The organism is Limnohabitans sp. (genome assembly GCF_038134685.1).
In the GTDB taxonomy this organism is placed as follows: Bacteria; Pseudomonadota; Gammaproteobacteria; order Burkholderiales; family Burkholderiaceae_C; genus Limnohabitans_A.
Window position 1 is genome coordinate 1 of sequence record NZ_JAYPVP010000014.1, and the last position, 53957, is coordinate 53957.

58 protein-coding genes (1 of these 58 running past the window's edge) are annotated in these 53957 nt (G+C 60.6%); 12 read left to right on the top strand and 46 right to left on the bottom strand.

All coding sequences use genetic code 11. The features are described 5' to 3' along the window. Window positions 1-236 precede the first annotated feature (236 nt). Window positions 237-653, bottom strand: coding sequence for a hypothetical protein (locus AAFM15_RS07485; RefSeq protein WP_341686085.1), 417 nt, complete (start codon window positions 651-653; stop codon window positions 237-239). Window positions 654-765: 112 nt separating this feature from the next. On the opposite strand from AAFM15_RS07485, the gene AAFM15_RS07490 reads away from it, so the two are divergent. After that, window positions 766-1317, top strand: a complete 552-nt coding sequence (locus tag AAFM15_RS07490) for a TlpA disulfide reductase family protein (RefSeq protein ID WP_341686086.1) — start codon at window positions 766-768, stop codon at window positions 1315-1317. A 12-nt stretch (window positions 1318-1329) separates the two neighbouring features. Here AAFM15_RS07490 and AAFM15_RS07495 read toward each other — a convergent pair whose 3' ends face one another. From AAFM15_RS07495 to AAFM15_RS07605, 23 genes are all read right to left on the bottom strand, one after another. Then, a complete protein-coding gene (locus tag AAFM15_RS07495; protein ID WP_341686087.1) occupies window positions 1330-2271 on the bottom strand; it encodes a cyanophycinase in 942 nt (313 codons plus the stop codon). 46 nt (window positions 2272-2317) lie between these two features. Next, on the bottom strand, window positions 2318-3346 hold the full coding sequence (locus AAFM15_RS07500; RefSeq protein WP_341686088.1) for an MBL fold metallo-hydrolase: 1029 nt from the start codon (window positions 3344-3346) through the stop codon (window positions 2318-2320). Between the two features lie 6 nt (window positions 3347-3352). Beyond that, window positions 3353-5089, bottom strand: coding sequence for a thiosulfohydrolase SoxB (gene soxB / locus AAFM15_RS07505; RefSeq protein ID WP_341686089.1), 1737 nt, complete (start codon window positions 5087-5089; stop codon window positions 3353-3355). Window positions 5090-5152: 63 nt separating this feature from the next. Next, window positions 5153-5809 (bottom strand): sulfur oxidation c-type cytochrome SoxX, encoded by a 657-nt coding sequence (soxX, locus tag AAFM15_RS07510; RefSeq protein WP_341686090.1) that lies wholly within the window; start codon window positions 5807-5809, stop codon window positions 5153-5155. Window positions 5810-5825: 16 nt separating this feature from the next. After that, a complete protein-coding gene (soxA, locus tag AAFM15_RS07515; RefSeq protein ID WP_341686091.1) occupies window positions 5826-6629 on the bottom strand; it encodes a sulfur oxidation c-type cytochrome SoxA in 804 nt (267 codons plus the stop codon). A 76-nt stretch (window positions 6630-6705) separates the two neighbouring features. Next, window positions 6706-7017: a thiosulfate oxidation carrier complex protein SoxZ gene (gene soxZ, locus AAFM15_RS07520; protein WP_341686092.1), complete on the bottom strand. Its 312-nt coding sequence runs from the start codon at window positions 7015-7017 to the stop codon at window positions 6706-6708. Between the two features lie 62 nt (window positions 7018-7079). Then, a complete protein-coding gene (gene soxY / locus AAFM15_RS07525; protein WP_341686093.1) occupies window positions 7080-7532 on the bottom strand; it encodes a thiosulfate oxidation carrier protein SoxY in 453 nt (150 codons plus the stop codon). A gap of 70 nt (window positions 7533-7602) precedes the next feature. Further along, a complete protein-coding gene (locus AAFM15_RS07530; protein ID WP_341686094.1) occupies window positions 7603-8682 on the bottom strand; it encodes a c-type cytochrome in 1080 nt (359 codons plus the stop codon). Further along, complete coding sequence (soxC, locus tag AAFM15_RS07535; protein ID WP_341686095.1) at window positions 8666-10033, bottom strand: sulfite dehydrogenase; 1368 nt, start codon at window positions 10031-10033, stop codon at window positions 8666-8668. The genes AAFM15_RS07530 and soxC overlap by 17 nt, the downstream gene beginning before the upstream one ends. Window positions 10034-10056: 23 nt before the next feature. Next, entirely contained in the window at window positions 10057-10371 is a 315-nt protein-coding gene (locus tag AAFM15_RS07540; protein WP_341686096.1) for a metalloregulator ArsR/SmtB family transcription factor, read from the bottom strand. A gap of 102 nt (window positions 10372-10473) precedes the next feature. Continuing rightward, window positions 10474-11844 (bottom strand): outer membrane protein transport protein, encoded by a 1371-nt coding sequence (locus AAFM15_RS07545; protein WP_341686097.1) that lies wholly within the window; start codon window positions 11842-11844, stop codon window positions 10474-10476. 33 nt (window positions 11845-11877) lie between these two features. Continuing rightward, window positions 11878-12447: a DUF302 domain-containing protein gene (locus AAFM15_RS07550; protein ID WP_341686098.1), complete on the bottom strand. Its 570-nt coding sequence runs from the start codon at window positions 12445-12447 to the stop codon at window positions 11878-11880. 149 nt (window positions 12448-12596) lie between these two features. Then, window positions 12597-12920, bottom strand: coding sequence for a hypothetical protein (locus AAFM15_RS07555; RefSeq protein ID WP_341686099.1), 324 nt, complete (start codon window positions 12918-12920; stop codon window positions 12597-12599). 73 nt (window positions 12921-12993) lie between these two features. Beyond that, window positions 12994-13290, bottom strand: coding sequence for a c-type cytochrome (locus tag AAFM15_RS07560; protein WP_341686100.1), 297 nt, complete (start codon window positions 13288-13290; stop codon window positions 12994-12996). A gap of 251 nt (window positions 13291-13541) precedes the next feature. Beyond that, a complete protein-coding gene (gene fba / locus AAFM15_RS07565) occupies window positions 13542-14579 on the bottom strand; it encodes a class II fructose-bisphosphate aldolase (RefSeq protein WP_341686101.1) in 1038 nt (345 codons plus the stop codon). Between the two features lie 35 nt (window positions 14580-14614). Further along, a complete protein-coding gene (locus AAFM15_RS07570; protein WP_341686102.1) occupies window positions 14615-15811 on the bottom strand; it encodes a phosphoglycerate kinase in 1197 nt (398 codons plus the stop codon). Further along, window positions 15808-16815, bottom strand: a complete 1008-nt coding sequence (gene gap, locus AAFM15_RS07575) for a type I glyceraldehyde-3-phosphate dehydrogenase (protein WP_341686103.1) — start codon at window positions 16813-16815, stop codon at window positions 15808-15810. Before gap ends, AAFM15_RS07570 begins: the two co-directional genes overlap by 4 nt. Window positions 16816-16831: 16 nt before the next feature. After that, entirely contained in the window at window positions 16832-17494 is a 663-nt protein-coding gene (locus AAFM15_RS07580) for an HAD-IA family hydrolase (RefSeq protein WP_341686104.1), read from the bottom strand. 12 nt (window positions 17495-17506) lie between these two features. Beyond that, complete coding sequence (gene tkt / locus AAFM15_RS07585) at window positions 17507-19594, bottom strand: transketolase (protein WP_341686105.1); 2088 nt, start codon at window positions 19592-19594, stop codon at window positions 17507-17509. Window positions 19595-19607: 13 nt separating this feature from the next. Then, window positions 19608-20492, bottom strand: coding sequence for a phosphoribulokinase (locus AAFM15_RS07590; RefSeq protein WP_341686106.1), 885 nt, complete (start codon window positions 20490-20492; stop codon window positions 19608-19610). A 45-nt stretch (window positions 20493-20537) separates the two neighbouring features. Further along, entirely contained in the window at window positions 20538-21641 is a 1104-nt protein-coding gene (locus AAFM15_RS07595) for a class 1 fructose-bisphosphatase (protein WP_341686107.1), read from the bottom strand. A 28-nt stretch (window positions 21642-21669) separates the two neighbouring features. After that, window positions 21670-22350, bottom strand: a complete 681-nt coding sequence (rpe, locus tag AAFM15_RS07600) for a ribulose-phosphate 3-epimerase (protein WP_341686108.1) — start codon at window positions 22348-22350, stop codon at window positions 21670-21672. Between the two features lie 19 nt (window positions 22351-22369). Further along, a complete protein-coding gene (locus tag AAFM15_RS07605) occupies window positions 22370-23083 on the bottom strand; it encodes an HAD-IA family hydrolase (protein WP_341686109.1) in 714 nt (237 codons plus the stop codon). Between the two features lie 204 nt (window positions 23084-23287). On the opposite strand from AAFM15_RS07605, the gene AAFM15_RS07610 reads away from it, so the two are divergent. Then, the gene (locus AAFM15_RS07610) at window positions 23288-24115 is read left to right on the top strand and encodes an energy transducer TonB (protein ID WP_341686110.1); all 828 of its coding nucleotides are present in this window, start codon (window positions 23288-23290) and stop codon (window positions 24113-24115) included. A gap of 11 nt (window positions 24116-24126) precedes the next feature. Here AAFM15_RS07610 and AAFM15_RS07615 read toward each other — a convergent pair whose 3' ends face one another. From AAFM15_RS07615 to AAFM15_RS07635, 5 genes are read right to left on the bottom strand one after another with little or no spacing between them, the layout of a single operon-like run. Beyond that, window positions 24127-25065: an MBL fold metallo-hydrolase gene (locus AAFM15_RS07615; protein ID WP_341686111.1), complete on the bottom strand. Its 939-nt coding sequence runs from the start codon at window positions 25063-25065 to the stop codon at window positions 24127-24129. A gap of 14 nt (window positions 25066-25079) precedes the next feature. Continuing rightward, window positions 25080-25853, bottom strand: a complete 774-nt coding sequence (locus tag AAFM15_RS07620) for a DUF4395 domain-containing protein (protein ID WP_341686112.1) — start codon at window positions 25851-25853, stop codon at window positions 25080-25082. 33 nt (window positions 25854-25886) lie between these two features. Continuing rightward, window positions 25887-28187: a VWA domain-containing protein gene (locus tag AAFM15_RS07625; protein WP_341686114.1), complete on the bottom strand. Its 2301-nt coding sequence runs from the start codon at window positions 28185-28187 to the stop codon at window positions 25887-25889. Further along, window positions 28162-28941, bottom strand: a complete 780-nt coding sequence (locus AAFM15_RS07630; protein WP_341686115.1) for a CbbQ/NirQ/NorQ/GpvN family protein — start codon at window positions 28939-28941, stop codon at window positions 28162-28164. Before AAFM15_RS07630 ends, AAFM15_RS07625 begins: the two co-directional genes overlap by 26 nt. 36 nt (window positions 28942-28977) lie before the next feature. Next, entirely contained in the window at window positions 28978-30357 is a 1380-nt protein-coding gene (locus AAFM15_RS07635; RefSeq protein ID WP_341686116.1) for a ribulose-bisphosphate carboxylase, read from the bottom strand. A gap of 108 nt (window positions 30358-30465) precedes the next feature. Between AAFM15_RS07635 and AAFM15_RS07640 the strand changes: the two genes are divergently transcribed. Then, entirely contained in the window at window positions 30466-31422 is a 957-nt protein-coding gene (locus AAFM15_RS07640) for a LysR family transcriptional regulator (RefSeq protein ID WP_341686117.1), read from the top strand. Here the strand turns inward: AAFM15_RS07640 and AAFM15_RS07645 are convergent. Together AAFM15_RS07645 and AAFM15_RS07650 are read right to left on the bottom strand one after the other, a co-directional pair. Further along, complete coding sequence (locus AAFM15_RS07645; RefSeq protein ID WP_341686118.1) at window positions 31412-32044, bottom strand: Crp/Fnr family transcriptional regulator; 633 nt, start codon at window positions 32042-32044, stop codon at window positions 31412-31414. The two genes, AAFM15_RS07640 and AAFM15_RS07645, sit on opposite strands and share 11 nt — an antisense overlap. A gap of 151 nt (window positions 32045-32195) precedes the next feature. After that, the gene (locus AAFM15_RS07650) at window positions 32196-32681 is read right to left on the bottom strand and encodes a hypothetical protein (protein WP_341686119.1); all 486 of its coding nucleotides are present in this window, start codon (window positions 32679-32681) and stop codon (window positions 32196-32198) included. Window positions 32682-32765: 84 nt separating this feature from the next. Between AAFM15_RS07650 and AAFM15_RS07655 the strand changes: the two genes are divergently transcribed. Together AAFM15_RS07655 and AAFM15_RS07660 are read left to right on the top strand one after the other, a co-directional pair. Next, complete coding sequence (locus tag AAFM15_RS07655) at window positions 32766-33836, top strand: YeeE/YedE family protein (protein ID WP_341686120.1); 1071 nt, start codon at window positions 32766-32768, stop codon at window positions 33834-33836. Window positions 33837-33928: 92 nt separating this feature from the next. Then, window positions 33929-35038, top strand: coding sequence for a YeeE/YedE family protein (locus AAFM15_RS07660; RefSeq protein ID WP_341686121.1), 1110 nt, complete (start codon window positions 33929-33931; stop codon window positions 35036-35038). A gap of 31 nt (window positions 35039-35069) precedes the next feature. Here the strand turns inward: AAFM15_RS07660 and AAFM15_RS07665 are convergent, their stop codons facing one another. The 8 genes from AAFM15_RS07665 to AAFM15_RS07700 form a co-directional block, all read right to left on the bottom strand. Next, entirely contained in the window at window positions 35070-35480 is a 411-nt protein-coding gene (locus tag AAFM15_RS07665; protein WP_341686122.1) for a DsrE family protein, read from the bottom strand. Window positions 35481-35555: 75 nt separating this feature from the next. Next, window positions 35556-35888, bottom strand: coding sequence for a metalloregulator ArsR/SmtB family transcription factor (locus tag AAFM15_RS07670; RefSeq protein ID WP_341686123.1), 333 nt, complete (start codon window positions 35886-35888; stop codon window positions 35556-35558). Window positions 35889-35959: 71 nt separating this feature from the next. After that, the gene (locus AAFM15_RS07675; protein WP_341686124.1) at window positions 35960-36709 is read right to left on the bottom strand and encodes a lysophospholipid acyltransferase family protein; all 750 of its coding nucleotides are present in this window, start codon (window positions 36707-36709) and stop codon (window positions 35960-35962) included. Window positions 36710-36720: 11 nt separating this feature from the next. Beyond that, window positions 36721-38016 (bottom strand): dihydroorotase, encoded by a 1296-nt coding sequence (locus AAFM15_RS07680; protein WP_341686125.1) that lies wholly within the window; start codon window positions 38014-38016, stop codon window positions 36721-36723. After that, window positions 38013-38978, bottom strand: coding sequence for an aspartate carbamoyltransferase catalytic subunit (locus tag AAFM15_RS07685; RefSeq protein ID WP_341686126.1), 966 nt, complete (start codon window positions 38976-38978; stop codon window positions 38013-38015). Before AAFM15_RS07685 ends, AAFM15_RS07680 begins: the two co-directional genes overlap by 4 nt. Before the next feature lie 21 nt (window positions 38979-38999). Next, window positions 39000-39497 carry a bifunctional pyr operon transcriptional regulator/uracil phosphoribosyltransferase PyrR gene (gene pyrR / locus AAFM15_RS07690; RefSeq protein ID WP_341686127.1) on the bottom strand — a complete coding sequence of 166 codons (498 nt, stop codon included), beginning with the start codon at window positions 39495-39497 and terminating at the stop codon, window positions 39000-39002. Then, a complete protein-coding gene (ruvX, locus tag AAFM15_RS07695) occupies window positions 39494-39895 on the bottom strand; it encodes a Holliday junction resolvase RuvX (protein ID WP_341686128.1) in 402 nt (133 codons plus the stop codon). Before ruvX ends, pyrR begins: the two co-directional genes overlap by 4 nt. Further along, the gene (locus tag AAFM15_RS07700; protein ID WP_341686129.1) at window positions 39892-40494 is read right to left on the bottom strand and encodes a YqgE/AlgH family protein; all 603 of its coding nucleotides are present in this window, start codon (window positions 40492-40494) and stop codon (window positions 39892-39894) included. The genes ruvX and AAFM15_RS07700 overlap by 4 nt, the downstream gene beginning before the upstream one ends. A gap of 31 nt (window positions 40495-40525) precedes the next feature. Here AAFM15_RS07700 and AAFM15_RS07705 point away from each other — a divergent pair, with 31 nt between their 5' ends. Next, window positions 40526-42001, top strand: coding sequence for a deoxyribodipyrimidine photo-lyase (locus AAFM15_RS07705; RefSeq protein ID WP_341686130.1), 1476 nt, complete (start codon window positions 40526-40528; stop codon window positions 41999-42001). A 27-nt stretch (window positions 42002-42028) separates the two neighbouring features. Here the strand turns inward: AAFM15_RS07705 and AAFM15_RS07710 are convergent, their stop codons facing one another. After that, on the bottom strand, window positions 42029-42199 hold the full coding sequence (locus AAFM15_RS07710) for a rubredoxin (protein WP_341686151.1): 171 nt from the start codon (window positions 42197-42199) through the stop codon (window positions 42029-42031). 100 nt (window positions 42200-42299) lie between these two features. Between AAFM15_RS07710 and AAFM15_RS07715 the strand changes: the two genes are divergently transcribed. From AAFM15_RS07715 to AAFM15_RS07725, 3 genes are read left to right on the top strand one after another with little or no spacing between them, the layout of a single operon-like run. Further along, a complete protein-coding gene (locus tag AAFM15_RS07715; RefSeq protein WP_341686131.1) occupies window positions 42300-43250 on the top strand; it encodes a bifunctional hydroxymethylpyrimidine kinase/phosphomethylpyrimidine kinase in 951 nt (316 codons plus the stop codon). 12 nt (window positions 43251-43262) lie between these two features. Continuing rightward, window positions 43263-44558, top strand: coding sequence for a glutamate-1-semialdehyde 2,1-aminomutase (gene hemL, locus AAFM15_RS07720; protein ID WP_341686132.1), 1296 nt, complete (start codon window positions 43263-43265; stop codon window positions 44556-44558). Between the two features lie 13 nt (window positions 44559-44571). Next, window positions 44572-44898: a DUF6172 family protein gene (locus AAFM15_RS07725; protein WP_341686133.1), complete on the top strand. Its 327-nt coding sequence runs from the start codon at window positions 44572-44574 to the stop codon at window positions 44896-44898. 11 nt (window positions 44899-44909) lie between these two features. On the opposite strand, the gene AAFM15_RS07730 is transcribed toward AAFM15_RS07725, so the two are convergent. From AAFM15_RS07730 to dusB, 4 genes are read right to left on the bottom strand one after another with little or no spacing between them, the layout of a single operon-like run. Continuing rightward, window positions 44910-46178, bottom strand: a complete 1269-nt coding sequence (locus tag AAFM15_RS07730) for a DEAD/DEAH box helicase (protein ID WP_341686134.1) — start codon at window positions 46176-46178, stop codon at window positions 44910-44912. 9 nt (window positions 46179-46187) lie between these two features. Continuing rightward, the gene (gene purH, locus AAFM15_RS07735) at window positions 46188-47774 is read right to left on the bottom strand and encodes a bifunctional phosphoribosylaminoimidazolecarboxamide formyltransferase/IMP cyclohydrolase (protein ID WP_341686135.1); all 1587 of its coding nucleotides are present in this window, start codon (window positions 47772-47774) and stop codon (window positions 46188-46190) included. A 33-nt stretch (window positions 47775-47807) separates the two neighbouring features. Next, a complete protein-coding gene (locus AAFM15_RS07740; protein ID WP_371833095.1) occupies window positions 47808-48047 on the bottom strand; it encodes a helix-turn-helix domain-containing protein in 240 nt (79 codons plus the stop codon). Then, entirely contained in the window at window positions 48044-49075 is a 1032-nt protein-coding gene (dusB, locus tag AAFM15_RS07745) for a tRNA dihydrouridine synthase DusB (RefSeq protein WP_341686136.1), read from the bottom strand. The genes AAFM15_RS07740 and dusB overlap by 4 nt, the downstream gene beginning before the upstream one ends. Before the next feature lie 100 nt (window positions 49076-49175). Here dusB and AAFM15_RS07750 point away from each other — a divergent pair, with 100 nt between their 5' ends. Further along, the gene (locus AAFM15_RS07750) at window positions 49176-49670 is read left to right on the top strand and encodes a YqaA family protein (protein ID WP_341686137.1); all 495 of its coding nucleotides are present in this window, start codon (window positions 49176-49178) and stop codon (window positions 49668-49670) included. Between the two features lie 9 nt (window positions 49671-49679). Here AAFM15_RS07750 and ychF read toward each other — a convergent pair whose 3' ends face one another. Together ychF and AAFM15_RS07760 are read right to left on the bottom strand one after the other, a co-directional pair. Then, window positions 49680-50771 (bottom strand): redox-regulated ATPase YchF, encoded by a 1092-nt coding sequence (gene ychF, locus AAFM15_RS07755; protein WP_341686138.1) that lies wholly within the window; start codon window positions 50769-50771, stop codon window positions 49680-49682. Window positions 50772-50882: 111 nt separating this feature from the next. Next, a complete protein-coding gene (locus AAFM15_RS07760; RefSeq protein WP_341686139.1) occupies window positions 50883-51785 on the bottom strand; it encodes a LysR family transcriptional regulator in 903 nt (300 codons plus the stop codon). Window positions 51786-51878: 93 nt separating this feature from the next. Here AAFM15_RS07760 and AAFM15_RS07765 point away from each other — a divergent pair, with 93 nt between their 5' ends. Together AAFM15_RS07765 and AAFM15_RS07770 are read left to right on the top strand one after the other, a co-directional pair. Next, window positions 51879-52892, top strand: a complete 1014-nt coding sequence (locus AAFM15_RS07765; protein ID WP_341686140.1) for a sodium-dependent bicarbonate transport family permease — start codon at window positions 51879-51881, stop codon at window positions 52890-52892. A 96-nt stretch (window positions 52893-52988) separates the two neighbouring features. Beyond that, window positions 52989-53957: the 5' portion of an FAD-dependent monooxygenase gene (locus tag AAFM15_RS07770; RefSeq protein ID WP_341686141.1), read on the top strand. It continues 186 nt past the right edge of the window; 969 of the gene's 1155 nt are visible here — the first part of the coding sequence; it begins with the start codon at window positions 52989-52991; the stop codon falls past the right edge of the window.

Below are 53957 nucleotides of genomic sequence, written 5' to 3' on the forward strand. Positions count from 1 at the left end.
GGTTGACACCGTTCAACCTGACTTTGGCTTGCCATGCCTTTCCAGTTTTACCTTCACGCAATACAAATGTAGCCATCCTCAACTCCTCGTCCCAAAATTGTCCCAAGGAGTGATTTATACCGTACTTTTCTATTTTTCTTTATATAAGACAAGTACTTACGAAGATTAAATCTAACCCCTCCTAAGCGCTAGATACAGGTTCGATTCCTGTCGGGGCGCCAAATGTTTTTGGCTTGTCACTTGCTGGCAGCGCCCGCAGCTCCACCCACGTTCAAGGTACTGGTTGTCAAACCGATGGCTGCGCCTTTGAGCACCTCCATCGCCATGTCTTCAGTGGAGGTTTCCGGCCCGCCACAGGACACGGAAATGCTCGAAGCCTCCATGTGATCGAGCGTTTCCAGACCCGCGTTGGTCGCCAGCACAGGCAGCAGCAAGCTGCCGCCCGACAACAAAATCGCCACTGGGCTGGCCACGATCCGGGCCAGCTTCATGTCGTCGTAGACCTTGGTGTTGGTGATGGCCTGCTGGCAGCCCTCGGTTTTGTACATCTGGTGGCGCTGGTCGAGGTTGACCACTTTGACACGCGACTCACTGGCACAGCCAGTCAGCAACATCACGCCAACGATCGCGCCCAGCCATCCCGGTTTTTGCATTGCTTTTGCTGCAGTTTTGATCATCAACTTCATCGCCCGGCATCTTCTGCGATACCAGCGCAAATGTCCACCCTTTGCTACCATGCTGAACAAATAAAACCGGAGTTCTGGCATGGCACGCAACCCCACATCCCTTTCACGCCGCAGCTGGTTGGCTGGCGTGTTGCTGGGCTCATCTGGCCTGGCACAAGCTCAAAGTGCAGCCCCCGCCGAATCGGTGGCGGCACGCGAAGCCAAAGCGCCGGCATTGCCCGAGGTGGGCAGTGTTTTGCGTGTCCCAAATTTGTCCCTGCTGAACGGCCAAATGTATGACCCGGCCACATCGCCTGCCAGAGTCACGGTGCTGTACTGGTGGGCCAGCACTTGCCCCTTCTGCGCCCAGCAAAGCCCGGAGATGCAAAAGCTCTGGTCACAGCTCCAGGGCAAGGGTCTTCAGCTGCTGGCCTTGAGCGTGGACAAGAAACCGGAAGATGCCACAAGCTACCTGGCCAAAAAGGGCTATACCTTCCCTGCGGCCTGGGTCAGCCCCGAGGTGCACAGGCAGCTGCCCAAGCCGCGTGGCTTGCCCATCACCATCGTGCTGGACCGCCAGGGCAAAGTACTGCAAGCCGAAAAAGGTCAACTGTTTCCCGAAGACGTCGCTCAGCTGAGCCAATGGCTTTGAGCGTAGTCCGACTTACAAATACACCGGGCCGGGCTTGACCAGCTGCTCGATGGCCCGGCGCAAACCAGCTGGCCAGTTTTGGGGGACGTTACGGACAGCGCTGTAGCGATGCCCTGCAGGCAAGGTGTGCAACTGAACGCCGAGCATTTCAATTTGCGCCTCCTCGGCCACATCACCTGCATTGGTCTGCGCTTGCCCCATGTCCACCAACGTGACCGTGCCTTTGCCAAACACCTCGATTGCACGGGCGCGTTCGACCACAAGAGCTGTGTCTTCATCAATGCCCACGCCCAACAAATCGGGGCGACCAGCAAGGGTGGACAGCAATCTGGGCAAGCGTCGGCGCTCCGAAAAATGTTGATCCACCACAGCTGCAGGCAAAAAGCCCAAACCAATATCGGTCTCCACAATGTCTTTGCGCGGCCGCAGTACTGCTGCACCTTGCGCAATCATGTGGCGTGACATGACAGCTGCGCCCGCGCTGGTCCCGCCAATGCAACAGTGGTTGAAATGAAAAGCCTTGTGCATGGCCTCCATGACCGGCGTGTCAAACACCGTCTGCATCAGGCGCGACTGGTCTCCACCACTCATGAAAATGCCATCGGCCTGCATGATGTCTGCGCTCAGCTGTGGATTCATCGCTTCTTCGCGGCTGTTCAGGGGGAGTACAGCAAAGTTCTGCGCGCCCAGATCGGAAAACACCGCGCTGTAGCTTTGGGCCACGACTTCGGGCACTCCGCTGGCCGCCGTGATCAAGCGAATGCGTGCCAGCGGCCCGCCAGCGTATTCGATGAACTTGCGCAAAATGACCCGGTCCTGCACCCGGTCTTCTGCACCGCCCACAATGACCAGGCGCGACCATTTCTCCGGCGTCACGCGAGCACGCTCAGTCGCCTGCGCCCAGGGGCCTGCCGACAAGGCCGCTGCAGCGGTCAAAAATTCTCTTCTTTTCATGGACCGTCAATATAGACGGTAAGGGTGAAGCTTTGGTGAAGCCAGCTCAGAAAGCGACTTTTTCGGCTTCCAGGTACGCCAGGCTGATGTACTTGCCAATGTTGCTGTCGTAACCCTGCATGGTTTTGGCCCTGCTGGCCACCCGCGGGTCGGCCAGCACCATGGCTTTGGCCTCGGACTCCGACTTGCCGTCTTCCACCGCCTTGAGGCAAGGCTCCCAAATGCCTGACAGGAAGCGGCCATAGGTCTGCAGGATGTCCTTGCCCGGCTGACCATGGCCAGGTGTCCACAGCTGCTCGCCGGCGGCAGCCGCCAGTTCCTTGTAGTACTTGAACGTACCGGGGTAGGAGCCATCGTCCATATTGGCAATGCGGTTGGCCATCGCGATGTCGCCCACATGGGTCATCTTGTCCTCCACCACCTGCACCGACAAGTCGGCATCGGTGTGGGACTTGCCGTAGAAATGCATCTTGAGCGTCACATCGCCAAAGCGGAACTCCTGGCCATGCGCCACGGTTTTGTTGGGTGCAAACACCTGGGTGCCGCTGGTGGACTGGTTGGTCCAGCGCTCCATCATCGAGCGCCACATATTGCCCTCCACCCCCGCAATCATGTCGCGGGTTTGCGGCAAGGCGTAAATGGGCAGGTCCTTGCCATAGGCCTCCACAAAGGCATGGTTGCCCAGCCAATGGTCGCCGTGGAAGTGGGAGTTGAACACAGCCACCACGGGCTTGTTGGTCACCTTGCGAATTTGGCGGATGACCATTTGCCCGATCTGCAGCGAACTGCCGGAGTCGAGGATGACCACGCCCTTGGACGTCACCACAAAGGTGACGTTGGACATCATGCCCTTGTTTTCGGGCGTAGGGAAACCATCGGGCGCGAACACGATCCACACATGGGGCGAGATCTGGCGAGGCGCGATGTCCGGCATGGGCGGGCCCATGACGAAGTCGTGCGCCTGCTCCGCCAGCAAACGCGCCTCGGGCCACAGGGCGGCGGTGGTCGCCAGCCCTGCCGTGGCCCCCAGAAACAGTCTGCGACTGCGCTGGATTTGTCCGCCCGTGTCGCGCATAGGCTCTTAGACCACGTAGCCGGGGTTGGGCACCACGCCGGTGACCTTGGGCGCGTTGAGTTTGCGCGCACCCACTTTGCCACCTTGTTGGGCCTTGAGCCACTGCTCGACCAGTTCCCACACCATCTTGTTGCCTGCGTTGCGGGCTTCTTCGGCCACGGGGGCCCAGCCAGCGACCTTGTACTTCTTGCCCGCTTCGATGAGCTTGCCCTTGATGCGCATATCGCTGATGCGGCTGCCCATCTTGCCGGTGGGATCCACCGAGTAAGACATGCCACCCACGCGCACCATGTCGCCACCCTGTTGATAGTAAGGGTCGGGGTTGAAGAGGTTGTCGCACACGTCTTCCATCACGGTCTTGATGGTTTCGCCCGTCATCTCGGTCACCGTGGCGTAGGAATAGGTGGTGGCGGTCATGTCCAGCAGCCACTCGCGGGTGATTTCCTGGCCCGGCAGCAAGGTCGTGCCCCAACGGAAACCGGGCGAGAACGCCAGGTCGGCGCCTTGCACGTCCATGAGCGCATCCACCAGCAGCTGGTCGCCTGTGCCGTTGAAGTTGCCACGACGGTAGAGCAGACCTTCGGACACACCCAGCACCTCGCTCAGCTTGGCCTCGTAGGGCGCGCGGATCTTGGTGATCAGGGCGTCCATTTCCTTGTCGGCCGGCAGCATGTTGGAGAACACGGGCAGCAGCTTGTAGCGGAAATCGCTGACCTTCTTGTCCTTGACGTCGAAGTCGAGCACGCCCAGGAACTTGCCATTGGAGCCCGCGTTGGTGACGATGGTCTTGCCACCCTTGTTGGACACCAGCGTGGCCACCGGCATGCCGTCGTGGGTGTGACCGCCCATGATGGCGTCAATGCCGCTGACACGGCTGGCCATTTTCAGGTCCACGTCCATGCCGTTGTGGCTGATGACGACCACGACCTGCGCGCCTTTGCCGCGGGCCTCGTCGACCATCTTTTGCATGTTCTCGTCCTGAATGCCGAACTCCCAGTCCGCGACCATGTAGCGGGGGTTGGCAATCGGGGTGTAGGGGAAGGCCTGGCCAATGATGGCGCAAGGCACACCGTTGATCTCGCGGATCACATAGGGCTTGAACACCGGGTCGCCAAAGTCATTGGTCTTGACGTTCTGCGCCACAAAGTCCACCTTGCCGGCGAAGTCTTTTTCGACGATTTCTTTCACGCGGTCCATGCCCAGGGTGAATTCCCAGTGGCCAGTCATCACGTCCACGCCCAGCAGTTTGCAGGCATCGACCATGTCCTGACCGTTGGTCCACAGGCAGGTGCCCGAACCTTGCCAGGTGTCGCCACCGTCCAGCAGCAGCGCGCCAGGGCGGCTGGCCTTCATGCGCTTGACCAGCGTGGCCAGGTGTGCAAAACCACCCACCTTGCCGTAACGCTTGGCCGCTTTTTCGTAATCCAGATACGTCAGTGCGTGCGCCTCTGCGGTGCCCGGGCGAACCTTGGCCACTTTGAGTAGGTGCTCACCGACCAGGTGAGGCAGATTGCCCTTCATGGAACCAATACCCAAGTTGATGTTGGGTTCACGGAAGTAAATGGGCTTGAGCTGTGCGTGGCAGTCGGTCATGTGCAGGAAGGACACATTGCCGAACTTGGGAATGTCGTACAGGCCATTGGCCGCAGTCGCAGCGCTGGCTTCAGCGTAGGTGCCCAGGCTCATGCCGGCCATGGTGCCGGCGCCCATCACTTGCAGGAATTCGCGTTTACTGAGATTCATAGATTTGCAATCACTGATATATCGGATCTAAAAAACCCGGCCGAAGCCGGGTTGCCAAGTGGCTTACTGGTTGACGGGAGACTTGGGGTCCAGCAACAGAGCCATGATGTCACGCACCTGCGATTCGTTCAGGATACCGGCATGGCCAGCGCGCGGCATGTTGGAGCATGCGTTGTAGGCCTTGGAGTTCCAGATCTTGCCCCAGGTGTATTCGACGATGGGTTTGGCAGCGGCGCTGTTGGGGTCGGTGATGCCGCGCAACTTGCCGTAGTTGTAGAGGCTCGGGCCGATCGTGCCGTAGGAAATTTCCTGCTTGCTGATCTGGTGGCAGTTGTAGCAGTTGCCGCCGTTGACGGTTTTTTCATTGTCCGACCAGGTCAGGCCACGACCACTCTGGGCCACGGCTTCGCCTTTTTTCCAGTCGCCGATGAACTTGCCGTCCGAAGGCCACTTGACAGCCTTGAGGTTCATTTCCTCAATCGCCTTGGCGGTTTTTTCGTCCAGCGGTTTGCCGGCCACATCGGCCTCGGCGCAAGCCAGGTTGGTTTCGTCAATGTTCAGGACACGGTCCACTTTGGCGATGCCCTTGCTCTGGAAAGAGGCCTTGACGATCTTGTCGGTCAGGGCTTTGACTTCAGCCACGTTGGGTGCAGCAGCGCAGCCAGCCAGCAAAGCCGCCACAGTCAAGGCACCCAGGGTCCATTTGGTGTTGAATTTCATGTGAGTGTCTCCTGGTTCAGCGCTTGATGGCGGGGGCAATCGACTTGGCACCCTTGGCGTTCACGCCCAGGTACACGCCCAGAGCGATGGTGGCATCGCTGCCAAAAACCGGCTCAGGGAAACGCTGCTGGCGGTAGCAGTCGTTCAGACGCTGCTGCATGCCCCACAAATTGCCGTTGGACACACGGTAGGCCGGCCAGGCGGCGAAGCCAATGCCGTCACCGGGGTTCTTGGTCAGGTTGGGCAGGTCTTGCAAGCGGATACGCTTGCCGTCTTCGCCGTGGCAGGAAGCGCAGGAGAAGTCATGCGGGCCACCGCGCTGGAAGAACAGGCGCTTGCCCACTTCGTAGAACATTTTTTCCTGCGCATGCGACTGCGGCAGGTTGAAACGCATGCCTTGGGACTCAGAAGAGATCCATGCCGCCAAAGCGGTCACGTTCTTTTGTTCGCCTTTGCCAAAACCGGTCTTGGCAATTTCGGCGGCATTGAAGCCTTGCAGGGTTTCCATACAGGTCACCAGGCGGGACTCCAGGTCCTGCACGCGGCCAGTATCTGCAAAGAAACGTGGCAACTCGGCGAACGCGCCTTTGACCACGCCCGGGCCTTTGCCCAGATCACACTTTTCAAGCGAGGCGCCTTTGGGGCCACGCTTTTGTTTCCAGACATCTTCACCTTTGGCAACGAACAGGTCAGCGGGGTTGCCGTCCTGAAGCATTTCACGGTACTCATCAATGCTCTGGCTGGCCGACTTCTGGGCCCAGACCGGAGCCACAGCCAGCGCCAGCGACGCCGCAATGGTTAGGGTGGAAAGTTTTTTCATTGTCACCTCTGGTGTTGTTGTAGAAAACGAAAAAGGGTGAAGCGTGTGGACTTCACCCTTGCAAACAAACGTCGAATTAAGCGACGGTTGTTTCGTCAGTGCGGGTATCGCCCTTGTTGTCTTTCCAGGTCACGGCAACTTTGTCACCAGCCTTGGCACCCTTGATGTTGAATTCCAGGAAGGGGTTTTTGGACACGGAGGGACCCCATTCGCCGGACATGACCACCTTGCCGTTGAGGCTGGCGCTCAGGTCTTGAATGAAGTGGGCGGGCACCAGGTTGCCGGCGGCGTCTTTACGCTGACCGGATTCCATTTCGTGACTCATCAGCACACGAACGTTAGCGATGTTGCCAGTGGCTTTTGCACGAATGCGCATCGGATCTGCCATTTTGAACTCCTGAATTTTTTCAAATAAATCGGTTGGAAACTGTGAATGAATTGAGGGGCCAATTAGCCGCCGCAACCACCCAGAGTCACCTTGACTTCTTTCTTGGCGAAGAAGGCCTTGCCGTCGTTCATGATGGCCACAGCGTAGACATCAGAGGACTGGCCCATCTTGGCGCGCACGGAGAAGTTGGCTTCCACAGCGTCGGTCACATTGAAGAAACCCACCATGGCAGCGGGGTTCTTCTCGACCAGCACCAGCATCTGCTTGACGCCAGCCAGGGTGGAGGAAACCTTCAGGGGCACCACAGCGCCGTTTTCAGCGATGTCGGGGCCGCCAATGGAGACGTCCTTGCTTTCAGCCAGGGACGAAGCGCCCATGGCCTTGATCACGTCTTGCGCGGTCTTGGCCTGGAAGGCGGCATTGTTGTATGCCTGGGCGAACTGAGGGAAACCAGCGGTAGCCAGCAGACCGGCAACAACTGCGCTTTGCTTGAGTGTCTCGCGACGGTTTTGCATCTGAAATCTCCTTTGTGATCGAGTGATGCTATTAAAACAGGTTCAGCTTGTCATTGGGGATACTCCCCAATTACTTGCTGGCTCCCTTGGAAATCCATTCGGCAATCGCCTTGGCGTCAGCTTCGGGCAGGGACTGAGGCGGCATGGGAATGGCACCCCAAACGCCCTGGCCACCGGCCTTGATCTTGCCCACCAGATAGTCCACCTTGCCGGCGTGCTTCTTGGCGATTTCGTTGAAGCCAGGGCCCACGACTTTCTTGTCCAGACCGTGGCAAGCCGTGCAGCTGTGCTTGTTGAGCAACGCGATAGCGGCTTTGCCTTCGTTGTTGGCTTCAGCCTTGGGTGCTGCAGGCTTGGCGGCAGGCGCTGGTGTTTCGCCAGCCTTGCGCTCGGGCGCTGTAGTGTCGGCACCTTTTTGCTGACCCACCAGACGGTTCTGCTCGGCCAGGTTGCCGTGGGCATTGCGTGCGTAGTCAGGCAGCATGGACGCCAGCTTGGGCTCGGGCGTGCAGTTGGTCATGCACACCTTGTTGCTGGTGTCAGGCTTGCTGTAGTCACCACCGAACTCCTTGCCAGGCCACATGGCGTGCTTGGTCGTCATGCCGTTGCGGTTAGGCATGCGGTTTTGCACTTCGGCAATGTTCTTGTCGGACAACACGAAGTCGTCAGGCACCACATTGGACAGGCTCAGCAGGTAGGCCAGAACGCCATAGACCTCATCGGGCTTGAGCGTCTTGGGGTTGGTCCAGGGCATGGCGCGGTTGATGTAGTCCCACAGCGTGGACACCGTGGCGACCTTCATCATGGTGGTACGACCCGGGAAATCGGAGCGCGCCAGATTGGCCACGCGACCGGTTTTCACATCTTCAGCGGTCGTGCCGCCCACCAGGGGGCTGAACACTTCGTTGGACTCGCCAAACACACCGTGACAGTGCGCGCACTTGGCTTCCCAAACGTCCTGACCCATGGACACCGAACCGGAGCCAGCGGGCAGACCCTTGAAGTCCGGACGCACATCGATGTCCCACGCGGCAACTTCCTTGACGGTAGCGTTGCGGCCGACGCCGGGATACTTGGCGCTTTGCGCCGCAGCCACGCCGGCCACTGCCAGCAAAGCCGCCGTCAAGAGGGCTTTACGAAACCTGGACATTTTTCACCTCGCCGTTTTCCTGCACCAACCACGACTGGATGGCGTTGTTGTGATAGATGGAGCGCGTACCACGCACTGCACGCAGCTGCTGGTAGGTCGGCTGCACATGGCCTGTGTCGTCTTGCGCACGGCTCTGGATGATGGCGGGCTTGCCGTCCCACACCCAGTCCAGGTTGAAACGCGTCAGCGCCTTGGACAGCACCGGCGTTTCCAGGCGAGCCTGGCGCCAGTTGCGGCCGCCGTCGGTGGACACGTCCACGCGCTTGATCTTGCCCTTGCCCGACCAGGCCAGGCCGGTGATGTTGTAGAAGCCCTTGTCCAGCAACACCTGGCCGCCGGAAGGCGTGGTCACCACGCTCTTGACTTCCTGGATGTTGGAATACTGGCGATGCAGGCCGCTGGGCTGCAGGTCAATGTAGTGCACCGCTTCGTCTTTGGCGGCGTAGGGCTTGTCGCCCACTTCGATGCGGCGCAGGTACTTGACCCAGCTCACACCTTGCACGCCCGGCACGATCAAGCGCAGGGGGTAGCCGTTTTCGGGACGCAGCATTTCGCCGTTCTGGCCATACGCCACCAGCACTTCACCAGAGGTGATCAGGCTCATGGGGATGGTACGGGTCATGGCAGAACCGTCGCCGCCTTCGGCGAGGATGAACTTGCCGTTTTTCAGGTCAGCGCCAGCCAGTTCCAGCAGGGTGATCAGGGGCACGCCCGTGAACTCGCTGCAAGACACCATGCCGTGCGTGTAGTGCACCGTGGGCACAGCCACGTTGCCCCACTCGGTGGCGGTGTTGGCGCCGCACTCGATGAAGTGGAAACGCGAGACGGCTGGCAAACGCATGATCTCGTCCATGGTGAACACCTTGGCGTTCTTGACCATGCCGTTGATCATCAGGCGATGCTTGGAAGGATCGATGTCCCACCAGCCCTGGTGATGACGCTCGAAGTGCAGACCGCTCGGCGTCACGATGCCGAACAGCGACTGCAGCGGCGCAAACGACACCGATGCCTGCGTGGTCTGGGTCAGACCCGGGCTTTGGCGGCGCTGAACGTTCGATTCGAACTTGGAAGGCTTGCCGTAGCCACCGTCCATGGCCACACCCTGGCCCAGGCCAGTGGCATGCTCGGGCAAGTTCAGGATGTTGGGGTCACCACCCTCGGTCGGCAGCGGGTTGCCCTGCGCCATGGCCATGGGTGCAGCCGCGCCTGCAGCTGCCGCGGCGAAGGCGTTGCGAATGAAATCGCGACGACCTTTCTTGCCCTCGGCAAAAACAGTACGAACGCCCTCTGGGGTCAGGAAGTTTTCCGGTGCTTTTTGCACCCTTCCCGAATTGATGCTTTCGTCTTTCACACAAACTCCTCGTCTTGAGTTTTTTAAGGGGTGGTTACTTCATCAGCAACCTGCGTGCACACCGCACGGCAAACATTCACCGCAGACTCATCCGCGATCCGGTAGAACACCTGCGCGCCCTGACGCCGCTTCGCCACAATGCCAGACCTGTACATGATGTTCAAGTGCTGGGACATATTGGGCTGCGCAATGTCAATCGATTCGAGCAGCTGTCCGACGTTCTTCTCTCCCGAACACAGCACACTCAGGATGCGCAAGCGAACCGGCGTGGAAAGGACACCAAACAGCTCGGCAGCCTTCTCAAACACTTCGTCGCGCTCATCTTCAAGTGCTTCCATGCAAGTGAGTTCTTATATTCGGATGTGCGAATATAAACGATAAAAGATGGAACTGAATCAGGGATTACACGGGGTAGCTCGAAAGCCACCCCGCGTTGCGTTTTAGTAACGGTAGCTGAACATCAGCTGGTAGTTGGTTTGGCTGTGGGTGATAGCAGCCCCTCCCAATTGACCTGCAGCCACAGTGACTTTAGGCGCATGAGAAACAGCAGCATTCAAGCTCATGTTCTTGTCGATTTGATAGCCAAAACCAGCGGTGTAGTGGTCTTTGACAATCGCGGGGAACAGAGGGTGGACCGTAGCATCAGGCACGGGGTTGGTCGAATGGCTATAGCCCGCACGCAACATCAAGGCATCGCTCATCTTATAAGCCCCCCCCAGAGAGATCACAGTTTGATCTTTCCAGTTTTGTGGCATCGTAAATTTCATATCTCCCATTGCAGATTCAAACGTCATGTTGAAACTGCTCATAACAGAAGACCAATCGATTGATTTCACATCAGCAGCCAACATCAGCTGAGGGTTTGCCTGGTAAGCCACACCCGCTGCAAGAACGGCTGGCATCTGGAAATCACGGATCACCAGTCGACCCGTCATCGGGAACGACACGGACCCGTCCATGAGCGTAAATGTCGCAGCATTAGCTCCGGTCTTCATGTCTGCCAAGCGAGTCTTGAGTTGATAGCTCATTGCGACTGTAGTGTCTTTATTGGCTTTGAATGTCATCCCCAATTTGCCAGTAAAACCACCAGATTTGGCGCTGCCAGTGAAGTCGCTGGAATTGGAAAAATCCAGTCTCGCCAAGCTCACCTGACCCAATGTTGGCTGATTCATACCAGTTAGCATTTGATTGATCTGACCCACCATGCCACCAAAGTTGGTTTGCGCGGTTGCCAAATCCCACCCGTTACCTGCGGCATACATTCCCAATAAATCTTGAGATGTAGCTGCCATCTTCATATCCATTCCGGCCCAGGTGTAATCAATGGAGGCCCCCAAAGTCACATCCGGTGTTGCTTGGTAAGAAAAAGGAAATATCACCCGTCCAACTGACAACTCAGAACGAACATTTGCCCCTGTATTCATGGCCAATGGGCTTGAAGCTCCGTATTCGGTGCCCATGCCGCCTTGACCCATCAGGCCAACACCAAAGGTCATCTGATCGGTTTTACGCGTCCAACCAACGGCAGGCATCACATACGAAGTCCCACCGGACTTATCACCCATGGCTGTGACATTCGGCCCCAAAACACCCAGAGCCACATCAGCACGCGTACCGTTTTCACCCAACTGCAGCGTAGCCACGTTGTTCATCATGCCGGCTGTACCGTTGTCATAGGCTTGCGAAGCACCGCCCATGGACAATGCGATAGGACCGTAGCCTTCCATCAGCATGCCGTTGGTAGCCCAAGCCTGGTCTGCAGCCAAAGCTGCAACAGCCAGAGCCGTTGCGCGAAGAGAGATTTTTTTCATGTGTGTCTCCGGGTTTTCAATACCAGTTGAGGATTAAATTTCGCCTTTGGAAGCGCGTTCCATCATTTCCCAGATGGTGTCGCGCACGGCTTTGGCTTCTTCTTTCAGGGGCGAGGGCAGCTTGCGGCCCATCTTGACCATCATGTCCATGTTGAGGGTGTAGAGCCACAGGCCGTCTTCTTTTTCAACCACAGTGATGCGGCAAGGCAGGAAGGCCGACATGTGAGGGCTGAAGTCCACCATCTTGCGGGCGGTGGTGGGGGTGCAGAACGAGTAGACCTGCAGGAATTTTTCGGGCTTGCCGGTGCGGGCAGCCAGTTCTTTGGACAGGGGCAGCGTGCCCACGTCTTTCATGTTGCGCTCGACAGCCACAGCGCGCAGGATGCCTTCGATGTCGTCGGTGGTGACGCCTTTGGCCACTTTTCGCTCCCAGGTGGTGGCCACTGCGATGTCACCATTGCCTTCGACCCAGCGGTCCCACATGCGCATGGCTTCGGAGCCAGCGCCATCTTCCAGCTTGCCCAGGGTGCTGATGGTGCCGCAGCCCGTCATGCCAGCCACAGAGGCCAAAACCAAAATCCATTTCACGAAGCTTTTGCGCATGTTTGACTCCTTACAGCATGCAGTTGATCGACGGTGGAAAAAACTTTTTCACCGATTGACATAAATCATTCCAGAAGCCATAAAAAAAGGGTATCCGAAGATACCCTATACAGTACGGTAAGCCGCCCGTCAGTGACGGGGCTGCGCGCTCAGTTCTTGAACTTGTAGTGGTCGCGATTGAGCACAGCGGCCACGGCGTTGACTTCTTCGGGGAACATGCCGAAGTTCAGCTCGGTGTTGCACTGCTCGACCATGCCGCGCAGCAAGCCGGGGTTGTTGATGCGGCCATTGGGTTTGTAAACCGCGTTGCCATTGCCCCCCGCCTTCGTGGCATGGCAGGCAGCGCATTTGTGCTCGGCCATGAGTTGCTCGCCCAGTTTCAGGTCAGCGCCTTTGAAAATGGCGGGCTCTGCGTGCGCACCCACAGCAGTGGCACAAGCCAGCGCGGCCAGCAGCGTTTGCAAGGTTTTCATGTGTACTCCTCCGGGTAATAAAAAAGCCGCTTCGAGTTTCCCCGAAAGCGGCTTTTTTGTACAGGGGCCAGTATTACTTGGCGCCGGCATTGATCCAGGTGGCCAAAGCGGTGGCGTCTGCATCGCTCAGCTGAGGCTGTGGGGGCATGGGGATCGGGCCGTATTTGCCGGAACCGCCAGCCTTGATGCTCTTGGCCAGTTCGGCAACAGACTTGCCCTTCTTGGCCACTTCCTGGTAGGACGGGCCGACCAGTTTCTTGTCGGTTGCGTGGCAAGCCAGGCAGTTGTTTTTCTGGGCCAGTTCCTTGCTGGCGAAGGCGGGGCCTGCGACCAGGGCGGACAAAGCGATTGCAGCAGTCACGAGTTTCATGAGATCTCCTCAGGGTGGGTGGGTAAATATAACCAGGTGCGAATTTAACCGAAGTTTACTGTCAGCTGGCGCTCAGCATGTAACTTCGCGTATCGGGATTATCACCAAGGCTTTGACAGACAAAAAAAGAGCCTCCCTCGCGGGAGGCTCTGTCAAAGGGATATGCGAGTACCAAACGCATTCCCGTACCTCATGTGAGCAATTATATCCATGATTGCTTATATTTGAAAGTTGTTATCGCGCAACAACCATCAAACGTAGCGCTTGGCCATGTCGTCCATGGCAATGGGTTTGATTTTGCTGGCGTGGCCGGCGCAACCAAACGCCTCAAAGCGCAACTGGCAAATGCCTTGCGCCGCTTTGCGGGCGGCGGCCAGCGCTTTGCGCGGATCAAATTCGCTGGGCTGCTGTGCAAACAACTGACGCATGGCGCCGGTCATGGCAAGGCGGATGTCGGTGTCGATATTGACCTTGCGCACGCCACGGGCAATGCCGCGCACAATTTCTTCCACCGGCACGCCATAGGTCTGCTTGATGTCGCCGCCGTACTGGCGAATGATCTCCAGCCACTCCTGCGGCACGCTGGAGCTGCCGTGCATGACCAGGTGCGTGTTGGGAATGGCGGCGTGGATAGCGGCGATGCGCTCGATGGCCAGGATGTCTCCTGTGGGTGGGCGGGTGAATTTGTAGGCGCCATGGCTGGTACCAATGGCAATGGCCAGCGCGTCCACGCCGGTCTGCGCCACAAAGTCTTTGGCCTGCTCAGGGTCGGTCAGCATCTGGTCGTGGCTGAGCTTGCCCACGGCGCCCACGCCGTCTTCTTCGCCGGCTTCACCGGTTTCGAGCGAACCCAAACAACCCAACTCACCCTCCACCGACACGCCCACAGGGTGTGCCATTTCGCACACGCGCTTGGTCACGGCGACGTTGTACTCGTAGCTGGCAGGCGTCTTGGCGTCTTCCATGAGGGAGCCGTCCATCATGACGCTCGAAAAGCCGGAGCGGATGGATTGCTGGCACTGGGCGGGCGATGCGCCGTGGTCCTGGTGCAGCACCACCGGAATGTCGGGGTGAGTTTCGATGGCCGCCAGCACCATGTGGCGCAAGTAAGCCTCGCCCGCGTATTTGCGCGCGCCGGCCGAGGCCTGCAGGATCACGGGGCTGTCGGTGGCCTGCGCGGCTTCCATGATGGCCTGCACCTGTTCGAGGTTGTTGACGTTGAAGGCGGGCACGCCGTAGTTGTGTTCTGCCGCGTGGTCCAGCATTTGGCGAAGGGAAACGAGAGCCATGGTCTTGTCCTTTGAAAATTGAAATGGGGATGCGCTCAGTCTTGGGCTGCGCGCTTGGCGAGAATCTCAAACGCGGGCAGTGTCTTGCCTTCCAGCACCTCCAGGAATGCGCCGCCACCGGTGGAGATGTAGCCCACTTGCTTGTCGATGCCGTACTTGGCAATGGCGGCCAGTGTGTCGCCACCACCTGCGATGCTGAAGGCGCTGGACTCGGCAATCGCTTTGGCGATCTCTTTGGTGCCGTTGGCAAACTGGTCAAACTCGAACACGCCCACCGGGCCGTTCCACACAATGGTGCCTGCCTGCTTGAGCTGGGCCGCCAGCTTGGCCGCTGTCTCCGGGCCAATGTCCAGAATCATGTCGTCATCCCCCACTTCAGTGGCTTTCTTGACGATGGCTGTGGCCGTGGGACTGAACTCTTTGGCGCAGACCACATCGGTGGGGATCGGTACTTCGGCGCCACGCGCCTTCATGGCCTCGATCACGGCTTTGGCTTCATCCACCAGGTCGGCTTCGGCCAGGCTCTTGCCGATCTTCAGGCCCGCAGCGAGCATGAAGGTGTTGGCGATGCCGCCACCCACAATGAGCTGGTCCACGTTGTTGGCCAGGCTCTTCAAGATGGTCAGCTTGGTACTGACTTTGGAGCCCGCCACGATGGCTGCCAGGGGGCGCTTGGGGCTGGCCAGGGCTTTGCTGATAGCGTCGATCTCGGCAGCCAGCAAAGGGCCTGCACAGGCAATGGGAGCGAACTGGGCGATGCCGTAGGTGGTGCCTTCGGCGCGGTGGGCGGTGCCAAAGGCGTCGTGCACGAAGATGTCGCACAGCGCGGCCATCTTGCGGGCCAGTTCTTCGTTGTTCTTCTTCTCGCCTTTGTTGACGCGGCAGTTCTCCAGCATGACGATCTGACCGGGTTGCACGGCAACGCCATCGACCCAGTTGGACACCAGGGGAACCTCGCGACCCAGCAGCTCGCCCATGCGCTTGGCCACGGGGGCCAGCGAGTCTTCGGGTTTGAATTCACCCTCGGTGGGGCGGCCCAGATGGCTAGTGACCATGACGGCAGCGCCGGCCTTGAGGGCCATTTCTATGGCCGGCACGCTGGCGCGGATGCGGGTGTCTTCGGTGATGTCGCCCGCATCGTCTTGCGGCACGTTCAGGTCAGCGCGGATGAACACGCGCTTGTTTTCAGCAAAGCCGCTGGCGCACACATCGGCAAAACGCAAGACTTTCATCGGGCACCTCCGACCACGCGGGCCATTTCCAGGCACTTGTTGGAGTAGCCCCACTCGTTGTCGTACCAGGCCATGAGCTTGACGAAGGTGGTGTCCAGGCCCATGCCGGCCTCAGCGTCGAACACGCTGGTGCAGGGTTCGCCACGGAAGTCGGTGGAGACCACTTTCTTCTCGGTGTAGCCCAGCACGCCTTTGAGCGCCCCTTCGCTTTGCGCTTTCATTTCGGCGCAGATTTCGGCATAGGTGGCGGGCTTTTCCAGCTCGGCCGTCAGGTCCACCAACGACACGTCGGATGTGGGCACGCGCACCGAGCCGCCGGTGAGCTTGCCATTGAGCTCAGGAATCACCTTGCCCACGGCCTTGGCAGCGCCGGTGCTGCTGGGGATGATGTTTTCCAGAATGCCACGGCCACCGCGCCAGTCCTTGTTGCTGGGGCCGTCCACGGTTTTTTGGGTGGCGGTGGCGGCGTGCACGGTGGTCATGAGGCCACGCTTGATGCCCCATTTGTCGTTGAGCACCTTGGCCAGCGGAGCCAGGCAGTTGGTGGTGCACGAGGCGTTGGAGATGATGGCCTCGCCTGCGTAAGACGTGTGGTTGACGCCGTACACAAACATGGGCGTGTCGTCTTTGGAGGGGGCTGACATGACCACTTTTTTGGCGCCCGCGGCCAGGTGCTTGCTGGCGGTTTCTTTGTCCAGGAACAGGCCGGTGGATTCGATCACCACATCGGCGCCGACTTCGTTCCACCTGAGGTTGGCCGGGTCGCGCTCTGCGGTCAGGCGAATGCGCTTGCCGTTGACGATCAAGGTGTTGCCATCAATGGCGATCGAGCCCTGAAAGCGGCCGTGCACGCTGTCGAATTCCAGCATGTAGGCCAGGTAATCGGGTTCGAGCAAATCGTTGATGCCAACGATTTCAATATCGTTGTTGAAGTTTCTGATGGCGGCGCGAAACACCATGCGCCCGATGCGGCCAAAACCGTTGATGCCTACCTTGATGGTCATTGTTGTCTCCTGGGATTCAAAGTAATTCAGAAAAATCCGCGATCACGCGGTCGGGTTGGCAAGCCTCGACAGGCTGGCCCATGTTGTAGCCATAGGGCAGCAGCCAGACCTGCAGGCCTGCGTTGCGACCGGTGGCGGCGTCAATGGAGGAGTCGCCCACAAACAGCGCCTCGCTTTTGTCTACGCCCCACAGGCTCAGCCCATGCAGCACCCCGACAGGGTCGGGCTTTTTGGTGCTAAAGGTGTCGCCACTGACCACCAGGTCAAACTGGTCGGTCAGGTCGTGCGCCTTGAGCACCGTGTCGGTGTAACGGCCTTCCTTGTTGGTGACCACGGCCAGCTTGCAGCCGCGCTCACGCAAGGTTTTGAGCACCTCGCGCACATGCGGGTACAGCACACTGCGGGTGCCACAGCGCTGCTGGTAGTAACGGTCAAAAATGGGCAAGGCCTCTTTCAGATGCGCGCCTTTACGAACCTGCTCCACGTCTTTTTGTTTGACGTGCGCAAGCGCAAGGATCAACAACTCGCGCGTGCCCTGCCCGATCCAGCCGTCCACCTGCGCCTGGCTGACTTCGGGCCAGCCGAAGTAGCGCAAGGTGTCGTTGGTGGCATCGGCAATCTCGGGAGAGGTTTGCACGAGGGTGCCGTCCAGATCAAAAAAGATGGCTTTCCAGTTCATCGTGCAGCGTCCTCAGTTGGTCGAGGGCACGATGTGCTCGGGCAACGCATCTGCTGTGCGGTGCGCATGGCGGTGTGCCAGGGTGCGAACTGCGTCTGCCACATGCTCGGCGGTGATGCCAAAGTGCTTGTACAGCTGCGGCGCGGGGGCCGACTCGCCAAAGCTGGCGATGCCCACCACCATGCCGGTGCGGCCCACATACTTGCGCCAGAAGTCCGGATGCGCGGCTTCGATGGCCACCGTAGGCAGGTTCAGCGGCAGCACGCTGTCCTGATACGCCTCGCTTTGGCGGTCAAACACATTGGTGCAAGGCATGGACACCACGCGGGTAGCAATGCCTTGTGCGGCCAGGTCGGCTTGCGCCTGCATGGCAATCGAGGTTTCAGAGCCGGTGCCGATGATGACGGCGCGTGCGCCTTCCATATCGGACAACACATAGCCGCCCTTGCGCACACGCTGGGCGTCGTCCACGCTTTTGAGCAACTGCGGCAGGTTCTGGCGCGACAGGGCCAGCAGACTCGGGCCGTCCTTGCGCTCCACCGCGAAGGCCCAGGCCACAGCGGTTTCCAGACCATCGGCCGGGCGCCACACATCCAGCCCAGGGATCAGGCGCAGGCTGGGCACATGCTCCACGCTCTGGTGCGTAGGACCGTCTTCGCCCAGGCCAATGGAGTCATGCGTCATCACATGAATGACACGCAACTTCATGAGCGCCGCCATGCGGATGGCGTTGCGGCTGTAGTCGCTGAAGGTCAGGAAGGTGCCGCCGTAAGGCAACAGACCACCGTGCAGCGCCATGCCGTTCATCATGGCTGCCATGCCGAACTCGCGCACGCCGTAGGACAAATGGTTGCCCCAGGTGTCACGACCTGCACGGGTGCAGTTCTTGAAGTTGGTCAGGTTCGAGCCGGTCAGGTCGGCGCTGCCGCCAAAGAACTCGGGCAGCAGCGGGGCCAGCACATCCAGCGCGTTCTGGCTGGCCTTGCGGGTGGCCACGGCATCGGGCTTGGCCACGATGGCGGCCAGTGCTTGTTGCAGGCCTTCGGCGTAACGTGGGCTCAGCTCTCCACGCATACGGCGTTCAAACTCTGCCGCTTCATCGGGGAAGCGCGTGCGATACGCCTCAAAGCGTTCGCGCCATTCGCGCTCAAGACGGATACCGCGTGCGCGGCCATCCCATGCTTGCGCCACATCGGCCGGAATCTCGAAGGGTGCAGCATCCCAGCCCAGCGCCTCGCGGGTCGCCGCGATTTCGGCGGCACCTAGGGCGGCACCGTGCACATCGTGCGTACCCGCCTTGTTGGGCGAGCCTTGGCCGATCACGGTTTTGCAGCAGATCAAGGTAGGCTTGCCGTTGGACAGTACTGCTTGGGCTTTGGCACTGGCAATAGCTGCGTCCACAGCTGCGGCATCGTGGCCATCCACAGCACGGATCACGTTCCAGCCATAGGCCTCAAAACGCTTGGGCGTGTCGTCGGCAAACCAGCCTTCAACGTGACCATCGATCGAGATGCCGTTGTCGTCATACATCGCAATCAGTTTGGACAGGCGTAGTGTGCCGGCCAACGAGCAGGCCTCGTGGCTGATGCCTTCCATCATGCAACCGTCGCCCAGGAAGGCGTAGGTGAAATGGTCCACGAGGTTGAACTGCTCGCCACCCTCCTCCTGGTTGAACTCGGCGGCCAGCAGTTTCTCGGCCAGCGCCATGCCCACGGCGTTGGTGATGCCCTGCCCCAGCGGTCCGGTGGTGGTTTCCACGCCGGGGGTGATGCCCACTTCGGGATGGCCCGGTGTCTTGCTGTGCAGCTGGCGGAACTTTTTGAGCTCGTCCATCGGCAGGTCATAGCCGGTCAGGTGCAAGAGCGCATAGATCAGCATGGAGCCGTGGCCGTTGGACAGCACAAAGCGGTCGCGATCGGGCCACAGCGGGTTGGCCGGGTTGTGGCGCAGGTGGCGGTTCCACAGGACTTCGGCGATTTCGGCCATGCCCATGGGCGCGCCGGGGTGACCGGACTTGGCGGCTTCGACAGCGTCAATCGCCAAAAAGCGGATGGCGTTGGCCATGCGGTTGGCCATGTCTTTATTGTGTGCAGCGCTCATGTGTTGCACCTCCTCAAGCCAAACCAAGAGCGCGCTTTTTGCGCTCCATCATGCGCCAGACAAAAGGCGTGAAGATCAGTTGCATGGCCAGCTCCATCTTGCCGCCGGGCACCACGATGGTGTTGGCGCGGCTCATCCAGGAGTTGTCAATCATGTTGAGCAGGTACTGGAAGTCGATGCCCTTGGGGTTGGCAAAACGGATCACCACCACGCTCTCGTCGGCGCTGGGAATGTCGCGGGCGATGAAAGGGTTGGATGTGTCCACCAGCGGCACGCGCTGGAAGTTGACGTGCGTGTGCGCGAACTGCGGCACGATGTAGTTCACATAGTCGGGCATGCGACGCAGGATGGTGTCGGTGACGGCCTCGGTGCTGTAGCCGCGCTGGTGCTTGTCTCGCCAGAGCTTTTGAATCCACTCCAGGTTGATGACAGGCACCACACCCACACGCAGGTCGGGGTATTGGGCAATGTTGTGTTCGTCGGTCACCACAGCCCCGTGCAAGCCTTCGTAAAACAGCATGTCGGTGTCTTGCGGCAAGTCTTCCCAGGGCGTGAAAGTGCCAGGCTCTTGCTTGTAAGGCTCAGCTTCTTCGGCGTTGTGCAGGTATTTGCGCGACTTGCCCTGACCGGTTTCGCCGTAGGTCTTGAACAGGTTTTCGATCTCGCCAAACAGGTTGTTTTCAGCGCTGAAGTGGCTGAAGTGGCCGTTGCCGGCCTTCTCGGCTTCGGCACCACGGGCTTTCATTTCCTTGCGGTCGTAGCGGTGGAAGCTGTCGCCTTCAATGATGGCGGCTTTCACGCCTTCGCGACGGAAGATGTTGGAAAACGTGCGCGTGACGGTGCTGGTACCTGCGCCGGACGAACCCGTGATGGCGATGATGGGATGGCGTTCAGACATGGTGTGTCTCCTGATGTTGAAATTCTTTTGGGGTTGCTTTGCAACTCAATCGCGGAACAGGCTGCGCTCGGCAAACAAGGGGTTGTCGTTGACGACCTTGACCGGTTCGGCGTGGTAGCGCTCGATGCGCTCGACCTCGTTTTTGGAGCCAAACACCAGCCCAATGCGCTGGTGCAAGCTGGTGGGCTGAACTTGCAGCATCGCCTGACGGCCGGTGCTGGCGCGGCCCCCGGCCTGCTCCATGATGAAACCGATCGGGTTGGCCTCGTACAGCAGGCGCAGGCGACCCGGCTTGCTGGGGTCTTTGGTATCACGCGGGTACATGAACACGCCACCGCGCATGAGGATGCGGTGCGCCTCGGCCACCATGGAGGCGATCCAGCGCATGTTGAAGTCCTTGCCACGTGGGCCGGTTTTGCCTGCCAGGCACTCGTCCACATAGCGTTTGACGGGCGCTTCCCAGAAACGGGCGTTGGAGGCGTTGATGGCGAACTCTTGCGTGTCCTCGGGCACTTTCAAGTCGGGGTGGGTGAGCATGAACTCGCCCATGACGGGGTCGAGCGTGAAGCCGTGCACCCCCGTGCCGACCGACAGCACCAACATGGTGGTCGGGCCGTACAGTGCGTAGCCTGCTGCAGCTTGTTCTGCGCCGGGCTGGAAAAAGTCAGCCGCGCTCAGCTCGGCGCCTTCGGCCACGTGCTTGGGCGCACGCAACACGCTGAAGATGCTGCCCACCGACACGTTCACGTCGATGTTGGAGGAACCGTCCAGCGGATCGAACACCAGCAGGTATTTGCCACGCGGCTTGCCTTCGGGAATGGGGTATGGATCGTCCATTTCCTCGGACGCCATGCCGGCCAGGTGGCCGCCCCACTCGTTCATGCGGATGAACAGCTCGTTGCTCAGCACATCCAGCTTTTTCTGGGTTTCGCCCTGCACGTTCACGCTGGCGCCACCGTCGCCAGGGTGGTTGCCCAGCATGTCGGCCAGCGCACCATAGGCCACCGATTTGGCAATGGCTTTACAGGCCATGGCCACGTCAAGAATAAGCGCGTTGAAGTCGCCGCTGGCGTCAGGAAAGCGCTTGCGCTGCTCGATCAGGAACTGCGTGAGCGTGGTGGAAGTGCGTGGGGTCACGACAGTCGTCATGGGAAATCTCCGTTTTTTGAATTTGTTTTCAGCGCGCTGCCTGTTTGAGCGCTTGCATCACACCGCGGTAGCCGCCATCGACATCGGGCGCGCCAAACACAGCGCTGCCCGCCACGCACACATCGGCGCCAGCGGCCACGATCTCGGCAATGTTGTCGGTCTTGACGCCGCCGTCCACCTCCAGCGCAATCGGCTGGCCGCCTGCGGCCACATGCGCGTCAATGCGTGCGCGTGCTTGGCGCAACTTGCCCAAGGTGGAAGGGATGAACTTTTGTCCGCCGAAGCCGGGGTTGACGCTCATGAGCAAAATCACATCGACCTTGTCCATCACGTGGTCCAGCCATTCCAGCGGCGTGGCGGGGTTGAACACCAACCCGGCCTTGCAGCCGCTGTCGCGGATGAGCTGCAAGCTGCGGTCCACATGGCGGCTGGCCTCTGGGTGGAAGGTGATGATGTTGGCACCCGCCTTGGCAAACATGGGAATGAGCGCATCCACCGGCTCGACCATCAGGTGCACATCAATCGGGATCTGCACATGCGGACGAATGGCTTCGCAGACCAACGGGCCAATCGTCAGATTGGGCACGTAGTGGTTGTCCATCACGTCAAAATGCACCCATTCGGCGCCAGCAGCCTCAATGGCGCGAACCTCTTCGCCCAAGCGGGAAAAGTCGGCAGACAAGATGGAGGGGGCGATGCGAACGGTCATGGTGTGTTCTCTTTCTTGTTCAGGCTTGCTCGGCATGCCATTGGCGCAGCTGCATCAGGCCCACGCCGTCCAAACTGGGCAGCACGCGCAAAGCACCAGCAAAGTCGTGGTGCGCGGTGAATTCGTTTTGTGTGATCACTGTGGCCAGGCCTGCACTGCGCGCAGCGCGCAAACCGTTGGACGAATCTTCAATGGCCAGACACTCGCCAGCTTGCATACCCAAACGCTGCAGGGTCTGCAGGTACACCGACGGGTCAGGCTTTTTGCGCGGCGCGGTGCTCGCGTCTTCAATGACGGAAAAATGGTGTTGCCAATCGAGACCCATGGCCTGTTTGAGCAAACTGGCGATGTTGACCGGCGAGGTGGTGGTCGCAATGGCCAGGGTCAAGCCCGCGCTCATGGCTTCAGCCATCAGCGGCAACACGCCCGGGCGCATCTGAACCATGCCGTCTTGTACGGCTTGCTCGTAAGCGGCGGTTTTGAGTTCGTGGATACGGGCAATCGTCTGGTCCACCGCACCACCGTGCAGTTCGCGGGGCAAATCGCCACGGCTTTCCCAATAGGCGCGAATGCGCTCCTTGCCACCAGAGACTTCGAGCAAGCGGGTGTACAGGGGCACATCCCAACGCCAGTCCAGCCCCACCTGCGTAAACGCCTGGTTGAAGGCGAGCAGGTGCGCCATTTCCGTGTCGGCCAGTGTGCCGTCCACATCAAAAATCAGCGCATTGAGCATGGTCTGCCTCCTTATCGGTATCAAGGCGTTGACTGTAAAAAGAGCTATCGATAAGGTAAATTCAATATTCGTTTTGTCTTGATTAAGAATTAACTTAATTCATCGAAACCACAGGTTTACTCCCCGGTGTTTCTGGTTTTTACAGCGGACTTCACTTATATTCCCGGCCATGAACGCGCCTTTTGCCGCCCATCTGTTGCGGCCATGCAACTGAAAAACCGACCCGTGCTCGGAGCTGTTGTGCTGTCTTTGCTGGCGCATGGGCTGGTGTTGCTGCTGCTCGGGCCGACCTTGTTTTCGTCCAGACCCCAAGAACCCCATCCGACTGTGCCGGTCGAGGTCAAGCTCACCCGCCCGACACCCCAAAAAGTTGCTTCGCCAACAGCGCGGCCAGCATCACCCCAGCCGGCCGCCACACCACCCCACCAGCAAACACCGGCCACACAAGAGGCACCGCCCGCCCCCAGCGCCGAGGACTGGGCTTTTGCCGGACGCTACACCCTCAAAAACAGCAAGGGCTACCGCCACAACTGGGGCCGTCAGGTGCGCAGCATGATGGGCACCGCGGTCGAAGGCCCCGACCAGGGCATGGTGCGCTTTCGCATCGAGATTGCGCCCAACGGTACCCTGGCCAAGCTTGAAACCCTGTGGAGCACCTCGCCCGTGGCCGAGCAAAAGGCGCGCGAAGCGATTGCTCACATGCCGCCCCTGCCCCCCACGCCCACTGGCAAGCCGCTGGTGTTTGAAAAAACCATCGTCTTCTCGGCCTTTGCGGGTGACGACACGCCGCTCTACCGCCACGATTGCGACCCGGAGGTGCCGGCCTTCCGTAACCCCTTTGTGTGGAACGGTCAGTCCGAGAAGTGGCGCGACGACGACCCGCCACCGGTCAAGGTGCTGACCGGACAAGAACTGGAAGACTGCCGCAAACAATTACCTGCCGAGACGGTGCAGTCCGAAGCCGCCCGGGACAAGCGCGTGATGGACCGCTGGGGAACCGTCAAGTCAGGCAGGCCGGGCGCACCGGATTAAGGCTTGGGCACTCAAGGGTTGGATTCGAAGTCCACAAACACGCGGTTCATGTTGGCACGATGCAGCTCGTCAAAGTTTTGCAAGTGTTTGAACTGCGCTGGCGCGGCAAACTTGTCCAGCGTTTCTGACAAGGCATCCATGTTGCGGGCGGCTGAACCGATGTTGTCGATCAGGAAACGGCAGTAGTTGCCCGTTTCCTTTTGGGCCTGCGCCATGTCGGTCACCTGACCATGCCCCGGCACCACATGCCTTGGAGACAAAGCGCGCAAACGCTCAAAAGCCTGGCTGGCCTTGCGCACATTCGACTGCGGCAACACGCCGAGCAAACGGTCCACATACACCAGGTCGCCCGTGAAGGTGACCGAAGACTGGGGCAGATGAATCAGCGTGTCGCCGGGGTAATGCGCACTGGTCTGCACCCACTCAAACTGCACGCCACCGAGGGTGACCGCGGCCTCGGGGCCTGCATGCACCACCGTGGCATAGCCCGGTTGGGTGCCCTTGAGCTGATCGCCCACAAAACGCTGCAAGCCCGCCAGCTGCTGTTCGGCCGAAGCCTTTTGGGTTTGCACCGTGGCCGCTTGGGCGTGCACCTGGGCACCACGGCGGGCAAAGTAGTCGTTGCCTAACCAGCGGTGGTCTTGCGAGCCGGTGTTGAGCACCCAGCGGATGGGCTGCGGCGTCACGGCCTTGACGGCTTTTTCAAGCAGGGCGGCACCGTGGGCGCTGGCACCACTGTCAATCAAGATGACGCCCTGCGCCGTCACCACAAAACCGTAATTGGCATTGAGCCCCGCATTGGCCTCGCTGCGCTGGCCCAAGGGACCAACGATGGCGTACACATTGCCCGCCACTTGCTGCGCCTTGGGGGTATAGAGCGGCTCTTGCGCATGGGCGGCAGTCATGCCCAGCCAGACGCTCATGCCAAGCACAAAGCCTTTGAATTTCATACAGGCCTCTCGGTTCATTTGCAGTTATTGTGCAGCTTCCACTTTTCTTCGTGCCCCATGGCTTTGGCGAAGTCGGGCACTTTGCAGCGCTCGGCCTCGGCGGCTGCGGCAGGGTCATCAGCTGCCGGCTGCACAACAAGCGCGGGTTGATCCACGGGTGTCACGTGTGAAGAACCTTTACCCGATGCCACCAGGGCAGGCGCCGCAAAGAACATGACCACTGCCAGCGCCAGCACCGCCAACCATTGGCCCAGCGTGACGCGCTCTTTGGGGTCCGGCGTGTATTCGCATGCACCGCCGGGACACAGCTGGGCCTGCTCTGGTTTGAATTGGTTGTAGATCCAGCAGCCAATGCAAATGCCAAACGCGCTTTCAAAAAACAGCAGCAACAGGCACGCGCCACACACCAGCAGGTTGATCGGGCCAATCACCCCCTTGAGCACCACCAGGTAGAGCATGGTCAGCGCCAGCACAAAACCAATGGCCCAGGCAAAACGCTTTTGCGGTGCCCCCGTCCACTCGGGTTGCTGCTTGCGCACCATCCACTGGCCCAGCACCAGGCTGGGCGCAAAGCGCGGGTTGACAAACAGGCGCAGCGAAAAGTCGATCAAAAACGCCACCACAAACACCCGCGTGGGCGCAAAGTTGCCCAGCAACCAGGCGTTCATGAACGAGGCCATGGCCAGGAAAAACAAGATGCCCGCTCCGGCGCGCACAGCGCGCTCATTCAGAACAGGGACGGCGTAGTCGGGCATGCGGCGCCCGAAGCCAAATAATGAATCAGTCATGCAGCGAGTCTAGCCAAGTCATGTAAACAACTTTTAACGCGTCAACCTCAAAAACAACCCTGCCAAAACCTGCGGCAATCGCTCGATGCGGTCCACCAGCGTGTAGTGCTCACCAAACACGGTACGCACACTCTCTTCGTGCGCGGGGTGCAGCTGGATGCACCACACAAACACGCCTTGGGCCTCCAGCTCGCGCACGACTTGGCGGGCGTCTTGGGCCAGGTAGTCGGGGTCGCTCACGTCCACGTCGGCGGGTTCGCCGTCGGTCAAGACCAGCAGCAGTTTGCGGCTGCTGGCGCGTTGCACCAGCGGGCGTGCGCCGTGGCGCAGGGCGGCGCCCAGGCGGGTGGAGTAGGCGGGCTCAATGGCGGCCAGCCGCGCTTTGACTTCTGCGCCCCAAGGCTCGTTAAAACCCTTGAGGTGCATGTAACGCACTTCTTGCCGGGTGTTGGAATGAAAGCCGCCCAGTGCCAGCGCATCGCCCAGCTGCGCCAGCGTCCAGCCCAAAATGGCCACGGCGGCTTGGCTCACTTGCAGCACGGTGTGTTCGCTGCCGGGCACGCGCTCGGCCAGCGAGGCCGAAAGGTCCATGACGAGTTGCACGCTGACGTCGCGGCTGTTTGTGCGCCAGTGTTGTTGCACGCGGCCGTCGGGCGTGTGGCCGCTGCGCAGGTCAATCAGCGCTTGTTGGGCCGGGTCGAGGTCGAGCTCGCTGCCTTGCTCCAGGCGGCGCAGGCGTTCGCGGCCTTGGGGCTTCATGGCATCGAGCACTTTTTGCAGGCGGCGGCGCAGGCCGCTGTGTTGGTCCAGCAGGCGGTCAATGTCGCTGGCGTGGCCGCTGGGGTGCAGGTATTCGTAGACCTTGACCCAGTCGGGCCGCTCGCTTTGGCTGTGGCAGTCCCACTCGGGGTAGAGGCGCGGGGGCAGGCTGTGCAGCTCGTGCGGGGCGTCGCTGCGGGGGGTGGATTGGGTGTCTTCTTCGTCGCCGTCTTCAATGAAGCGCCAGAGGTGGCGGTTGTCGTCGCGCCAGTCGAGCTGCGTGCCTTCAAAAAACACGCTGGGCCGCTGGTCGCTTTGGCGGCGGGTGCGGGCCACAAAGCGCAGGGCCAGCTCGGCCATGGTGGGGGTGTTAGCGCCTTCTTGCAAGGCGGCTTCAAACGCTTGCACAAATCCCTGCAACGTGGCGTCTTGCACCGCAAAACCCGCGTCCAGCACGGCGCGGTTGAACACGGCCAGGCGGTGGCGCAGGCAGGCAAAGTGCGCTTCATCACACGCGCCCTCTTGCACCGGCGGCAGCAAGGCCAGCATGGGGGCACGCAGGCCAGGCCAGCGCTGCAGCAGCAGGCGGTCGATGCGGGCGTCTTCAAACCATTCCACCGCCAGGCGCTGCGCGGGGCTCCAGTTGTCGGCCACGCATTGGCCCGACCATGCGTGGTGGCCTGCGGCGTGCAGCAGCATGAGGCGGTAGCGGGTGAGCGCGTCCACACCGTGCAAGGGTTCGAGCACGTCGGGCAGGCCAAGGCTGGTGTGGTCGCTTGTGGTGGAGTTGTCTTTTTGCAAGGCGGGTGACACGCGGCCCACGCCAGCGTCTTCGCAGGTGAGGGGTACGAGCGGCACATCCAGCTCGCACAGCGCTTGCAGGCTCATGTTCAAGGTGCGCTGCACATCGACCAGCAAAGTGCCGTGGCGCTGGCGTTGCAGCATGGCCATGCTGTCGTCGCTGACCAGGCCAAAGTAGTCGGCCTGGTGCTGGGGGTGTTGGCGGTGCACGCGTGCGCCGTGCTCCACCCAGCGGCGCAGGCCCGCGAGCGACAGCAGTTGCAGCAAGCGCGGCACTTGCTCCAGCAGCGGCACCAGGCCGGGGCTGGGCAGGGTTTGCTGGTGACCATGGATGGAGCCGGTGGTTTGCTGCATGAACTGCTGCACCAGCTGCAGGTATTGGCGCAGACCGTCTGCCGCGCCCAGGCGTTTGGCGGCGGTGGCCAGGCTGCCCAGCATGGGCGCAATGGCGGCGCTGTTGGGCGAGCGATTCATGGCGTGGACCAAGGCCATCACATCGTCCAAAGCCTCGTCGCCGATGAGCACCACCACCTCGGGCCAGTGGGTGAGCCAGGCCATGACGGGCGCACCCCCACGGCCCATCTTGCCCAGCTGGCGGCCGGCGCCCCACAGGCCGTGTTGCTGCGCTTCGGTCAGCCGCTCCAGCGTGCTGACGGCGCAGGCTTCAAACACGGCTTGTACGCCGGGCAAGCGGCAGTCCAGCTCGCGCCAGGCGCTGAGCCAGCGCGGGTCGGCAAAGTCGGGCGCATCAGGCCCAGAGGGCTTCAATGGCATGGTCCAGGCTTTGCCGAATGTCCGCATCGTCGGTGATGGGCCGCACAAGCGCCATGCGGCAGGCGGCTTTGGGTTCCAAGCCTTGCGCCATGAGCTGCGCGGCGTAGACAAGCAAACGGGTGGACACGCCTTCGACCAAGCCGTGGCCTTTGAGGTTGCGGGCGATGTGGGCCAGCGCCACCAGCGTGGCGGCAGGTTCGGCGGCGATACCGGTTTCGCCTTGCAAGATGGCCACTTCTTGCGCCTGTTCGGGGTAGTCGAACTCGAAGGCCACAAAGCGCTGTTTGGTGGAGGGCTTGAGGTCCTTCATCACACTTTGGTAGCCGGGGTTGTACGAGATGACGAGCTGAAAGTCCGGGTGTGCCTGCACGGTTTCGGCTTTTTTGTCGATGGGCAGGCTGCGGCGGTGGTCGGTCAGCGCGTGGATGACGACCGTGGTGTCGGCCCGCGCTTCCACCACTTCGTCCAGGTAGCAAATGGCGCCGATGCGGGCCGCTTGGGTCAGCGGCCCGTCGACCCAGCGGCTGCCTTGTGCGTCAAGCAAGTAGCGGCCCACCAGGTCGGAGGCGGTCATGTCTTCGTTACAAGCCACGGTGATCAGTGGCTTGCCCAGCTGGTGCGCCATGTATTCGACAAAGCGCGACTTGCCGCAGCCCGTGGGCCCCTTGACCATGACGGGCAGGCGCGCGGCGTAGGCGGCCTGGTACAGAGCCACTTCGTCGCCTTGCGGCAAATAGTGCGGGGCTTTGGACATGCGGCCTCCTGACTTGGGTGCTTGCGACGTTGCGGTTTACTTGTGCACGCCCAGCTTTTCGCGCCAGCCGGGGTAGAGCGCGTCGGCGTCTTTGGGGAAAGACTCGAAGGCGCGCGCAAACTCTTTGTGCTGCTTGGCGTATTCGATGGGGTCGGCGCCCGACTTCCAGCACTCGTAGGACTGGCGCAGCGAGATGGCCCCAGCCGCAGGGCTGTCGATGTGGCCATACGAGCCACCGCCGGCGGTGTTGATGACGTTGCCGTGGCCCAGGTTTTTGAAGAAGCCAGGCAGGCGCAGCGCGTTCATGCCGCCCGAGATGATGGGTGTGGTGGGCTTCATGCCGTACCACTTCTGGAAGTAGACCGGCCCTTGGCATTCGTCGCGCTCGATCATGTAGGCAATGATCTTGTCGTCGTTTTCGCCTTCCATTTTGCCAAAGCCCATGGTCCCAACGTGGATGCCGGAGGCTCCTTGCAAACGGCTCATTTTGGCCAGCACAAAGGCGGTGTAGCCGCGCTTGGCGCTGGGGCTGGTGACCGCACCGTGGCCAGCGCGGTGGTAGTGCAGGTATTGGTTGGGGTATTGGCGGCGGGCGGTGGTGATCATGCCGGGGCCTCCTACATAACCGTCGACCAGGAAAGCCACTTTGTCCGCGTCAGGGCCAAAGGTTTCGAGAATGAAGTCGGCGCGGGCGCACATTTCATAGTGGTCGTCGGCTGTGATGTTGGCTGAGAACAGCTTGGCTTGGCCGGTTTCGTCTTGCGCACGCTTCATGGCGTCGTAGACCAGAGGAATGGTCTTCTTCATGGGCGAGAAGACCTGGTTGCCCTGGGGTTCGTCGTTTTTGATGAAGTCGCCGCCCAGCCAGAACTCGTAAGCGGCTTTGGCAAAGGGCTCGGGGCGCAGGCCCAGCTTGGGCTTGATGATGGTACCGGCGATGTAGCCACCATCCTGGATCGGGCGGCCCAACACGCGCCAGAGGTCAGAGATGTCCTTGCTGGGGCCGTCCATCAGCTGGATGACGCGAGGGGGCACGTAGAAGTCGATCATTTTGGCGTGCTCGATGTCGCCCATGCCCTGGTTGTTGCCAATGGCCAGCGTCAGGAAGGACACCAGCATCATGCGGCCGTCGGTGATGTTGCGGTCGAACAGGTCCATCGGGTAAGCGATGCGCATGTCTTCACTGGCCTCGTCGATGTAGTAGACCAGCGCGTCCACGCCCTTGGTGAACTCGTCGGTGGTGCTCACCTCGACGTTGGTGCCTGTGGACGACTCGGCCGCAAAGTGGGCGGCAGCTTCCAAGTAGCCGTGGCCGCTTTTGGGCTTCATTTTGTAGGCGACCAGGATGTGACCGCCACCGGCGATCAGTTCGTCTTCCTTGAGGCTCAGGTCTGAATAACGTGCGCTTTGGTCCATGTGTGTCTCCTTGAGTGGTCCTGGATATCAGGGGATGTACGGACTTTAAAAATCTTCTTGGATAAGGTAAATTCAAAATTAATAGACGTCTGATTAATTTATTGCTGAATGAAAAACGCCACCTTCCGCCAATTGCGGGTGTTCAACGAGGTCGCCCGCCACCTTAGTTTTGTGCGCGCCGCCGAAAGCCTGCACCTGACGCCACCAGCTGTGACCATGCAGATCAAGGAGCTTGAAGGCCATGTGGGCATGCCCCTGTTCGAGCGCGCGGGCAAGAAGGTGAGCCTGACCACGGCGGGCGAATACATGCTGGTTTATGCCCGCAAGATTCTGGCCACCGTCAAGGACGCCGAAGATGCGGCTGCACGCCTGCAGCGCGCCGAGACCGGGGTGCTGACCATCGGCATGGTCAGCACGGCCAAGTACTTCATGATGAAAATGCTGGCCGACTTTCGCAGCAAGCACACGGGTGTAGACATTCGCCTGTCCATGGGCAACCGCGAGCAGCTGGTGCGCATGCTGCAGGCCAACGAAGTGGACGTTGCCGTGATGGGCCGCCCGCCCAAAGAATTGCAAACCCGCGCCGAACCTTTCGCCGCGCATCCGCATGTGTTTGTGTGCGCGCCGGACCACCCTTTGGTCGAGCGTGGCCCTTTGACGCTGGAAGACTTGCGTCCCTATGACTTCATAGTGCGCGAGCCCGGCTCAGGCACGCGCGTGGCCATGGAGAAGTTTTTTGAAGACCACCATGTGGAACCGCGCTTGAAGATGCAGTTGCACAGCAACGAAACCCTCAAGCAAGCCGTGATGGCCGGATTGGGGCTAGGCTTTTTGTCGCTGCACACGATTGGACTGGAAATTGAGCAAGGCCTCATTCATGTGCTGGATGTGAAGGGGGCACCAGTAGTGCGCGCCTGGAACGTGGTGCATACCCAATCGAAAATGCTCTCGCCTGCAGCCGAGGCCTTTCGGTACTTCATGCTGGAGCAGGCAGAGGGCTACCTAGCCGCCAGGTTTGGGCCCTTGTGGCCAGACCTGTCTGCGCACGAAAGCGTCAATCCATGAGCAAGCGTTCGTTGGAAATTTCATAGCGACGGCCTTGCTTGTCCAGCGGAGTCAAGGCACCGTCACGCACCAGCGCGCTGATTTCGCGGCTGACGGTTTCAAGCTTGAGGTCGAGCATGGCGCCCATGTCGTCGCGCGCAAAAAACGAGGTGGTTTTGGGCGCATCCGGATCGCGCATTTTCAGGGCCAGCCCGGCCACTCGCTGACGAGCCGTGCCAAAGTTGAGCTCGGCCAGCCAGTCATCCGCGTCCTTGAGGGCTTGCTGCCACTTTTGCATCAGGCGCATGTGCATGCGCGGTGAATTGGCCGACAGGTTGTGGATCACCGACAGCGGAATGCGGCACACGCTCACCTCGGTCAGGGCCACCGCTTCGCTGTCGTAATGCGACGTAGCCAGCGCTTCCAGGCCCAGCACATCGCCGGGACGCAACACACGCACGATGCGCTCGCGCCCATCGCTGGTGGAACGCACCAGCTTGACCATGCCCTTGCGCAGCGTGAACAAGCCCAGCGCCTGCTCGCCTTCGGTGTAAAGCACTTGATCGGCGGGGAAAGACAAGTCGTCAATCGGCGAATGGATCAGACTGAAGTCCTGCTCATTGAGGTCTGCAAAAAGCACCATGTCACGGATGCCGCAACTGCGGCAGTCGGATGTACCTTTCCAGGCGGATTCAATTTTGATGGGTATCACTACGGGTGCCTCTGACTCGTTCACCGGTTGGGCGATATTGGGGCGATGTCGAAATTTATCACGCCTTGATCTGCATCATGACTCAAAGGGCTTTGCGCGCCTGTGCCAGGCGCTCTTGCAAGTAGGGGCCATAAAAATCCGGCAGATAGGTTACCTCCATGCGCTCGGCCACCTCTTTGCCACCGGGACCAATGAACAGCAAAGTGGGCGCCACTTTGGTCTGCCAGCGCCGCGCCATTTGGTCGTGCGTCACGCTCTTGCCAACAAAGTCTTCGGTCATGGCGTTTGAACGCATGTCCACCTGGACAATGGGCAACCCGGCCTTCCACATCGGGTTCAGGTGGCTACGACGGGAAATGCGGCAAAACGGGCAGTTCTCCAAGCTGACCATGACGACCAGGGGCTCTTGTCTTTGCAGGGCTTGCGCCAGCTCCTTGGACAGGGAAACAGAGGCGGGCAAGGGAGCGTCGGGGGCAGCTTGTGCAACACCCGTCCAAAACAAGGCACCCATCACCGCAAGCCCGAATTGGCGAAGCCACATACGCTCAATGCCTAAAGCCAAGCTCATGCCCAAACCTTCCTGAAAACCCCGACAATAGAGGGCTGCCTGAAAGGCAGACTTTGTATATAAGAAAACACTGAATTATTCGTGATGATGGAATTTCTCGCAAGCTCGATCGAGCGCTTTGGTGACCGTCACGTGCTGGCCATCGGCGGCTTGGTGATTGGTCTCCTGTTTGGCCTGCTGGCGCAGCGTTCGCGTTATTGTGCACGCGCAGCCGTGCTCGAATGCTGCGAGCGCCAACCGGCCCTGCGCACCAGCGTGTGGTGGCTGGGCTTTGCCGTTGCCGTCCTGGCTGTGCAGCTGCTGGTTTTGATGGGTGGCTTGCAGCCGGAGGTCAGCCGCTTCATCGCCCAGCCCGGCAGTTATTCGGGTGCTGTGTTGGGGGGCTTGTTGTTTGGCATGGGCATGGTGCTGGCCAAAGCGTGTGCAGGTCGCATGATTGTGTTGTCGGGCCAGGGCAATTTGCGTGCCTTGTTGGCCGGGCTGGTTTTTGCCGTCGCTGTACAGGCCAGTATTGGTGGCTGGCTGGCGCCCTTGCGTCGCAGCTTGGCAGGACTATGGCAGGTCGACCCCGGCCCGGATAGAAACGTGCTTCATTTGCTGGGCGCTGCGCCTTGGATGGGCTCTGTTGTGGGTCTGCTCATGCTGGTTTCCGCACTCGTGCTGTTTTCACGGCACCACCGTGGCCGCTGGGGCTTGGGTCTCATGGCCTCGGGCGCGGGCTTGTGCGTGGCGCTGGCCTGGGGCTTTACCCAGGCGGTGGCGAGCCAGTCCTTTGAAGCCATTGCCGTGCAAAGTCTGACCTACAGCAGCCCGTCGGCCGAGTGGCTCATGCGCGTGCTTTCCAGCGACAGCGCCGCCAGCTTTGGCTTCGAGAGTGGTTTGTTGCCGGCCACCTTTGCAGGGGCCTTTTTGGGGGCACTGCTGGGGCGTGACTTCAAGTTCGAAGGCTTCAAGACTGAAAACCGCTTGGGCCATTACATGATCGGCGCCGTCTTGATGGGATTTGGTGCGGTCCTGGCGGGAGGGTGCACGATCGGCGCCGGCATGAGCGGGGGCTCCATTTTTGCCGTGAGCGCCTGGCTGACCCTGCTCTCCATCTGGCTGGGGGCCGCCCTGACCTGGCGGGCACACAAAGCCTTAGGCTGGTCCGTTTGAGACCCATCAAATCTTGAGGTACGTCAATCTGACGTCAGCACCACGCGCGTACGATTGCATCCGTATTCACGGATAGACGAATGGAGCAGGCCATGTCCATGGCGCAATGGGTGGAATCCTACGGACACGATTGGGTGCTGGCGGTCGCTGGAGCTGGCGCAGGGCTGATGTTTGGTTTCATGGGGCAACGCTCCAAGTTTTGCCTGCGGGCAGCTGTCATCGAGTTCTGGCACCGCAAATTCGGCGAAAAGCTGATCGTCTGGCTGCTGGCATTTTCTTCCGCCGTGATTGCCGTACAGGCCATGATCCTGCTGGGTTGGCTGGACACCAGCTCGGCACGCCAGATTGCCAGCACCGGCAGTCTGTCCGGCGCGCTGGTGGGTGGCCTGATTTTTGGTGCCGGCATGATTCTGACCCGCGGTTGCGCCAGTCGCCTGCTGGTGCTGTCGGCCAATGGCAATTTGCGCGCCCTGCTCTCGGGGCTGATTTTTGCCGTGGCGGCTCAGTCCGCCTTGTCGGGGGCTTTGTCTCCCTTGCGCCTTGAAATCAGCAGCTGGTGGCTTGTAGAGGGTGGCCCCTCGCGTGACCTTTTGGCCCGTTTGGGTGTGGGCCATGGCTTTGGACTGGCCATGGGTGGCATCTGGCTGCTGGCCGCTTTGTATTTTGCCTGGTACAGCCCCAAACGCAGCTTCTGGATGTGGATTGGAGGCATCGGCACCGGCCTGAGCGTGGCCTTGGCCTGGGGCCTGACGCAGTGGGTCGCCACTGAAACATTTGGCGAAGCCCAAATCCAGGGCGTGACATTCAGCGGCCCTTCGGCAGACTGGCTGATGCGCGTGGTGAAATGGCCAGCGCCTGGTCTGGACTTTGGGTTTGGTCTGATGCCCGGTGTGTTTCTGGGCTCATTCCTGGGGGCTGTCTTGGGACGCGAGTGGAAGCTGGAAGGCTTCAAGGACGGCTACAGCATGCGCCGCTACATTGTGGGCGCCATCTTCATGGGCTTTGGTTCCATGCTGGCGGGGGGTTGCGCTGTGGGTGCGGGCGTGACGGGCGGCTCGATTTTTGCGATCACCGCCTGGCTCAGTTTGGTCGGTATGTGGATTGGCGCAGGCCTGACGGATCGTCTGATGGACAGCACTGAACATAAGCCTCATCAGCACCCTGTGAACATCGATCCCGGAAACGGCCTGCGCGTGCCTTGAGCACGCGACAGGTCGTGTCAATCAAGAACGCTCAGGGCTTGAGGTAAACGAAACGTTCGTTGGCCTGAAGCTTGGCCACCTCGGCCACGCCAGAGGGCACCACCACTGCCTCCATCACCAGCTTGTCTTTGCTGATGTTGCGCGAGACCAGGGTGTTGTTGCACACCCGAAACTCCACGCCCTTGCTGGCCAGGTCACTGACATTGCCTGCAAAGGGAGAACCGTTGGGTGCCTGTGCACCGTCAAGCAGGAAATCAATGCCGCTGCCATGGGTCACCACGACGATCTTGGCCGTGGGATCCGCATTGAGGTGGTTGCGAATGTTGTTCATGGCTCTGGCAGCCTGAGGCAGGCCATCGGTCAAGTGGTACGCCACTTTGATCTGGGCAAAAGACAGGGTTGTGGCCAACAAACCAGCCGACAGCAAAAACAGTTTCTTCATAAGTCACTCCTTATGGACAAATGGTAGGAACACCTCAGCACTTTCGTCACAGTAAAAACCCGCGACCGAAGCACCTTACATTTCAGAGGCGATTTGAACGCACACCGCACGGCACAGAGTGACCACACGCTCGTTGATGATGCGGTAATAAATCTGCACACCGTCGCGACGCTTGCCCAAGACCCCGGCCTGGTAAAGGGTATTGAGGTGCTGAGACATGTTGGGCTGCGTGGTGTTGACCTCGGCGATCAGCTCACCGACGTTTTTTTCGCCGTTGCAAAGGGCACTGACGATGCGCAGACGCATCGGGGCCGACATGACCCGGAACATTTCGGCAGCTTTTTCGAAAACCTCTTCGGACTCTGCGATGGCAGCGTCTTCAGCGGGGGCTTTGGCCTGTTTGACCATGGTGGCGCTCTCGTGGATGACAAGAAAGTCTTGAATTGTCCCTGATTTGAAGAGGAGGGCCAAACAGGCCCTTACAAAGATGACTGTTGTCGCAGGCGCACAACCTCCTGACGCAGATCTGCGGTCCATCGGCGTCGATCCCGCCCCTGGTCCTGCTCGGCACACCCCCAGTACACCCTGGCCACAATGCCCGGCGAACGCAAGGTGCGCCAGACCGAACCGATCAAGGTATCGTCTTCGATGTAACACACCGCTCGTGAGGGTTGACCGGAATGCCTGTCCACGAACTGCAAGGCCAGGGGTTGCACTGGCGCCTGCGCCAGCAAGGCGGCCTCGATCAGGTTGGCATGAAAGGGCAAGACATCCAGACCATTGCTGGTCGTTCCCTCGGGAAAAACAGCCACCACATCGCCTTTGCGCATGGCCTCGCCAACGTCTCGCACCATACGATGGGCATCGCGGCGACTGCGCCGTTCAATGTAAAGAGTCCCGGCACTGGTGGCCAAGGTGCCCACCACGGGCCAGCGTTGAATATCGGACTTGGAGACAAAGCGGCAGTGTCGACTGGCATGCATGACCACGATGTCCAGCCAGGAAATATGGTTGCTGACCAGCAAGGCAGCTCCCTGCTGATGCGCCTGCCCCTGGGTGTGCAGTTCAATGCCCCAAAGCTGCAGCAGTCGTTGGGCCCAGGCTTGCACCGCTTGCTCGCGCTGGGCTTCAGACCATCCTGGAAAACGCACCCGCACCGTCCACCAGCCGCGCAGCACATGGGCCGCTCCGCGCATCAAACGCCAGCTGGCCACCAGGTCGCGGCGCATGGTGGCCGCCCTCAGTTCGCCTCGAAGGCGATATGGCCACCTACCACGGTCATGCGCACACGTCCGGGCAGCTCGTAGCCTTCAAAGGGCGTGTTCTTGCCCTGGCTGCGCAAGGACTGGGCTTGCACCGCCCAATGACCCTGTTCGCTCAGCAGCACCACATCGGCCATGCCGCCCACCTCCAAGCGCCCCAAGGCGCCCTGAAGGTGTTTGACCGCGCCGTCAAGCAGGGCTGCCGGCGCCGCTGTCAGGCATTCAAGCACCTTGACCAGCGGCACGCCTTGTTCCTGCCCCCATTTCAGGGCCAGACTCCAGAGCAGCTCGACCCCGGTCGCACCGGGCTCGGCTTCGGCAAAAGGCAGGGCTTTGGCATCTTCATCCACCGGGGTGTGGTCGGACACCAACGCATCGATGGTGCCATCGGCCAAGGCAGCGCGCAGCGCGTCGCGGTCACGCTGCTGGCGCAGCGGCGGGTTCAGACGGGCACGGCTGTCAAAGTAACCCATGTCCACATCGGTCAGGTGCAGGGAGTTGATGCTGACATCGCACGAGACCTTCAGGCCTTCGGCCTTGGCCTGGCGCACGAGCTCGACGCCCGCCGCGCTGCTGATGCGGCACAGATGCACGCGAGCACCGGTCGAGCGCATCAACTCGAAAATGGTGTGCAGGGCAATGGTTTCGGCCATGACCGGCACGCCCGACAAGCCCATGCGCGTGGCCAACGGGCCACTGGCGGCCACGCCTTTGCCCAGGAAGTGGTCTTGCGCCCGCAACCAGACGGTGTAGCCAAAGGTGCTGGCGTACTGGAAGGCGCGCTGCATGACCTGGGTGTTGGCGAGCGTCACTTCGGCTTGCGAAAACCCCACGCAACCGGCCTCGGTCAGTTGGCCCATTTCAGTCAGCACTTCGCCCTTGAGGCCACGCGTCAATGCGCCCAAGGGCAACACGCGCGACTGGTGCAATTTCTCGGCGCGGTGGCGCAGCATTTCGATCAGACCGGGCTCGTCGAGCACCGGGTCGGTGTCAGGCGGGCAGACCAGGCTGGTCACGCCACCGGCCACCGCGGCGGCCATTTCGGACTCGAGCATGCCTTCATGCTCATGACCCGGCTCGCGCAGGCGCACGGCCAAATCCACCAGGCCGGGCGCCACGATGCAGCCTTTGGCATCCACCGTGCGGTTAGGCACGAAGTCGGTGGGCGTTTGCCCGATGCCGACAATTCGGCCTGCAGCAATGGCCACATCGGTCACTTTGTCCAGACCGCTGGCGGGGTCGATCACACGACCGTTTTGAATCAGGATTTTCATGCTTCATTCCCCGCAACAATGCTCATCACCGCCATGCGCACCGCGATGCCAAAGGTCACCTGCGGCAGGATCACGCTTTGCTGTCCATCGACCACGGCAGAGTCGATTTCTACGCCGCGGTTGATCGGGCCGGGGTGCATGACGATGGCATCGGGCTTGGCCAGTTGCAGCTTCTCGGGTGTGAGGCCAAAGCTCTCAAAATATTCCTGGCTGGAGGGCAGCAGCGCACCGCTCATGCGCTCGTTTTGCAGGCGCAGCATGATGACCACATCGCAGCCTTTGATGCCTTCTTCCAGGTTGTTGAACACTCGCACCCCCATCTGCGCCATATCGGCTGGCACCAGAGTTTTGGGGCCCACCACACGCACTTCGGCACAACCCAGGGTGGTCAGCGCATGGATATCCGAGCGGGCCACGCGCGAGTGCAGCACATCGCCCACGATGGCCACGGTGAGGTTGGAAAAATCTTTCTTGTAATGCCGGATGGTGAACATGTCCAGCAGGCCCTGGGTGGGGTGGGCATGACGGCCATCGCCAGCATTGACCACATGCACATGCGGGGCGACATGTTGGGCGATCAGGTAGGGGGCGCCCGACTCACTGTGGCGCACCACAAAAATATCGGCGGCCATGGCGCTCAGGTTGGCAATGGTGTCGAGCAGGCTCTCGCCCTTGCTGGCCGAGGAGCGCGCAATGTCAAGGTTGATCACGTCTGCCGACAGGCGCTTGGCCGCAATCTCGAAGGTGGTGCGGGTGCGGGTGCTGTTCTCGAAGAACAGGTTGAACACACTTTTGCCGCGCAGCAGCGGCACCTTTTTGACTTCGCGGTCGTTGACGCTGACGAAGTTGGCCGCCGTGTCCAGGATGTGGGTGAGGATGTCCTTGGACAGACCCTCAGTGGAGAGCAGATGGATCAGCTCGCCGTTTTTGTTGAGTTGGGGGTTGTTGCGTTTGTAAAGCATGTTCACCTCAGGCCACGGCCGTCATCGGGTTTGCACCTGGAAACTGAAAGCACCGGCTTCATCCCGGGCCAGCGACAGGGTTTGGGTGTCGGGCAGGCTGACGCGTGCCGCCGCAAAATCGGCCTGCACCGGCAGCTGGCGACCGCCACGGTCGACCAGCACGGCCAGTTGCACCTGGCGTGGGCGGCCGTAGTCAAAAATCTCGTTGAGCACAGCGCGCAGGGTGCGGCCGGTGTAAAGCACATCGTCAAGCACCAGAATGTCGGCGCCATCCACCTCGAAAGGCAGCAGCGTTTGGCCTCCGCTGGACAGGCCACGCTGGGCATAGTCGTCGCGGTGCATGGTTGAGGACACTTGACCGGGCTCACCGGCCAGACCCAGGTCGCGTTGCAAACGCTCGGCCAACCAGGCCCCACCCGAGGTGATGCCAACAAGGCGTGTGTTCGCATGACTCATGCGCCGAACACCGGCCAGCAACTCCTGGTACAACGCCTCTGCATTCAGGGCCAAAGCACTCACGGCAAACTCCTTAAAAACTGTTCCAGGATGATGGCTGCCGCGGCAGCGTCCGCATCACGCGCACCCAGGCTATGTGCCTCGGTGGTGGTGTAGCGTTCATCCACTTCATGCACCTGTAAGCCAAAGCGGCCGCGCAGCTGGCGGGCAAATTTGCGGGCGCGCAAGGTGTTTTCGTGTTCGCCGCCATCGGGGTGCGTGGGCACGCCCACCACCAGCGCGTCGGGCTGCCACTCTTTCAGTCGCTCGGCAATTTTGGCAAACCGCGCATCGCCTTCTGCTGCAATCGTGCCTTGCGGCGTGGCGGTGCGCAACATGCGGTTACCTACGGCCACCCCGGTGCGCTTGAGACCATAGTCCAGCGCCAGAAACATCTGCTGGGTGTTTGGCACATCCATCATGCGTGACCCGCCTCGGATGACAGCATCCAGCTTTTCAGGCCCAGCAAACCCAGCGCATGATCGTAGCGTTGCGCCAGCGGCACCTCAAACACGGTGGCAGGATCGGCCTGTACGGTCAGCCAGGCGTTTTCGGCCAATTCGGATTCCAGCTGTCCCTCCCCCCAGGAAGCGTAGCCCAAGGTCATGACCACTTGGCGAGGACCGCCTCCACCACCAAGGGCTTCGAGCACATCGCGTGAGGTGGTCAACTCCAGGCCGTTTTTGACTTTCAAGGTTGAGGCATACAAAGGTGCTTGCTCGTCTGCGGAAACCGGAATCGCCATGGGCTCGTGGAGCACAAAACCACGTTCGGGTTGCAGAGGGCCGCCGTGAAGCACTGGCGCATCGCGCAGGTCCTCGCGATGCAAGGGCAAATCCAACTTCGCAAACAGTTGTGCCAAGTTCAGCTCGGTGGGCTTGTTGATGATCAGTCCCATGGCCCCATGGGCGTTGTGCTCGCACATGTACACCACCGATCGGGCAAAAAGCGAATCCTCCAATGTGGGCATGGCGATCAAAAAATGATGCGTCAGGTCAATGGAGGCAGAATCAGCGGTCATGCACGGATTTTAACGGGAGCCCTCCTCACCTATGACAGCCTCTTACACCTCGGGATTGGTCTGGCTCAGACGCGATTTGCGCCTTCACGACAATTCGGCGCTGTACCTGGCCCTGCGCCACTGCCAACGGGTGCACGTGGCCTTTGTGTTTGACACCGAGATTCTCGACCTCCTGCCCCGGCAGGACCGGCGCGTGGACTTTATCCATGCAGCTGTTACCGAGTTGGACCAAAACCTGAGGACTGTCAGCAAGCGTGACGATACCGGACTACTGGCTCTGCATGGCCCGGCCAGCCGGACCCTGCCTGCCCTGGCGCAACAACTGGGCGTGCAGGCCGTGTTTTGCGCCCATGACGACGAACCTCTGGCCCAGGCACGGGATCACAAGGTCCGAGGCCACCTGGCCGACCACGGCATCTCGCTGCACACCTGCAAAGACCATGTGATTTTCGAGCGCCAGGAAATCATGACTCAAGCGGGCACCGCGTTCTCGGTGTTCACACCCTATAAAAACGCCTGGCTCAAAAAGGTCAACGACTTCTACCTCAAGGCCTACCCCAGCGAACGCGACCTGAACCGGCTCGCCGCACGCCCGGCACAGTGGCCGTCAACCCTGCCCACCTTGAGCGACCTGGACTTTGAGCCCAGCAACCTGCACACCCTGCATTTGCCCTGCGGCGAACGCGGCGGCCAAACCCTGCTGCAAGACTTTGCCGCGCGTATCGACGCCTATGACCGCACCCGCGACTACCCCAGCCTGAAGGGCCCCAGCTACCTGAGCACCCATCTGCGTTTTGGCACCGTGTCCATCCGGCAACTGGCCCGCATGGCGCACGAACGCAGTCTGGCGGGCAGCGCTGGCGCAGCGGTCTGGCTGTCGGAGCTGATCTGGCGCGACTTTTATGTGCAGGTGCTGGCCAACTTTGCGCACGTGGGCGCAGGCGAGAGCTTCAAGCGCGATTACGACGCCATCCATTGGGACCATGGCTCGCACGGCCACAAACTGTTTGACGCCTGGTGCCAGGCCCGCACCGGTTACCCCTTGGTGGACGCGGCCATGCGCCAGCTCAACCAGACCGGCTACATGCACAACCGCCTGCGCATGGTCGTGGCCAGCTTTTTGTGCAAAGACCTGGGGGTGGACTGGCGCTGGGGCGAAAAATATTTCGCCACACACCTCAACGATTTTGACCTCTCGGCCAACAACGGCGGCTGGCAGTGGGCCAGCTCCAGCGGCTGCGATGCACAGCCCTACTTTCGCATCTTCAACCCGGTCAGCCAAAGCGAAAAGTTCGACCCCGAAGGCAAATTCATACGCCGCTACCTGCCCGAGCTGGCAGGCCTGTCGGTCAAGGCCATCCACGCGCCCTGGCTGGCTGGCGCACTGGAGCTGCAGGCTGCAGGCGTCGAACTGGGCAAAACCTACCCTCGTCCGATCGTGGACCATGCAGAGGCCCGCGAAAAAACCCTGGAGCGCTACGCCGTCGTCAAGAAAAAAGCCGCCTGATCAGGCGGCTTGTCTGGGAAGAGGCGATCAGATCGCCACCATCTCGAAATCTTCCTTGCGCGCAGCGCACTCCGGGCAGGTCCAGTTCATGGGCACATCTTCCCATTTGGTACCCGGCGCAATGCCGTGCTCGGGATCGCCCGCCTCTTCATCATAAATCCAGCCACAAATCAAACACATCCACGTCTTGTATTCCATGCCGTCCTCTTGAAAATTCGTCGAATAGAATGATTTTGATTGTATCGGGTGCCCATCGCGCCGGATGAAGCCCCACTGAACCCTGCCCGTCTTTTCCGACATGACCGATACCTCTCTTTTTGAAGCCAATCCGAACGCCCCTGACGAGTCCGAGCTCGAACAAGGCGTCGCCTGCGTGATGGCTTTCAACGCCAATGACCCCAGCGGTGCCGGCGGCCTGTCGGGTGATGTACTGGCCGCAGGCTCGGTGGGCGCTCACACCCTGCCGGTAGTGACGGGCACCTACATTCGGGACACCAGCGCCACCCACGACTTCTACGCCTTTGACGAAGACGCGGTTAGCGAACAGGCCCGCACGGCTGCTGAAGACATTCCGGTGCGCGTGATCAAGGTGGGCTTTCTGGGCTCCCCCGAAATCATTGCGCTGGTCGCAGGCATTGCCGATGACTACGATGGCGTACCCGTGGTGGCCTACATGCCCAACCTGTCCTGGTGGGATGACGAAAAAATTGACGACTACCTGGACGCCTTTCGCGAGTTGATGCTGCCGCAAACCAGTGTCCTGGTGGGACACCACAGCACCTTGCGCCGTTGGCTGCTGCCCGACTGGGAAGGCGAGCGTAACCCGGGACCACGCGACATTGCCAAGGCTGCCAGTGAAATGGGTGTGCCTTATGTGCTGGTCACCGGTTTGCCACTGCCAGAACAACACATCGACAACGTGCTGGCCACGCCCGAGACGGTGCTTGCCCACGAAAAATTCGAGCGCATTGAAGCCCTGTTCACCGGCGCAGGTGACACTGTGTCCGCTGCGCTGGCGGGTCTGCTGGCCACGGGCATGGATTTACCCGAAGCCGCGCACGAAGCGCTCGTGTATTTGGACCACTGCCTGGACGACGGCTTTCGCCCTGGCATGGGCCAAGTCGTGCCCGACCGTCTGTTTTGGGCCCTACCCGATGATGAAACCGAAGACGAGACCGAAGAGCCCAGCAAACCGCTGGCGCCTGGTGCCGACTTCTTTGAAGTGCCTTTCAACGAAACCAAGCATTGATCCTTTTTTGCCATGACCGACCGCAACCAACAACTTTTTGACCGCGCCGCCAGCGTCATCCCCGGCGGCGTGAACTCGCCCGTGCGCGCCTTTCGCGCCGTAGGCGGCACACCCCGCTTTGTGCAACGCGCCCAAGGCGCCTATTTCTGGGACGCCAACGGCCAAAAGTACATCGACTACATCGGCTCCTGGGGCCCCATGATCCTGGGCCACGGCCACCCCGCCGTGCTTGAGGCCGTGCAAAAAGCGGCACTCGACGGCTTCTCGTTCGGTGCCCCCACCGAGCGCGAGATTGAGCTGGCCGAAGAAATCCTGAAGCACGTGCCGTCCATGGAAATGGTGCGTCTGGTCAGCTCCGGCACCGAAGCGGGCATGAGTGCGCTGCGCCTGGCGCGTGGTGCGACTGGCCGCAGCAAGATCATCAAGTTCGAAGGTTGCTACCACGGCCACGCCGACGCGCTGCTGGTCAAGGCCGGTTCGGGCCTGGCCACGTTTGGCAACCCGACCAGCGCGGGCGTGCCGCCCGAGGTGGTGCAGCACACGCTGGTTCTCGAATACAACAACATCGAGCAACTGGAAGAAGCCTTTGCCCTGCACGGCAAGGAACTGGCTTGCGTGATGATCGAGCCGATTGCCGGCAACATGAACTTTGTGCGTGCGTCTGTGCCTTTCATGAAGCGCTGCCGCGAGCTGTGCACCGAGCACGGCGCGCTGTTCGTGTTTGACGAGGTGATGACCGGTTTCCGCGTCGCGCTCGGCTCTGCGCAAAGCGTCTACGCCAAATTGATTCCTGGCTTCAAACCCGACCTCACCGTGCTGGGCAAGGTCATTGGCGGCGGCATGCCGTTGGCGGCCTTTGGCGGCCCGCGCGAGATCATGCGCCAGCTCGCCCCCACCGGCCCCGTCTACCAAGCCGGCACCCTGAGCGGCAATCCAGTGGCCACGGCGTGCGGTTTAGCGACGCTGCGCGAAATTGCCAAACCGGGTTTCTGGGACAGCCTGAGCGGTAAAACGCAAAGTCTGGTCGATGGCCTTAAAGGTGCAGCCGCGAAAGCAGGCGTGTCCTTTGCCGCCGACTGCCAAGGCGGCATGTTTGGCTTCTTTTTGCTGCCCGAGTTGCCGCAGAACTACGCCAAGGTCATGACCAGCGACAGCCCGAAATTCAACAAACTGTTCCACGGCTTGCTGGAACGCGGTGTGTACATTGCGCCCGCGCTCTACGAAGCTGGCTTTGTGAGCGCGGCTCACACCGACGCCGACATTACCGCCACGGTGCAAGCGGCCAGCGACGTTTTTGCCACCCTGTAAACGTTGAGACCACATGAAAAAAACCTACCCTCTCAGCGTTGAAGGCAAGCACCCTGATCGCGTGCTCGATGCCGTCAAGCACGACATCCGCAAATATTTCAAACGCGAACGCAGCCGCCCTGTGCCTGTGGATGCGGACTTTTGGGACTTTGACTGCAAAGTCGGCACCAGCGCAGACACCGCGCAAGGGGTGCGCGTCAGCGCCGTGATTGAGGCTGTGGACGCCGCAGCCAAGTCGGGCGCAGCCTCTGTGTATGTGGAAATCTTGAGCAAGCACGGCATCCGCGTGCCAGCGCCGCATGCATCCGAACAGACTGGCGACATGGACACGGCTGGGTAAGACAGCGAGGCTTAATCGCTTCGCGTCGAGCCTTGCCCCTGGGCTTGAGCTTGGGCAGCCCGCAATTTGTCTTTCTTGCTCGGGCGCTTGCCTTTGATGCCACCCTTGCCATCGTTCAATGCCGACGGTTGCACGGGCGTTTCTGTAGGCTCAAAGCCCGGCACCACTTCGAGCGCCAGATCCAGCTTTTCGCGTTTGCTGATCAGCGCCCAGTGCTGCTGCGCCTTCGCGGTCACAAAGCTCACCGCATCGCCGCTGGCGCCAGCGCGGCCGGTGCGGCCAATGCGGTGGGTGTAATCGGTGGCCGAGCGCGGCAGGTCGTAGTTGACCACCACAGGCAGTTGCGCAATGTCAATGCCGCGTGAGGCCAAATCGGTGGTCACCACCACATCCCAGCGACCGGTCTTGAATTCGTCGAGCACCTGCTGGCGCGAACCCTGGCTCATCTCGCCATGGAAACCCGTGGCGTAAATGCCTGCCTTGTAGAGCTTGTCGGCCACATGCTCGCAAGCGTAGCGCGTCGCCACAAACACCAGCACGCGCTTCCAGCAGCTCTCGGCGATCAGGTGACGCAGCAAGGCTGTGCGTTTTTTCTCGTCCACCGCGATGACGCGTTGGCGAATGTCGGGCGCTTGCGCCTCCAGCGCTTGTACCGTGATGCGTACCGGGTCGTGCAACAGGCCTTGCGCCAAGGCTTGCACATCTTCAGCAAACGTTGCCGAAAACAACAGCGTCTGCCGCTTGACGGGCAGCAGCGCCAGCACGCGTTGCAGTTCGTCGGCAAAGCCGAGGTCGAGCAAGCGGTCAGCCTCGTCCAAGACCAGGTGCTGCACGTCCTGCAGGCGCAAGGCGTTGTGGTCCACCAAGTCGAGCAAACGCCCCGGCGTGGCCACCACGATGTCGGCCCCGCCGCGCAAGCCCATCATTTGCGGGTTGATGGACACACCACCATAGACCACCGCCACTTTGAGTCCCAACGGATAACCCAGATGCGTGAACACGTCGCCCACCTGCACCGCCAGCTCGCGCGTAGGCACCAGCACCAGCGTGCGCACGGGGCGGCGGAAATTGGTCTGACGCGGATGCAGCACATGCTGCTGCACCAGCGGCAAGGCAAAAGCCAGCGTCTTGCCTGAACCCGTGGGCGCGGTGGCCCACACATCACGACCTTGCAAGGCGGGCGCAATGGCCTGCGCCTGAATGGGTGTGGGCGCGTATAAGCCCATGTCAGCCACTGCGCGTTGCAGCGCAGGGGTCAATCCAATGGTTTCAAAGTTCAATGGAAGCAATCAATGACGGAAATGGCGAACGCCAGTGAATACCATCGCCACGCCACGCTCGTTGGCGGCGTCAATCACCTCCTGGTCGCGCATGGAGCCGCCGGGTTGGGCCACGCAGGTAGCGCCTGCATCCACCACCACGTCGAGGCCGTCGCGGAAGGGGAAGAAGGCGTCGCTGGCCACCACGGTGTTTTGCAAGCTGAGCTTGGCCGCTTCGGCCTTGATGCTGGCGATGCGGGCAGAGTCCAGGCGGCTCATCTGGCCTGCGCCCACGCCCATGGTCATGCCGTTTTTGCAGAACACGATGGCGTTGGACTTGACGAACTTGGCGACCTTCCAAGCGAACAACAAATCGTTGAGTTCTTCAGGTGTGGGCTGCTTGACGGTCACCACTTTCAAGTCGGCCAGGGCCAGTTCGTGGTTGTCGGCGCTTTGCAGCAAGAGGCCCGAGCCCACGCGCTTGGTTTCCAAAGCGTTGCGCACGTTGCCGTAGTCGGCGGGCAGGGCGATTTTCATCAAGCGCACATTGACCTTGCTCTTGAACACTTCAAGGGCTTCAGCGCTGAAGTCGGGCGCCATCAGCACTTCGACAAACTGCTTGCTCACGGCCTCGGCCGCGGCTTTGTCCACGGGGCGGTTGAAGGCGATGATGCCGCCGAACGCGCTGGTGGGGTCGGTCTGGAAGGCTTTGCTGTAGGCCTCGAAGGGGTTGGCGCCCACGGCCACGCCGCAGGGGTTGGCGTGTTTGACGATGACGCACGCGGGCATGTCAAAACTCTTCACACACTCCCAAGCTGCATCGGCATCGGCGATATTGTTGTAACTGAGTTCTTTGCCTTGCAGTTGCACGCCAGTGGCGAGTGAACCTGCTGCAGGCGCCAGGTCGCGGTACCAGGCGGCTTGCTGGTGACTGTTTTCGCCGTAGCGCAGGTCTTGCACCTTGACGTACTGCTCGTTGAACTGGCCGCTGAACTGGGCGCGCTCGGGTACATAGGTTTCGCTCAGCTTCTCGGCTTCAAAGTTGACGCTGGAGAGGTAGTTGCTGATCGCGCCGTCGTATTGGCTGATGCGGTTGAACGCGGCCACCGACAAAGCAAAGCGCAGCTTGTCGCTGAGTTTACCGTTGGCTTTGAGTTCAGCAATCACGTCGGCGTACTGACTGGCATCGGTGACGATGCCCACGTCTTTCCAGTTCTTGGCGGCAGAACGCACCATCGCGGGACCGCCGATGTCGATGTTCTCGATCGCGTCGGCCAGCGTGCAGCCGGGCTTGGCCACGGTAGCTTCAAAGGGATACAAATTCACGATCAACAAATCGATGGTGTCGATGTTGTGGGCCTTCAAAGCGGCCATGTGCTCGGGCGTGTCGCGACGCGCCAGCAGGCCGCCGTGCACCTTGGGGTGCAGGGTTTTCACACGGCCATCGAGCATTTCGGGAAAGCCCGTCACTTCGGCCACTTCGGTCACCGGCAGGCCTTTGTCGGCCAGCAGCTTGGCGGTGCCGCCGGTGGAAATGAGGCCCACGCCCAGGGCGTGCAGTTGCTGGGCGAGTTCGACGATGCCGGTTTTGTCGGAGACGGAAATCAAAGCTTTCATAAGAAGGGTCCTGTAAGTCTAGAAAGTAAAAAATCATTTGGCGAGCTGATGCTCTATCAACTTCTTGCGCAGGGTGTTGCGGTTCAGGCCCAGCCAGTCGGCGGCACGCGACTGGTTCTGGCCTGCGCGCTGCATCACCACTTCAAGCAAAGGTTTCTCGACCACACGCACCAGCATGTCGTGCAGGCTGGCGGGCTCGGTGCCGTCCAGGTCGCGGAAATAAATTTCGAGGTTGGCACGCACGCAGGCGTCCAGGCTCATGGGTTCGTTCATTGCATTGTCTCCAGTGCCGGGTGCCACTGCACCGCGGGCAAACGGTCCATCTGTTGGGACAGTTCTTCAAAATAGGCGCTTACTGCATCGAGCTGCTGCTCTGAGGTTTCCAGTGCGTTCATGCCCGAGCGAAACACCTCGCCACCGGGCAGGTCTTTCACATACCAACCAATGTGTTTGCGCGCCGAACGCACACCGGTGTACTCGCCATACAAACCATAGTGGTCTTGCAGGTGTTCGAGCAAGGCCCTTTGCACCTCCGCCACCAGGGGTGGCGCCAGGTGGGTGCCCGTGGCCAGGTAGTGGGCCACTTCGCGAAAGATCCAGGGTCGCCCTTGTGCGGCGCGACCGATCATCAAGGCATCCGCCCCCGTAGCTTGCAACACCTGGCGGGCTTTTTCGGGGGAATCAATATCGCCATTGGCCACCACCGGAATGCGCAGCGCGGCTTTGACAGCGGCAATGGTGTCGTACTCGGCCTCGCCTTTGTAGCCTTGCTCGCGGGTGCGGCCATGCACCGTGATCATTTGCACGCCGGCGCTTTCAGCAGCGCGTGCAATCGTCAGTGCGTTCTTCTCGCTTTGGCACCAGCCCGTGCGCATTTTCAAAGTCACCGGCACACCCTTGGGCTCACAAGCGGCCACCACGGCCTCAACAATACTCAGCGCCAGCGCCTCGTCTTGCATCAAGGCGGAACCTGCCCATTTGTTGCACACCTTTTTGGCGGGGCAACCCATGTTGATGTCGATGATCTGCGCACCCCGGTCGATGTTGTAGGCCGCGGCCTCGGCCATCATGCCCGGCTCTGTGCCTGCAATCTGCACCGCAATAGGCCCCAGCTCGCCCTGATGATCAGCACGGCGGCTGGTCTTGAGGGTGTGCCACAAGTCCTTGCGGGAGGTGACCATTTCGCTGACCGCATAGCCCGCGCCAAAGCGTCGGCACAACTGGCGAAATGGCCTGTCCGTCACTCCCGCCATGGGGGCGACGAACAAGTTGTTCGGCAAGTCATGAGGACCGATGCGCATAGGTGCAGGAACGGGGCTTTGCTTAAAAAGGAGGCACGATTGTAATTGCTCAAAATTTCAGCAACTGAAAGCCGAATGTGCTAGGCATACACTGGCGACCATGGACACTTGGATTCCTCACCTGCTGCAACTGCTGGCCCTGCCAGAGTACGGTCTGAGCACCGTGTTTGTGGTTGCCTTTATCTCAGCCACCTTGCTTCCCATGGGCTCGGAGCCCATGGTATTTGGCCTGGTCAAACTCAACCCCGAGCTGTTTTGGCCAGCCGTGCTGGTGGCCACCGTCGGCAACACCCTGGGCGGCATGGCCAGCTGGTGGATGGGCTACGGTGCCCACCAAGCGGTGGACCAATGGCGCCACAGCAAGACCCATGTGCGCGCGCTGGACTGGTTGCAGCGCCTGGGTCCCAAGGCCTGTCTGCTGAGCTGGATGCCCGTCATTGGCGACCCTCTCTGCGCGGTGGCCGGCTGGCTGCGAATGCCCCTGTGGCCATGCACGGCCTACATGGCTGTGGGCAAATTGGCGCGCTATGTGCTCATGACGGCAGGCCTGTTGTGGGTCTTCCCGCAGGGCCTGCCGTTCATCAACGGCTCTTGATGTTGCAGTTCAGGAGCTGAACAGGAAGTTCATCACGTCGCCATCCTTGACGACGTATTCCTTGCCCTCGGCACGCATCTTGCCCGCATCTTTGGCGCCCTGTTCGCCTTTGTAGGCGATGAAGTCGTCAAACGAAATGGTTTGTGCGCGGATGTAGCCTTTTTCAAAGTCGGTGTGAATCACGCCGGCGGCCTGCGGTCCGGTGTCGCCTTTGCGGATGGTCCAGGCGCGCACTTCTTTCACGCCAGCAGTGAAGTAGGTTTGCAGACCCAGCAAGTCGTAGGCGGCGCGAATCAAGCGGTTCAGGCCCGGCTCGTCCTGGCCCAACTCTTTAAGGAATTCCAGGCGGTCAGCGTCGTCCATCTCGGACAGCTCAGCTTCGATCTTGGCGCAAATGGCAACTACTGGGGCATTTTGCGCTTCGGCAAAAGCCTTCAGGCGATCCAGGAAGGGGTTGTTCTCGAAACCGTCTTCCGACACGTTGGCCACAAACATGGCGGGCTTGGCGGTGATGAGGAAGAACTGCTTGAGCTCGGCGCGCTCTTCTTTGCTGAAGTCGATGGTACGAACCGGCTTGGTGTCGTTCAAGGCGGTTTGGCACTTCTCCAGAATCGCCATTTGCTTGGCGGCCTCCTTGTCACCCGAGCGGGCGATTTTGCTCACGCGGTGAATGGCTTTTTCCACCGAAGCCAAGTCAGCCAGGCACAGCTCGGTCTGGATGACTTCGATGTCAGCAATCGGGTCGACCTTGTTGGCCACGTGGATCACATTGGGGTCTTCAAAGCAGCGCACCACGTTGACGATGGCATCGGTCTCGCGGATGTGAGCCAGGAACTTGTTACCCAGGCCTTCGCCTGTGCTGGCACCGGCCACGAGGCCCGCGATGTCCACAAACTCCACAATGGCCGGAACGATGCGCTCAGGCGTGATGATCTCGGCCAGCTGCTGCAGGCGAGGATCGGGCACTTCCACCACGCCGGTGTTGGGCTCAATGGTGCAAAAGGGATAGTTCTCGGCCGCAATACCGGCTTTGGTCAGGGCGTTAAAGAGGGTGGACTTGCCCACGTTGGGCAGGCCCACGATGCCGCATTTGAGGCTCATGGAGAGGGTTCCTTGTGAATCGGGCCCGTGGCCCTGGGTCAGGCATACAGGCATGCACGCGCATGGCTTCACGCTCAGGCGCATCAGATGTCTGATTGTAAGACCGGTGCCTTACGCTTGGGGCCAAGCCCGAGCCTGGTCAAGCAAATGTTGGCGAAACACCTGTGCAATCGGCGAGAGCTGCTTAGCGCGTGGATGCACCACATGCCATTGTGAGCGAATGGGCAGGCCACTGATCGGCAACAGACACAGATCACGCCCCAGATCCTCAGCCTTGATGGCGTGGCGCGAAATAACCGCCACGCCCAGGTTCCCGGCCACGGCCTCCTTGATGGCCTCGTTGCTACCCAGCTCCAGCCAGCTTTGGGGCTCAAAGCCCTGCGTTGCCAAAAATCGGTCTGTGGCCAGCCGCGTGCCTGAACCACGCTCGCGCAGGATCAGACGTTCGCCGGCCAGTGCCTTGAGGGGCAGGCGCTGTCGTGATGCCAGCGGATGATCGGCAGGCGCGATCATGACAAGCGGGTTGGCCAGAAAGATCTGGTCGTCCAGATCAACGTCCTGCGGAGGCATGGACATGACGTACAGGTCGTCGCGGTTTTCGCGCAGACGCTGCACCACGCCGTCGCGATTGAGAACCTCCAGCGAAATGTCGATCCCCGGGTGCTGTTCGCAAAAACCGCCCAGCAGTCGGGGGACAAAATATTTGGCTGTGCTGACCACCGCCACGCGCAAGCGGCCGTGTGTAAGGCCCTGCATGGCGTTGACGGTCTGCCCAAAGCGTTCCCATTCATCCACGATAGCTCTGGCTGTGTGTGCAAGCTGCCTTCCGGCCTCGGTCAAGTAGACCTTTCGTGCAATCACCTCATACAGCGGCAACCCCACCGATTCACTGACTTCGCGCAACTGCATCGACGCCGTGGGCTGGGTCACATGCATCGCACGCGCAGCGGCGCTCACGCTACCCGTGTCTGCAAGGGCCAGGAAGAGACGAAGCTGACGGAAAGTAACGTTCATAGATTTAAATCAATGAATATGTTTTGAAGAATCGATTTTACTTTATGAGCATGAAACCACAGAATGCCGTCATCGCTACATAAATCGCATCCCATGCAGTCTTTCATCGACCCTGCCATTCTGTTTTTTGTGTTCGGCGTTTTTGCCGGGCTGATCAAGTCCAACCTGGAAATTCCCCCAGCAATTTCGCGCTTTCTGTCGCTGTACCTGCTCATGGCCTTGGGCCTCAAAGGTGGTTTTGCCCTGGCACATTCCGGGCTGACCACCGAGGTGGCAGCAGGCCTGTCGCTGGCCGTGGCGCTCGCCGTGCTGATTCCAGCATTGAGCTACCCCGTGCTGGGTCGCTTCCTGTCGGGCTTTGACGCTGCGGCCCTTGCCGCTACTTACGGATCGGTCAGCGCCGTGACATTCATCACCGCCATCGGTCATCTGGAAAGCCAGGGCATCGCATTTGGCGGACACATGGCCGCCGCCATGGCGCTCATGGAATCACCCGCCATCGTCATGGCGGTGCTGATGGCCAACACCTTGCGCAGGCAACAAAGCTCGCCGGTTCTGCTGAGCAGCTCGGGCGCCGGCGTCTATGCCTGTCAGACGGGCGGCGGCATGCCAACGCTTTCGCTGCGCAAGGTGATGCATGAGTCCTTCACCGACGGCGCGCAGCTGCTATTGTTGGGCGCGATGGCCGTGGGCATCATCACCGGGGATGCCGGCAAGGCGGCCATGGAACCCTTCTCGGGCGATCTGTTCAAGGGCATGCTGGCCTTCTTCCTGCTCGACATGGGTCTGCTGGCCGCCCGTAATCTGCCGGGCCTCAAGGGCCAGTCGCCCTGGCTGCTGGCCTATGGTCTGCTGGCACCGCTGGTGCACGCCTGCCTGGCGCTGGGCCTAGGCTGGCTGATGGGACTGCCGCAGGGCGATGCCACACTGCTGATGGTGCTGGCTGCCAGCGCCTCGTACATTGCCGTGCCCGCGGTGGTGCGCTATGCCATTCCCGAGGCCAACCCCTCGCTGTATTTTGGTTTGTCTTTGGGCCTGACCTTCCCGCTCAACATCCTGCTAGGCATCCCGCTCTACACCGAGGTGGCACGCTGGGCCTCGACTTGAGCCTTACGAATAAAGGGGAAAGGCTCTTGCCGCCGCGTCGAAGGCCCCTGAAACCCCAGCCACAACAGCCCTTGCAAGCCTCTCTACAATGCGTTCATGGCATCCCAAATTGATATCTGCATTCGAGGCGCCGGCATTGTGGGCCGCAGCCTGGCGCTGCTGCTGGCACGCGAGCGTTTGCGCGTGCGCCTGGTGCAAGCGCCAGCCTCGGCAAACAAGGCAGATGTACGCGCCTATTCCCTGAACAATGCCGCCAAACAGCTGCTGCAAGACCTTCGCTGCTGGCCCGATGCACCTGCGGTCACCCCAGTGCGCGCCATGAAGGTGTTTGGCGACGAAAGCGGTGAGCTCAATTTTCTGGCCAGCGAGCAAGGCTGCGACGAACTCAACTGGATGGTGGATGTGCCCGTTCTGGAAACCCTGCTCACCACGGCAGTAGGCTTTCAACCATTGATTGAAGTGGCCGACACCCCTGCTGCTGCGCCTTTGACCATTGTGTGCGAGGGTCGCGCCAGCCAAACCCGCGCTGAGCTAGGTGTGCAATTTGATGTGCAACATTACCCGCACCACGCCGTGGCTGCCCGGCTGCATTGCGAATTGCCCCACCAGGGCACGGCCCACCAATGGTTCCGGTTTGGCGCAACACCGGGCCTGCACGAACCACAAGCAGAAATTTTGGCCTTGCTGCCACTGGGCGGCGAAGGCGCTCAAGAAGTGGCACTGGTATGGTCTGTGCATCCTGAGCGCGCTACCCAGCTTGCCGCGTTGGACGCAACTGCCTTCGCTCACGAACTTGAACAGGCTTGCGGTCTTTGCCTGGGGCGCATGGAGCTGAGCAGTGAGCGAGCCGTCTGGCCCCTGCAGCTGGCCCGCGCATCGCGCTGGATCGGGCACCTGCCTGGCACCGCTGACCAGGCCTTTGTGCTGGCAGGCGACGCCGCCCATGCCATGCACCCTTTGGCAGGCCAAGGCCTGAATGTCGGTTTGGGCGATGTGACCGAGCTGGTCAAGATCATTCTCGAGAAAGAGTTCTGGCGACCTTTGAACGACATGAAGCTGCTTCGA

Coding starts and splice junctions, on each gene's coding strand:
- AAFM15_RS07760 (WP_341686139.1), bottom strand. CDS start 51,785: ATGAACGTTACTTTCCGTCAGCTTCGTCTCTTCCTGGCCCTTGCAGAC.
- AAFM15_RS07710 (WP_341686151.1), bottom strand. CDS start 42,199: ATGGAATACAAGACGTGGATGTGTTTGATTTGTGGCTGGATTTATGAT.
- AAFM15_RS07550 (WP_341686098.1), bottom strand. CDS start 12,447: ATGCGCAAAAGCTTCGTGAAATGGATTTTGGTTTTGGCCTCTGTGGCT.
- AAFM15_RS07530 (WP_341686094.1), bottom strand. CDS start 8,682: ATGTCCAGGTTTCGTAAAGCCCTCTTGACGGCGGCTTTGCTGGCAGTG.
- AAFM15_RS07580 (WP_341686104.1), bottom strand. CDS start 17,494: ATGAACTGGAAAGCCATCTTTTTTGATCTGGACGGCACCCTCGTGCAA.
- AAFM15_RS07765 (WP_341686140.1), top strand. CDS start 51,879: ATGCAGTCTTTCATCGACCCTGCCATTCTGTTTTTTGTGTTCGGCGTT.
- AAFM15_RS07740 (WP_371833095.1), bottom strand. CDS start 48,047: ATGAACGAACCCATGAGCCTGGACGCCTGCGTGCGTGCCAACCTCGAA.
- AAFM15_RS07715 (WP_341686131.1), top strand. CDS start 42,300: ATGACCGATACCTCTCTTTTTGAAGCCAATCCGAACGCCCCTGACGAG.
- AAFM15_RS07620 (WP_341686112.1), bottom strand. CDS start 25,853: ATGACTGATTCATTATTTGGCTTCGGGCGCCGCATGCCCGACTACGCC.
- purH (WP_341686135.1), bottom strand. CDS start 47,774: ATGAAAGCTTTGATTTCCGTCTCCGACAAAACCGGCATCGTCGAACTC.
- AAFM15_RS07655 (WP_341686120.1), top strand. CDS start 32,766: ATGATGGAATTTCTCGCAAGCTCGATCGAGCGCTTTGGTGACCGTCAC.
- AAFM15_RS07685 (WP_341686126.1), bottom strand. CDS start 38,978: ATGCTTTACAAACGCAACAACCCCCAACTCAACAAAAACGGCGAGCTG.
- AAFM15_RS07630 (WP_341686115.1), bottom strand. CDS start 28,941: ATGTCCAAAGCCCCGCACTATTTGCCGCAAGGCGACGAAGTGGCTCTG.
- AAFM15_RS07590 (WP_341686106.1), bottom strand. CDS start 20,492: ATGTCTGAACGCCATCCCATCATCGCCATCACGGGTTCGTCCGGCGCA.
- AAFM15_RS07490 (WP_341686086.1), top strand. CDS start 766: ATGGCACGCAACCCCACATCCCTTTCACGCCGCAGCTGGTTGGCTGGC.
- AAFM15_RS07725 (WP_341686133.1), top strand. CDS start 44,572: ATGAAAAAAACCTACCCTCTCAGCGTTGAAGGCAAGCACCCTGATCGC.
- fba (WP_341686101.1), bottom strand. CDS start 14,579: ATGGCTCTCGTTTCCCTTCGCCAAATGCTGGACCACGCGGCAGAACAC.
- soxX (WP_341686090.1), bottom strand. CDS start 5,809: ATGAAATTCAACACCAAATGGACCCTGGGTGCCTTGACTGTGGCGGCT.
- tkt (WP_341686105.1), bottom strand. CDS start 19,594: ATGAGCGCTGCACACAATAAAGACATGGCCAACCGCATGGCCAACGCC.
- AAFM15_RS07595 (WP_341686107.1), bottom strand. CDS start 21,641: ATGACGACTGTCGTGACCCCACGCACTTCCACCACGCTCACGCAGTTC.
- AAFM15_RS07560 (WP_341686100.1), bottom strand. CDS start 13,290: ATGAAACTCGTGACTGCTGCAATCGCTTTGTCCGCCCTGGTCGCAGGC.
- rpe (WP_341686108.1), bottom strand. CDS start 22,350: ATGACCGTTCGCATCGCCCCCTCCATCTTGTCTGCCGACTTTTCCCGC.
- ychF (WP_341686138.1), bottom strand. CDS start 50,771: ATGAGCCTCAAATGCGGCATCGTGGGCCTGCCCAACGTGGGCAAGTCC.
- AAFM15_RS07555 (WP_341686099.1), bottom strand. CDS start 12,920: ATGAAAACCTTGCAAACGCTGCTGGCCGCGCTGGCTTGTGCCACTGCT.
- gap (WP_341686103.1), bottom strand. CDS start 16,815: ATGACCATCAAGGTAGGCATCAACGGTTTTGGCCGCATCGGGCGCATG.
- soxB (WP_341686089.1), bottom strand. CDS start 5,089: ATGAATCTCAGTAAACGCGAATTCCTGCAAGTGATGGGCGCCGGCACC.
- AAFM15_RS07660 (WP_341686121.1), top strand. CDS start 33,929: ATGTCCATGGCGCAATGGGTGGAATCCTACGGACACGATTGGGTGCTG.
- AAFM15_RS07750 (WP_341686137.1), top strand. CDS start 49,176: ATGGACACTTGGATTCCTCACCTGCTGCAACTGCTGGCCCTGCCAGAG.
- AAFM15_RS07545 (WP_341686097.1), bottom strand. CDS start 11,844: ATGAAAAAAATCTCTCTTCGCGCAACGGCTCTGGCTGTTGCAGCTTTG.
- AAFM15_RS07485 (WP_341686085.1), bottom strand. CDS start 653: ATGCAAAAACCGGGATGGCTGGGCGCGATCGTTGGCGTGATGTTGCTG.
- ruvX (WP_341686128.1), bottom strand. CDS start 39,895: ATGATGGATGTGCCAAACACCCAGCAGATGTTTCTGGCGCTGGACTAT.
- AAFM15_RS07635 (WP_341686116.1), bottom strand. CDS start 30,357: ATGGACCAAAGCGCACGTTATTCAGACCTGAGCCTCAAGGAAGACGAA.
- AAFM15_RS07615 (WP_341686111.1), bottom strand. CDS start 25,065: ATGAAATTCAAAGGCTTTGTGCTTGGCATGAGCGTCTGGCTGGGCATG.
- AAFM15_RS07665 (WP_341686122.1), bottom strand. CDS start 35,480: ATGAAGAAACTGTTTTTGCTGTCGGCTGGTTTGTTGGCCACAACCCTG.
- AAFM15_RS07610 (WP_341686110.1), top strand. CDS start 23,288: ATGCAACTGAAAAACCGACCCGTGCTCGGAGCTGTTGTGCTGTCTTTG.
- soxY (WP_341686093.1), bottom strand. CDS start 7,532: ATGCAAAACCGTCGCGAGACACTCAAGCAAAGCGCAGTTGTTGCCGGT.
- dusB (WP_341686136.1), bottom strand. CDS start 49,075: ATGCGCATCGGTCCTCATGACTTGCCGAACAACTTGTTCGTCGCCCCC.
- AAFM15_RS07500 (WP_341686088.1), bottom strand. CDS start 3,346: ATGCGCGACACGGGCGGACAAATCCAGCGCAGTCGCAGACTGTTTCTG.
- AAFM15_RS07570 (WP_341686102.1), bottom strand. CDS start 15,811: ATGAAAGTCTTGCGTTTTGCCGATGTGTGCGCCAGCGGCTTTGCTGAA.
- AAFM15_RS07650 (WP_341686119.1), bottom strand. CDS start 32,681: ATGAGCTTGGCTTTAGGCATTGAGCGTATGTGGCTTCGCCAATTCGGG.
- AAFM15_RS07670 (WP_341686123.1), bottom strand. CDS start 35,888: ATGGTCAAACAGGCCAAAGCCCCCGCTGAAGACGCTGCCATCGCAGAG.
- AAFM15_RS07640 (WP_341686117.1), top strand. CDS start 30,466: ATGAAAAACGCCACCTTCCGCCAATTGCGGGTGTTCAACGAGGTCGCC.
- AAFM15_RS07625 (WP_341686114.1), bottom strand. CDS start 28,187: ATGCCATTGAAGCCCTCTGGGCCTGATGCGCCCGACTTTGCCGACCCG.
- AAFM15_RS07675 (WP_341686124.1), bottom strand. CDS start 36,709: ATGCGCCGCGACCTGGTGGCCAGCTGGCGTTTGATGCGCGGAGCGGCC.
- AAFM15_RS07495 (WP_341686087.1), bottom strand. CDS start 2,271: ATGAAAAGAAGAGAATTTTTGACCGCTGCAGCGGCCTTGTCGGCAGGC.
- AAFM15_RS07540 (WP_341686096.1), bottom strand. CDS start 10,371: ATGGAAGCACTTGAAGATGAGCGCGACGAAGTGTTTGAGAAGGCTGCC.
- AAFM15_RS07605 (WP_341686109.1), bottom strand. CDS start 23,083: ATGCTCAATGCGCTGATTTTTGATGTGGACGGCACACTGGCCGACACG.
- AAFM15_RS07705 (WP_341686130.1), top strand. CDS start 40,526: ATGACAGCCTCTTACACCTCGGGATTGGTCTGGCTCAGACGCGATTTG.
- AAFM15_RS07645 (WP_341686118.1), bottom strand. CDS start 32,044: ATGGTGCTTTTTGCAGACCTCAATGAGCAGGACTTCAGTCTGATCCAT.
- AAFM15_RS07680 (WP_341686125.1), bottom strand. CDS start 38,016: ATGAAAATCCTGATTCAAAACGGTCGTGTGATCGACCCCGCCAGCGGT.
- soxZ (WP_341686092.1), bottom strand. CDS start 7,017: ATGGCAGATCCGATGCGCATTCGTGCAAAAGCCACTGGCAACATCGCT.
- AAFM15_RS07700 (WP_341686129.1), bottom strand. CDS start 40,494: ATGACCGCTGATTCTGCCTCCATTGACCTGACGCATCATTTTTTGATC.
- hemL (WP_341686132.1), top strand. CDS start 43,263: ATGACCGACCGCAACCAACAACTTTTTGACCGCGCCGCCAGCGTCATC.
- soxA (WP_341686091.1), bottom strand. CDS start 6,629: ATGAAAAAACTTTCCACCCTAACCATTGCGGCGTCGCTGGCGCTGGCT.